We start from the raw sequence: 57,671 nt of genomic DNA on the forward strand, positions 1-57,671 counted from the left end.
ACTAAAACTTCCCACACCAATACGGTGTGTTGAACCTTGAAAATTCAATATTTCAGCCAATAAAAAAGGCATAAACCTGTCCCGTTTGGTATAATGGAATTGACGAAAAACCATCTATACAAAGGAGATTTATGCCATGTCCAGTATACCACAAAACTATTGCGATGAGAACGAGTTAATTGATTGTGTTCAGAGATTTTTTTCCAGGCATCATGTCGGCAAGCTTCTCGCCAAATGCAATGGGATGAAAGAAAAAGGTGTTTCACCTGTTTCTCTGCTCCGCTACAAGCTCAGCAACATTTTTGTCGGAAGAAGCATGTATATGCAGCAACGAACTGGCTCTTTTAAGGAAGATTTTTCAAAGAACACTTTTTATCGGTTCCTAAATTCGGCAAAAACAAACTGGCTCCGTTTTACTTCTCTTCTGGCTGCTGATATCGTCAATAATGATCTCAAAGATCTAACGGACGATAGCAGGAAAAATGTGTTCATTGTTGATGACAGCCTTTTTAGTCGAACCAGCTGCAAGAAAACAGAACTGGGATCAAAAGTATTCGACCACACCGATATGCATTTCAAAAAAGGGTTTCGGATGCTTACATTAAGCTGGAGTGACGGAAATACACTGATCCCGGTAAACAGCTGTCTGTTAGCATCTGCAAAAGAAGCAAATATTATCGGTCCGGTAAAGAACTTTGATAACAGAACCATTGCAGGAAAAAGGCGCAAGCTTGCCCAGACAAAAGCACCTGAAGCAATGATGGCCTTGTTGGATACTGCTCTCAGTGCAGGACTAAAGGCTGATTATGTCCTTTTTGATTCCTGGTTTTCCAACCCGGCACAGATCACAGCCATCCATTCAAAGGGGATGGATGTGATTGCTATGCTCAAGAAAAGCAGCCGCATCAAGTATTCATACTGTGGTGAACAGCTGAATATCAAAGAGATCTATTCCAGGAACAAAAAACGCCGTGGCAGATCAAAGTATCTGCTTTCTGTTGACGTCATGGTAGGAAAAGAGAATCCTATTCCGGCGAAAATCGTTTGCGTAAGGAATAAAGCAAATCGCAAGGACTGGCTTGCTTTTATCTGTACAGATACGACCCTTTCCGAAGAAGAGATTATCCGTGTTTATGGAAAGCGCTGGCAGATTGAGGTTTTCTTCAAGACCTGCAAATCTATGCTGAACCTGATTGGAGAATGCCGCAGCTTATCCTATGATGCACTGACAGCTCACGTAGCTATCGTGTTTACCAGATACATGTTACTCGCAATGGAACAGCGCCAAAATGAAGATCAGAGGACGCTTGGCGAATTGTTCTTTTTCCTAGTTGATGAAATGGCGGACATTACTTTCCATAGATCACTTGGCATCCTAATGGATGCCTTGATGGCAAGCCTTCAGGAAATCTTAAAACTCAGCGATGAGCAATTGACAGCTTTTACTGCTGATTTTGAAGCAAGACTACCGAAATATCTGCGTAACGCACTCCATCCAGAGTCTATAGGGGCATAAATCACTATTTTGTCAGCTGAAATATTGAATTTTCAAGGAGCGAAGCCCATTTCAGGTATGGGAAGTCTTAGTTAATAACTCGCACAATAGAAAGTTCTGTTGTTCCTGCTCCATATCCATTTTTTAAATCTCTAAAAATAACTGATTTCCTGTTCTGAAAACATGGCGTAATCTTGGCAATACCAATATCTCCATTTGCAAAATGAGTAAATCCCTTTTTTATTTCTCCCCATTTTTTTATTTCATAGGTATGTTTATTGCGATATCCATCATCCACAAGTGCCATCGGAATAAATGAAACTTGAAGTTCATCTGCCAAGTCATTTTTCGGATTTAAACAAGTAATCTCCTGTATTCTCACCCACTTCCAACTTTCCGGAATATTAAACGGCTTTTCGTCCTCAGCGATTTCCGGCAACGGCTTTGCCTTCTTAATTTTCTTTTCAGCAATTAGCCTCTGCTTTTCCTCCTGAATTTGTTCAAAAAGTTCCTCTGCCGTTCCTTCTTCAGGTCGTTGTTCCACCAACTTTCCCTGAATAGCATACTGCAAAAGTGATTTTTTCATATCTTCTGGAAAACGGCTATTAAATTTTTCCAACTTGCACCATGCCTGTTCATAACGGTCAATACAGGGCAACAGCTCCTCGATTTTGGCAACAATCCTCTTTTGCTCGGCAATGGGTGGGAGAGGAAAAAGAAGTGCCTTTACCGTCCCTGCACTTAATTCTGTTTGATTTGTAGAACCAGAACCCAGCTTTTCCATGTATGGCTGATAATATTTTAAAGAGTAAAATACATACTCAACAGAAACAAGAGTATTCGCTCTTATTATAGTGACATGCGAATCTGGCACAACTGGATATCTGTTTGGATTATCACTATTACGATATATCCCTACTCTACCGAGTGTACCATTACCTGTAGAGTTTAGAACAATATCATTGTTTATCATAAATTCTTCTTCTGGATATTTGCTAAGTTTTGTTTCATCCAAGCACCGTGCTAAAGATAAATCAATATAACCCGCCTTTGTATTGCATTTCTGTGCAAAAACAAGCATATTACTTTTTGCTGTGTATGTTGGTGATTTTCCGCGCTTAATTGTTTTTACAACAATATCGTCGAGCCTGCACCACTTCCAGTTCTCCGGAATGTCAAAGGGCTTTTCGTCGTCGGTGATTTCAGGCAATGGCTTTTCCTTTTTGATTTTCTTTTCTTTAATCAGTCGCTGTTTTTCCTGCTGAATCTGTGCAAAAAGTTCCTCTGCCGTTCCTTCCTCCGGTCGTTGTTCCACCAATTTACCCTGAATAGCCAACTGCAAAATACTATTTTTCAATTCCTGTGGTGTCATTCTATTGCTCCTCCTAACAGAGAAGTGATTTCTTCCAGTACCTGATCAATTTCTGCATTGAGAGAAGCTCTTTGTTCCTCGTAACGCCGAATTAACTCCATCGGCTCCAGTATTTCTTCTTCCTCATGAGGAAAACCACACTGATCTAAATTGTATCCAAGCTCCTCTGTAAGCTGTTGAACACTGAATTTCTTTGCTTTATCAAATCCATCTTCTGTGATTTCCTGTCGATTTTTCCACCAGTCCAGAACCGGCCGAAAATGTTCCAGTTTCATAGGCTTGGTTTTAGAAAAATGCTTGTACCCTTCTGGCATATCCAGACGATAAAACCAGGTTTCTTCCGTTGGATGTGTATTGTCAAAAAATAGAATGTTCGTAGTGATAGATGTATATGGAGAAAATACACTTCCTGGCAAACGTATAATAGTGTGTAAATTAAACTCTCGCAGTAGTTTCCTTTTAATATTGATCTTGGCATTATCTGTCCCAAACAGAAAACCATCTGGTAAAATCACCGCTGCCCGTCCATTCTTCTTTAAGCGATACATTATAACCGACATAAACAAATCTGCCGTTTCTGAGCTCGCAAGATCTGTTGGGAAATGATTCTTCACATCTGTTTTTTCACTTCCTCCATACGGAGGATTCATCAGAATCACATCCACCTTATCTTCTTCTGTATAGTCCAGTACATCATGCAACAGAGTGTTACTGTGAAACACCCGAGGCACATCCAATCCATGCAATAATAAGTTGGTGATGCACAGCATATACGGGAACTGCTTTTTCTCAATTCCATAGATAGAATTTGAGTATGCATCTTCATCTTCCGTAGTATGGACCAGCTTTTGCAGTTCTTTCAGCCAACTAACGATAAAGCCACCGGTACCACAGGCAAAATCTGCCATCGTTTCTCCAATCTGAGGCTTGATTACCTGCGCCATAAAATCAGTTACTGCACGGGGGGTATAAAATTCACCTGCTGAACCTGCACTCTGCAGTTCTTTCAGAATATTTTCATAAATATCGCCAAAAGCATGACTTTCTTCATAGTCACTAAAATCCAGTTCGTCAATCACATTAATGACCTGACGGAGCAAAATTCCATCTTTCATATAATTGTTTGCATCAGCAAAAGTCGTCTGCACAATTGCCTTATTAATAGGGGTAGAGGCGTCTACCTGCAAATTTTTCAAAGTAGGAAACAACGTATTATTCACAAAATTCAATAGTTTATCACCAGTAAGAGCTGTTCCCGATTTATCATCCTGTGCCCAATTCTGCCAGCGACATTCTTCCGGAATAATAGACTGATAATTATCATCACTAAATTCCCACTCCTGTTCTTTTGCATCATATACTTTCAAAAAGAGCATCCATGCGATCTGCTCGATACGCTGGGCATCACCATTGATGCCTGCATCGTTACGCATAATGTCACGAAGTCTCTTTACAAATCCTGTTAAATTACTCATAAATAATCCTTATCCTTCTTATTGTCCATATGTTTCAAACATATCTTTTGCCCGTTCTGCAGTAAATCGCCATTCATCCGGAACACGATCTATCGTTCCTCGCCCGGCAGCACGCGGTCCCCACTCGTGATATTCGTAAAGGATTGTTTCACCTCGACCACCTGCGGATTTTTTTAATACTTCTGCGATCTCCACCGGAGATGCAAGATACATCCGCGGCATCTCGTGATTCTCGGTTCCTTTAAACTGAACCAGACAAAATATTGTTTTTTTATGATGATTACTCAACCACTTTTGGATTGCTTCCTGATAGTCACAACCTTTTTTATAACTTTGAGTCAATCCCCAGCCGCCATCCTGACTTCCCTTTACTGAAATTTTTAACATTTTATCGCCAGAAACGGCTATTAAATCATACTCCGGCTGGTTTGCACCATATTGTACAGATACATCATATCCTAATCTTGCAAATAGTGCTGCCGCAAATGCCTCTGCGGCAACGCCAACATGCCATGAACTTATTGCTTTCATTTAACTCACTACTTCCTCATAAATTGCTTTTTCCAATTCTTTTACCGCTTTTAGATACCCCTGCTTACCTCCAAAATATCCAGCGATCTTGGCAGGTTTTCCGAGTTTAAAAAATGGATCCAGCTTAAGTATTTCTGTTTTTTCAATCTCGTAAATACCTGTGTTCATATATTTATCCAACAAAGCTTCCAGGACTTCTCGAGCTACACCACTGTATTTGCTAAAGAAATCCCGCTTTTTCACATTATTGGCTCTCTCCTTACGAGTTAAAGGTTTTTTATCAAAAGCCACATGGCAAATAAAGTCAAAATCATCTACATCGCTCATATTCTGATCCGCTTTTAAAAGTTCCAGATCGATACCACGGTCATGGAGCAAATCTCGGATTTCTTCCTTTTTCTCGTGTGCTGACCATTGACGGATAAAGTTATCCAGAGAAGCATACTCTCCCTGAATATTCTCTTTGGTATAATCTACAATACTTTCCTGTCGGAGCAGTTTACCGTTCGTATCATAAACAGATACTGTCTTATGGATAATCTGCACTTTACAACCATTCCTGTCTACAATAGGTTTCTGTATACCATAAGATGCAGGAGGCTCTTTTATCACTCCCGGTTGAACAGGATCTGCTTTTCCATAACCATTTGGATCTTTCGGATGGTAGTTCTCATCCATCTCAATCGGGCCATCCCAGTCAGGATCTGCAAACAAACGGGTCACATTTCGGAAATCCATAACCACGAAATGAGTCTTACCTTCTTTTTCCCGTAAACGTGTTCCCCGGCCGATAATTTGTTTAAACTCCGTCATAGATCCGATCATTTCATCCAACACAATCAGCTTGGTCATCTTACAATCTGCACCCGTGGAAAGCAGTTTTGAAGTGGTTGCAATAACCGGATAGGGCTCTGCAACCGAAATAAAATATTTCAGTTTACTTTTTCCATAGTCATCGCCGCCCGTAATGCGTACCACATAATCCGGATTCTGTTGCATCATATCCTGATTTAGGTTCGCAAGTGCATTACGCATACGTAAAGCAGCATCCTCCGAAGCACAGAACACAATGGTTTTGGCCATACGGTCAGTACTCTTCAAATATTTTGTGATTTCCTCCGCCACCTGCTGAATACGATCCTCAATAATAATATTGTAATCGTAATCACTGCTCGTATAAATACGATCCGGTATTTCCATACCATTGATATCACGCTGTCCTTTACGGGGACGCCACCCCTCACCAATATCTGTCATAATATTGATGACTTTAAAAGGAGCAAGGAAGCCATCCTCTATTCCTTCTTTCAAACTATATGTATAAATAGGCTCTCCAAAATAGCTAAGATTAGAAATATACTTGGTTTCCTTGGGCGTAGCCGTCATACCAATTTGAGTTGCAGACTTGAAATACTCCAGAATTCTCCGCCAGCGACTTTCTTCTTTTGCGGATCCCCTATGACATTCGTCCACAATAATCAGGTCAAAGAAATCTGGCAAAAACAATTCACTGAAATGTTCTTTATCATCGTCACCTACCAACTGCTGATATAGCGAAAAATACACTTCATGAGAAGTAATGGTACTTTTGTCATCTTTTGTCACATTGATTTTATGGATCACTTTTTCCAACGGCGCAAAATCCTGCTGAATTGATTGATCCACCAAAATATTACGATCAGCAAGATATAAAATCTTCCGTTTTAATCCACTTTGAAGCATCCTGTATACAATCTGAAAAGCTGTGTAAGTTTTCCCTGTACCTGTCGCCATGACCAACAAAAGACGCTGTTGTCCCCTTGCAATGGCATCAACAGTACGGTTTATGGCAATTCTTTGATAATAACGTGGCGGATAGGTATTCTGGCTGGAATAATAAGGCTGTTCAATAGCAACCTCCTGTTGCGGTGTAATACCAGACTCCTTCTTATAGCGTTCAATAAGTTCCTGTTCTGTCGGGAACTCATCCAGACCAAACTCTCGTTCCTGGCCCGTAAGGAAATCATGCTCTGCAAATCCATCTCCATTGGAACTATAGGCAAAAGGAAGATCAAGCATCTTTGCATAAGCAATTGCCTGCTGTAAACCATGAGAAATACTATGGGTATTATCTTTTGCTTCTACAATCGCAATTGGATTATTTGCACTCAGATACAGAACATAATCTGCACGTTTTGGCTTTTCGCGGAAAACAAAGTTCCCCTTCAGATTAATCTTTCCATCTGTAATGCGGGTTTCCATTGTAATCTTTGCACGGTTCCATTTCGAAGTAATGGAAGGAGTAATATACTGAAGTTTAATATCCTCTTCACTCATTTGTTTTTTCGATAAAATTGTACCCACATGTATTCCTCCCTCCATCAATCAATGTCATCTGGAATAATTTCCATAATATCATCAATCGTACACCCAAGTGCTACACATATTTTAACAAGCACTTCAACTCTAACATCCTCATTTTTTCCCAGCTTTGCCATTGCATTTGTACTAATTTTTGCAGCTTTTATCAGCTGTGTTTTGCTCATATTTTTATCAATCAATATTTTCCACAATTTGTTATAACAGGCCCTCATATATTTTGCTCCTATTAAATTAAAACAACTAACACTGTTAGTTTATTATAGCATTTTAAGTTTAAATATTCAAAAAAAATTGAAATATTCAATTATGCTCTATTAACGTTTCTTATAATATCCATACTACCAATCTTACTTTATCTACAAATTCACTTTCACCTATTAAAAATAAAATCTATTTCTGTAATACCTTCAATGTCGGCCGTATAATAGTCCCTCTTATCTTCCTCATCAGCTTTAATATAATTATTTATCAAATCCTTGCATCCAATAATATCAATAGTTAAATCATTGATAAATTCGATTTCCGGATGAATTTCTAAGGGAAGTTCACTAAGAAGGCTAAATATTTCCTCTATGAGCATATTAACAATTTCATTATATACAATCCTTTCTGCTTCATCTGTATCTATTTCGCTTTCATCCCCATAATAGCGAGTACGATTGCTAATTATATAACCTATATCTAAAGCGTACTCATCTGCATTAACACTAATACAATATCAAAAAATCGCCTCTTCCAAAGCCGCTTTGCATATCGGAATATACAAATTTCTTAAAAGCCATAAGATTTTAGCCGATAGCGCACAGAAGTCATAGAATTTGCTTTGGTAAAACATTGATTTGTTGTCGAAATAAGCAATTAGTAGTATAATAAATTAAATATAGTCGTCTAAAACTGGTGAACGACAACTGCTATGTTTCACTAACGCATCATTTTAATACAACATTTTAATCATACAAGGGGGGGAGACAAAGGTGCGACTAATAAAAGCTCGTATTCAAGGATACCGAAGTATAATCGATACAGGATATTTTGACATTGAAAATGGAAAAACCATTCTGGTTGGGCCAAACGAAGCAGGAAAAAGTGCTATTTTGCAGGCCCTGCAAAAGCTTAATCCGCCCGATGGTGTTGAATTGTTCAATCCATTAAGAGACTACCCTCGTGCAAAATATGATGAAGATATTGAAAAGGGAAACATTGACCCTAAAACATTCACTGTTGTGGAAGGGTATTTTTCGCTTGAGGATTCTGAAAAAAAAGATCTCCCAGAATCGTATAGGGATATTATCTATGTATATGGAAGGAAATTGGATAATTCTACTTGGCATAAATTAGACAATGCGCCTTCGGAACTTGAATTCTCTGCTATAGATAAAGACTTGCAAAAAATGCTTGCCCACTTTCAAGAAACCTGCCACAAGCGGGGAGAGGCAGAGGCTGTAGTAACTGCAATTCAAACAGAACTTGAAAATACCATTTCTGGGCTTAAGCGGACATCTATCGTTTCTTTCGAACAAGCCAAATCGATTCAGGCATGGCTCAAAAAGAACATAAAAAATCTTGCAGATGATAATGAGTCAGAAGAAAGTCGATATGATAAACTTACTACTTTATTAGAGCAACCCATTGAACGCAATGAAGTATTACTTACTTGTAAAAAGATGTTGCCTCGCTTTATTCTGTTTAGCAACTATTTTAGGATTAAACCTTCACTTCATTTGAGAAAACTGGCCAATCGAGTTCAATCAAATGTTTTAGATGACTCTCAATATGATTATGGAAATTTATGCTTGCTTAAATTTTTAGGATTTACACCTAAAGAACTGGCAGATGCGGGTGACATTACGAAATGGGATGTGAGCGAACCCGATCAATATGAAAAATACAAAGCACAACTTGATGAACGTGACTATAGACTAAATGCAGCAACTATTCGCCTTACAAATGCCATTCGAGAAGTTTGGAATCCGACTCAATATAGCCGTGATGCAAACAAATTGAGAATTAAAGCGGATGGACAATATTTAAAGGTCGTCGTTGAAGATGAGCTCGGTGTTGAAGTCGAACTAGATCAGCGTTCAGAAGGTTTTCAATGGATGGTCTCTTTTTATGTTGTATTCTTTGCTGAATCATCTGACAGGCACAAAAATGCTATCCTATTGCTTGATGAACCCGGACAAAGTTTACACGCTTTAAAGCAAGCAGAATTTAGGGAAACACTATCAAAGCTTAGCGAGAAAAATCAAACTATATTTACAACACATTCGCCCTTTTTAGTTGGTTCAAATGAACTTGATAAGGTTCGTGTTGTGGAAATGGTTGATCGAAAAATAGGAACAAAAGTCAATTTGACATTAACTGCAACAGATAGTGGGGCCATTTTACCTTTGCAAGAGGCCCTGGGATATGATCTGGCACAAAGTTTGTTTTTCCATAAAAAAAATCTGATACTTGAAGGCTTGACAGATATGTGGTATTTAGAAGGCCTGTCAGATTTATTAAAAGCGAATGGAAAATGCGGCATTGATGAAAAAATCGCTCTATTACCTGCAAATTGCGCCACGAAAGTAGTGTACTATGCAACTATTCTTCATTCGCAAAACCTTAAAATAGCAGCATTATTGGATTCCGATTCCGAAGGAGATTTAGCCGCCAATCAAGACACTTTGGTTAACGCATTAGGTGCAAAAAAAATATTACGCACAAAGGATGTATATCAAGGTGATGTTATAAAAGTTGAGATTGAAGATATTTTGCGGGATACTTTAGTCACGATTGCAAAGGATGACCTGGGGTGGGATGCGACCGAAGAAGCAAAGCAACAAACAAAACGTCCGATAGTCGACATTCTCTCTAGTGTTGCTAAAGAAAATTTTTCAAAATATCAGTTAGCCAAAGCCTTTATTCGTTGGTCAAGAGACCATTCACTAAACGATTTAACTGAAACTGAAATCTCACAAGCAGAAAAATTGATTTCAAAGATAAATCATGTATTATCTTGATTTTGCAAGAAGTGGTAGTGTAAAAAACTTTGTGGCTTTGGTAAAAAATGGCTCCTTTTTGGTAAGAATTACAGATATGACAATTCTTATCGAAAAGGAGTTTATTTATGGCAGTAGCAAAAGACCAAATCCGACAGATTATTACAGAAAACAACATTACCAGTGTGGCTGATGTTTACTCCCTTCTCAAAGACAGCTTCAAAGATATATTGCAGGAGCTTCTGGAAGCCGAGATGGATGCAACTCTGGGCTACGAAAAAAACTGTAAAGGTGATCTTAAGAGCGATAATAAGAGGAATGGTCACTCTCCTAAAACACTCAAAAGCCAGTACGGGGAATTTCAGATCGATGTTCCCCGTGACCGCAATGGTGAGTTTGAACCAAAGCTGATTCCTAAATATCAGCGGGATATTTCCGGGATTGAGGAGAAAGTGATCTCGCTCTATGCCCGTGGAATGAGCACAAGGGATATTCATGACCAGCTGCAGGAACTTTATGGGATTGAACTTTCCGCCGAAATGGTCAGCAAGATCACGGACAAGATCCTTCCGGAAGTGAAAGAGTGGCAGTCACGTCCGCTGAATCCTGTATATCCGTTTGCTTTCATGGACTGTATTCATTACAAAGTCCGGGAAGACGGCAGGATCCTCAGCCGTGCTGCTTATATTGTACTGGGAGTTACCGTGGAAGGATACAAGGAGATTCTCAGTATTACCGTAGGAGCGAATGAGACCAGTAAATTCTGGCTTGGAATGCTCAACGACTTGAAAAACCGTGGCGTGCAGGATGTCCTGTTCTTCTGCGTAGACGGTCTCCCCGGATTTAAAGACGCAATTCAGGCCGTTTTCCCACAAGCACAGATCCAGCGCTGTGTTATCCATATGCTGCGCAATTCTTTTAAATATGTGAATTATAACGATCTGAAGAAGTTTTCCGCAGACTTCAAGGCTGTCTATAACGCACCTAATGAATCCGCAGCTCTTTCGGAATTGGAAACGATTAAGGAGAAATGGGGAAAGAAATATCCCTATGCGATCAGTAACTGGGAAAACAACTGGGAAGATGTGAGTTCTTTCTTTCAGTTTTCCGGAGATATCCGCAGAATTATGTATACCACAAACATCATAGAAGGGCTGAACCGTCAATACAGGAAAGTCACAAAGACAAAGAGTGTGTTCCCAAGCGATACCGCTCTTGAAAAGATGCTGTTTCTTGCGAGCAGAAATGTAACAAAGAAGTGGACGCAGCGTTATCGGAACTGGGATCAGGTGTTGAACCAACTGATTCTTCTATACGATGAGAGACTGACCGCATACCTGTAAAAGGAAAACAGGAGCGGATGAGAAACTATTCCGCTCCTGTCTTCATCTTATTCCTTCGGCATTTATAGTATTCCCAGAAAATCCCAGCTTATTCCTGAGACCGGGTGTGGGCAGAGCCCACGAAAAAGGGATTACTGATGCCGTTATTTGTGCTGCAAAAAATTTTAAAATTCATGTATAACATGAGTCAAATGGGTAATACTATAAACAGATAAGTAATTCGACAGCAAAAAAGCAGACGTTCCGACAAGACAATTATACATATCTGTTTCTTATCAAAGAAGATTTTTCCCCATAGACACAGAAATTTTTACGCCCTCCAAGAAGTTTTTCTTCGATTATCAGAAAATCGGCGCATCCTATGAGCCTGCGCCGATTTTCTTTATAGTTTTTACTGGGTTTCTTCCTCCATCTTCAGCCAATCCTCAAAGAACTTCTCCAGCATCACTGGTTTAGCACCTAGCACATATTATTTTTCTGGAATACAAACATTCAAACTTATATTTTCACTTTATAATATTATAAAACTACACCATTTTCTTTCAAAATGACGATTTTTGACGCTCTCAGACAAAAAGTCAGGACTCACAAAACCTTGTAAAATAAGACTTTACGAGTTCTAACACCGCAGGACAAAACCACCCCAACGAGCCAAAAGGTGGGGCTAATTACTTAATGGCTTTTGCTCCAGTGGCCTATTCAGAGATTGATATAGCCTTATTCTTCTTCAGCTAATTCTAACTCCAATTCTTCATTCTGTACAATTTCTCCTGTTTTCAATCCATATTTGATTCCCCTATCCACAGCCCCCTTCAGCGCCTTTCCACTCCGTGCAAATCCAATCATATAAATAGTCTCTTTAATCAGACTCTCCTTATCCATCACGCCTTTTTCCCGAAGCGTAATGCAAACCGCATTTTTAAACTCTTGCACACAGATTTCATCTGGCGTTCTCTTATTCATCTGTTCCAAATCTTTTCGAAATACTAAATATTTCTCCGGAATCTGATCTATCCTCCAAACGAATCGAACCTTAGACTGTTTATATTGTTTTGCCGTAACTTTTTTAAATGCTTTATCGGCTGCCTCCAATGTATACGAACTTGCTCGTCCTATTCCAAATGCTCTTAACGTTTTCCGAATCAGGCTGTCATACTGGATCGGAGCCTCCACGTCTATGATCTGTTGCATTTTCTCTGCGATGAGTGGAATAGACTCTTTCTGAACAAAATCTGCCGTAGACATACGAGTAGATTCAATCTGAGCCATATCATAATCTACAAAAGCATAATCCCATTCTTCTCGTTTGTGCTCTTCTATCACTGATGTTGTAACCGCCTTAGATGCAATCTTCTGTTCTGAATATTGAAATATGACAGGTTCGGAACCTTTTTCTTCTATTATAGGTTCCTGTAACTCTTTTTTCTCTTCAACTGCCTGTACGATTTCAGGTTTTATTTCAATTTCACTTTCTTCAGCAACGTAATGATTGTGATGCGCTTTCGCATATTCCTCTGCCTCTTCCTGTAGCCCATCAAGCACCTCTCCTAGTCTGAATAGTTCTTTCTCCTTATTTTCCCACCAGTCGATAGCCCAGATCCGATGCAGTTTCCACCCAAGACCTTTCAGCACACTAATCTGACCGATTTCCCGGTCACGAGTGTTCGAAGATTGCTGATAAGACTTATCGTCAAGCATGATCCCCAATAAATATTCCATCTTATTAAATGGATTTATGACAGCGATATCAATCTTAAATTTAGAATTTCCCACTGCTCTATGGTATTCATACCCATGTTCGGAAAGGTAGTGGCAAATCTGTTCCATAATACCTTGCTCTTTCTGTCCTCGTCCTCTCACAAAATCTCTATCAATTTTTCCTTTTTCTGCATAATCCAGAAAATTCCGAAGTGCTTCCACCCCTCTTGCCTTCGTTCGTCTCATGTTAATCTGATCTGCCGTAAGTGTAGTAAATACCATCATTTCTAATCTGGCACGAGTAACTGCCACATTTAATCGTTTCCATCCATTTTCTTTGTTCAATGGGCCCAAATTTAAAGAAAGCTTTCCTTCAGAATCCGGACCGTAAGCAATAGAAAAGAATATCACGTCCCTTTCGTCTCCCTGTACATTTTCCAGATTCTTGACAAATAACGTTTCTTCCCCTTCATTGGCCCATTTATCAAACTGTGGATCATTCTGATATTCGCCCTGCAGAATATCTTCGATAAAATTCTGTTGGTTGATATTGAAGGTAACCACTCCGATAGACTGTTGTGACAAAACAGGATGTTTATAACGTCTCTTAATTTCTTTTACAATTGCGTGAGCCTCTCCGCGATTTACCCTGTCTTTTCCACGCTCAAAAAATCCATCTACTTTTACCAGATTTACCTTTTTCTCTCCATCGTTTACAGATGGAAAGGTAAACATAGAATTTTCATAAAACTCGTTGTTGCTGAAATCAATCAGGCTTTCATGTCTGCTCCGATAATGCCAGTGCAAATGAGACTGTGGCATGCCAAGAGCCAAACAGTCATCCAGGATACTGTCCAAATCTTCTATATCAATATTGTCCTCATCTAACTTGTTTCCTGCAAAGAATGCAGTAGGCGGCATCTGATTGGGATCTCCGACTATGACCGCATCCATTCCTCTTGCAAGGACTCCAACGGCTTTACAGGTCGGAATCTGTGATGCTTCGTCGAAAATAACAATATCAAACAGATCATTCTTTGCCTCCAGATATTGGGCTACAGAAATCGGACTCATTAACATGCATGGGCATAATCTCGACAAGATGATTGGAATCTGCTCAAATAAAGAACGGATTGATATTCCTCGCCCATTGCTGCTGATAGCTCTTCTGAGAATATTTAATTCTCTGCTAATTTGAGTAGACTCAAAACCTTGTGGCAAATGGCTGGCTAATTCATAGAAAATTTCTTCTTTGGTAAGTTCCTTAAATTCCTGTTCCATTCTCTTAAAACGATTAATCTTCTCATTGAATACGATGCCAGTAAAGTTATTCAGTACAGGCTCCCCGTCAATAATCGATATAATCATGGTTTTATAAATTGATTTCAGATAAATGTCTATTATATGATCATGAGGTACACCTGACTCATATACTTTGCATACAGGCAGCAAGCCTTTCTCGATACAAGCTTTCTCGCTCTGCCGGTAAGTAATCCACTCTCTGATAGAAAAGGCATTCTGCATAATGCTGTCACACAATGCAATTTTAGCCTGCATCCAATTCTCTTCGGTCTCCGGAAATTCCAGTTTTAACAATTCACAAACCTGCTTCTCTTTTTCTGCCAGGTTATTAAAATCCTGTATAATGAGATTTGCCATGGAATTACAATTCTTTAATTTCCCCTGAGACTCCAGAATATTGATCTGTGTCCTAAACTGACTGATTTCATCGATCTGCGCTTTCAATTTCGTCTGATAGCCTGTCAGGTCAGCTTTTGTCGGATATTGCTGCAAAATTTCTTTCCATGCAAATGGTAATTTTTCTGTAGTTTCTTCAAACTCCTTTGCTTCCTGCTGATAAGTGGCAATATCGTTAATGTAAAATGGAATTTTGATGATTTCCGTCTGGAAAGATGCATATCCCTGGAACTCAGACAAAAGGCCTGCCAAAGCTTTATTTTTCCCAAATAATTTTGAAAGAGCCTTATCATACCTGTTCCGATAAGATTCCATGTCCATTTTCAGGAATGATTCATTCCAGTATTTTAAGATCTGTCTCCGCCTCTCCTCAAAAGCCACCTTCTTTTCCAGGTATTGATAAGGAACATAAAATTCTTCATCTATTGAATCTGCTTTACACAGAAAGTCCGGAATTTCTTCTGCTGAAAGAATGCTAACAGCACTCTTGTAAATCACATTCCATTCCAACTCTGTTACCGGAGCCTTTATCCCTAATAATTGAATGAAAGTCTCTGTATCTATCTGAAGTTTCTGTATGCTATCTTTATAATCGGACATTATGTTTTCCAGATCATATTTCAATCTTTGAATATATTCATCCAAGTGAACTGCTGCCAATGGATGTTCATGGGGATGGCCGACTGCTTTTCCTGCAGCTACCAGCTGCTGTAAACAATACAACCTTTCATTTAAATCTTTTTCCGTAAGATTGGAAACAAACTCAGGATCAAAATCAACTTCAGTTTCTCTTTCCGGAATCCCCTCATAAATATCCAATAATTCCCTTAAGCTCTTTCCAAATCTCCGCTCGATATGTAACGCTTGAGCATAACCGTCCAACTCAGCTTTAATCTTCCGAATCTCATCCAGTTTCTGATCATAGGAAGGTTCCTTTTCACCAACAACTAATTCCAGACTATGTTTTAGCTGATCCAGCACAGCTTTCTTCGTAGATTTATTGGAGTGCAGTTCTAGACAAAAATCTTGGATTCCCAGTGATTTAAGCCTTTTCTGTACCACTTCTAGTGCTGCCATTTTTTCTGCCACAAATAAAACCCTTTTCCCCTTCGCAAGGGCATTGGCTATCATTGCGGTAATAGTTTGAGATTTTCCAGTACCCGGAGGGCCATGTAGAACAAAACTCACTCCTTCAGCCGCCATATTGATTGCCCTCAACTGAGAAGAATCTACTGTAACTGGCAAATAAGCATCTTCCGTATCAACTTCTGGTGGAATAGTACATTCCCAGTCAATCACACCATTCATTAGGCTTCTGACAATCTTATTATTTGCCAGAAAATCACTTTTTCCGCAAATATCATTCCACATGACGAATTGAGAGAAAGTAAAATTTCCTATCACTGCAACTTCCAGAACATTCCATTTGGGAAAATCCATAATTGCATCATAAATAATAGAAAAAATCTTAGGCAGATCCACACCATGTTCATCCATAGGAAGCGGATTCAGTCCATAAATCTGAATGCCGTAATTTTGTTTCAGAAACTCCAACAGCGTTACATTTACCTGCACTTCTTCATCTCTCATGTACATGGCGTACCCTTTGCTTGCAGATTTCCTTTTGATATCAACTGGAATCATAATCAAAGGTGCATACCGTGGATCAGAATTCTGTTTATTCTCATACCATCTTAATAAGCCTAATGCAAGATACAATGTGCTTGCTCCATTTTCTTCCATAGATGCCTTAGCGGAACGATACAATTTCGTCAGGCGCTTTTCAAGCTCCCGAGCTGTGTATATAGAATGTATTTTTTTCTGTTTGCTTTCCAAATCAATAAACTCTTTTACACCATCCAACCTGCAGAGATTTTCAATCAGAACCTTATTATCCGTGTCAATTTTTATATCTTCTGGACGGGGTAATACTCGAAACTCTTCTCCATCAGCAAGGGCATCTTCCAGCAAACTTACATCCGAAGCTAGTAATGGAAGGACTGATTGATTAATACGGAAGTTAATCAGTAAATTTCGCATATTCAGATCCAACAACTTCCGCTCCCACTGCATTTGTTTGGTTATCGTTTCCTTCTTATTGATCTGTGACAAATCGAAAATTTCCCCAACTGCTTCCGGAGTATCTGTCACTTCTTCCTTTTTTCGTTCTTCATGTACTACCACAAACCCGTTATCTTGTTTCACCCGTACCGGCAAAGGACGAATACCTAAGCTGCGGGCTCTCCTGATATCAATTACAAATTCAAACTCTTCATACCTGGCAATCTGACTCTGTCCCAAATGGATTGCTTCATCAAATGAAAAATTTTTTCCTGCACACATGGCTGTACATTCTACAACAATAACCTCATGAATTCCTTTCGACATTCTTTTTTCCAGTTGAGACGGATCATCCATGATCATATCGGAGAAAGATTGTTCAATCAACCAGAGCCCAGCAAAAATATGTCCCTTCATCATGATCAAAAACGGATTCAGACCAATTGCTTCCAGACAAGCCACATATAACAAGGTCAGATCCAGGCATGTTCCCATATGTTGTTCCATAATCATATCAGACAGTCGGACACGCTGCCCGTAGGTTTCAAAACTAGCAGGTGGTTCTACATAAGTAATATTCTGTTCCTGAATTGCCGCATAAACTGCTGCCGCCATATATTTCACACGATTATGATCACCATACTGATATCCGGCCAGAGAGGGATCACCTGTCCATTCTTTCAGATATATTACTGCTTTTTGCAAAACAGCTGCCGCTATCGGATGATTAGGCAACACATAAGAAATCAACAATTCTGGAGTATACTGCATCCCTGGCCATTGATCAAAAGGCAGTATAATCACCTCTTTTGTATCGACTGCCCGTTCCTGCCCATCTTTACATACTTTTATGTTCAGACTACAAACCATTCGCTCTGTAAGCCCTACCAATCCATCAACATTTACATTGATGTTGATGTCATTAAGACTGATTTTATCGCCCGCACCAATACTCTGGATTGTACGCTCAAAAGTCTTAATCAAACTATTATTTGATTCAATCTTTAATACAATATTTTCCAAATTCTCTTCATAATTATTTTTCAGACTGATTTCCCTGACAATGCTGTCACCATTGTGAATAAGTGCATATGTCAAATATTCATCTATACGACAAGTAATTTCCATCCCGTTCAAAACTGTTTCTGTCGTCTCTGACATATTCTTAATCCCCCCCTTTCTCATTTTGGTTTTTTATCAGGAAAGACGCAATTTATTAAACAGACTTATGCTAAGGCCTTTACAATCCTCGAAGAATATTCAAATAATCCTGTCTCTGATCCACAACTGCATAGATAACCACTCTTTTTCTTTCTTCATCCACTTTGTAAAACACAAGATTTTTTTCTAAAACTAACACTCTATATCCCTGCCGTCTTAAGATTCCATATCTGGGGATGATTCCAATATCCGGATGATCACCCAAATGAAAAATACTTTCCTCTAATTCATCTAATTTCTGCAATGCAACTTCCGAACCGAAATTCTCGTTGATATAAAGGATAATTTTACGGATCTGCTCATCTGCTGTATCAGTACGAACAACTGTGTATTTCATATCATTTCTCCTTCAGCATCTGTCTCAGATCACGGAAAGTATTTTCAATGGGTTCTACCCTTCCGTTCTTCTCATCATCTTCAGCTTCTGCCAGCATTTCCAATAACTCTATTCTTGATTTCATCCTCTTGTATTCATCATACGAAAGAGAAACAGTATCTCCTCTGCCGTTCACCGTAATAATGACAGCCTCTTTGTTTTCCCTGCACTGCCTCGATATTTCACTGTAATGATTTCTCAAATCTGCTGATGGACGAATAGATTCTTGTAATGAAAACATAATCGTACCTCCTATCTTTTTATAGTCATATTATATCATCTAATGACTATTTTTTCAACCATCCCTCTCACGACTCTACTACACCATTTACTACACCATTTTCGCGAAAAATGACGATTTTTGACGCTTCCAGACAAAAAGTCAGAGCCCGCAAAAACCTTGTAAAATAAGGCTTTACGGGCTCTGACATCACAGGACAAAACCACCCCAAACGAGCCAAGAGGTGAGTGCTAATTTTTTTAAATTTTATGGCGAGAGCTTTTAAAAAGGTAAATTTTACCTTGTTTTTCATCCTCATATCGCATTTCGATACTATCCGGCAGATATGCTTCCGTCCATCCTTTTCCCGCCTTCTCCCATTTCTTAATTTCATCCCATCTGGTCAGCACTTCACCTGAACCCGGCACGACTGCATTCCCAAACACATGTGGATGCCGCTGCGCCATTTTATCAATAATCCCCTGGTTAGATTAGTTAGAATATACCCACTTAAATTGCGGCGAATAATCCGGCTAAACGAAAATCACAATTTGGTTTAGCCAGAGATTTTGTTGACAATCTATGAAATTCTGGCTATAATAAAATTATAATTTGGTTTGGACGAATATTCTAAATAAAATTGACTATACTATAACCGAAGGGAGAGATTGTCATGGCATATATCAAACGAGCTGCGGAAGATACGATTGCACGGGTGTCCAAAATGTTTCCGGTGCTGCTGGTAACTGGCCCCAGACAGGTTGGAAAAACGACCTTATTGCAAAGAATGGCAGAGACAGAGCAAAGTGAAGGCATAGAGCGCAAATATGTGACTCTGGATGATCCTGATGTCCGCTACCTGGCAAAACACGATCCTGCCCTGTTTTTGCAGAGGTATTCCCCACCGGTATTGATTGATGAGATCCAGTATGCAACAGAGCTATTGCCCTACATCAAAATGAGTGTTGACCGTTCTAAGAAAAAAGGTGATTTCTGGATCACAGGATCGCAGGTTTTCCGCCTTATGAAAAATGTCAGCGAAAGTCTGGCCGGACGGGTTGGAATCGTAAACCTGTTGGGATTATCCGATGCGGAAATCTACCATGAACCAAGCAAGCCTTTCCAGACAGAAGCCGGGGATTTGATGGAGCGTTTGCCTGTAAAAAGAAAAAGAGATTTGAATGAGATCTACCGCAGGATATTCAAAGGTTCTATGCCGGAACTCTATGCAGATGAAAATGTGGATTGGGAAACTTATTACCGCTCCTATGTCAACACCTATCTGCAAAGGGATATCCGGGATCTGGCACAGGTTGCGGATGAAATGCAGTTTTACAATTTTATGACGATTGTTGCTGCGTGGACTTCAAAGCCTGTTGTCTATGAAGAACTGGCGAGTGCCGCAGGTATTTCAGCTCCAACAGCCAAAAAATGGCTCTCTATTCTGGTGTCATCCCATATCATTGCGCTTATACAGCCTTATCACAACAATGCACTTAAACGGGTGGTAAAGATGCCATTGATCCATTTCCTGGACACCGGCCTGGCATCGTACCTTTTAAGATGGGGCAATCCCGAAGCCCTGGAAAGAGGTGCCATGTCCGGGGCGTTCTTTGAGAGCTATGTTTTTTCAGAGATTTATAAGAGTTATCTGAATGCAGGAAAAGAGCCGCCTATTTTCTATTACAGAGATAAAGACCAGAAAGAAATCGACCTGTTGCTATATCAAAATGGTATTCTTTCTCCAATAGAGATCAAAAAATCGGCGTCACCGGGTAAGGCCGCGATTAAAAATTTCAAGGTATTGGAACCCGTTAGCAGGGAATCGTCTTTCGGAGGATTAGAGTCTTTGAAGGTTGAAATTGGAACCGGAAGTGTGGTCTGTATGGCAAACGATCTGTTGCCTGTGGACGAAAAGAACTGGTATGTACCCGTTTGGCTCATTTAATCAGTATTTTGCAGAAGAAACGAGGACCGAACAGCCCTCGTTTTTTCTATGTTCTTCGTGAGAATTTTTACCATTGTTAGCGTCGGGCGATTTTCGCCATTCAGAGTCGGATAAAAAACGCCAATCTCAGTCAATTTAAAATCGCCAATGCATCATGTATGTTATTAACAGTTACGCGTTTTTATACTCCGTATGTTTTGCGATACCAGCCCATTGATGACAGCCCCCTCCCGGCCGTGTTTCCTTGCATCCGTCAACTTTTGGTTGAGTTCGCTTGCCCTTAAGAAATAAGTCTTATATCCTTTCAGGCAGCATTCCCGTCCAAAAGCCATGGCCAGATGAGTTTTGCCTACACCCTGCGGCCCAATAAATGCCAGATTTTTTCTTGCATACAGAGCAGACAGAGAAGAGAGATTTTTCAGCGACTGCACATGTTTTCCATGGAGCCTGCTGAAATCAAATCTTTCAAAGGTTTTTGGTTCGTTCATCGGAAGCTTGCTTAGCTTCAGCATTGTGTGGACCATGGAGTCGTATTTTTTTTGCTCCAGTTATTCAAAAACTCCACAGATTGCCTCCAGAGCTTCCGGCGTGAGTTCTTTTTCATCGGCATAGCTGGCCAGCTCTGCTGTATAAAGATCGATCTTCAGTGCCTTTGCATTGGACTGGATTCTTTCAAGTATTGATTCATTCATCCCACAGGCCCTCCTCAAAGTTGAATTTTTCAACTCCGGAGTGCTGTTTGGGTGGCTCTATCTGAAAAATCCGGGGGTTGACCGGCATCGATGGGACTTCTTCCGGCTGTTCTGCTACATGCTGATCCCGGCAGAAACTGTCTCTTCTCATCCAGGTAACATCATGGGCGGTCAGGACTTGCATAACGCCTTTTCTTGAAAAACGAATTTTGACACTGCCGGACAAAAAACAAAGCCCGTAAAGCCTTCTAAAACCAGGACTTTACGAGCTCTGTCAATATTAACTAAAATTTCCCTCGATTTCTTCTCTTGACGGCATCACGCGCAATGCACCTCTTCTTGTTGTGATCACCGAAGCTGCGCTGTTGGCAAACATCAGCATTTCTTTCAAATCTGTATCTGTAAGTTGTTCCAGCCCCTTTTCCAGAATCCCATTCAGTATACATCCACAGAATGTATCCCCGGCTCCGGTTGTCTCTATCGTGTCCTCCCGTAGAATCGGAGGTACCTCTATCATATTCCCCTTATAGTAAGCTCTGCTTCCTGCTTTTCCCATAGATACAAGTACAAGCGGAATCCGGTATCTGTTGTTCAGCCACTCCACACCTTCTGTGTAGTCCTTTTTCCCAGTCAGCCAGGTAATTTCATTATCTGAGATCTTCAAAATATGGCAGTGTTTCAATCCCCATTGTATCTGCTCTCTTGCCTCATTCAGATCGTCCCAGAGGGGTGCCCGCAGGTTTGGATCGAAGGAGATCATGCATCCAGCTTGTTCTGCGATCTGTACTGCTTTTCTGGTAGCGTTCCTTACCTTTTCATGGGTCATGGAAAGACTTCCAAAATGAAATATTCTGGAATTCCGGATCAGCTCTTCCGGAATCTCCTCTTCTGTAAGCATCATGTCTGCTCCTGGATTTCGATAGAAGGAGAACTCCCTGTCCCCACCCGGAAAGGTATGCACAAGAGCAAGGGTCGTATGGATCTTTTCATCCATACGAAGATACTGAGCATCGATTCCCGCTTCTTCCAAAGCGGTCTTCAACCGTTCTCCAAAAACGTCTTTCCCGACTTTCCCGATAAAAGCTGTATTTCGTCCAAGCTTTGAAAGCATGGCAAGGACATTACAGGGTGCTCCTCCGGGATTTGCCTCGAACAAGGGATTGCCTTGACCGCTGACCCCGTTTTCTGTAAAATCAATCAGCAGTTCTCCCAGTGCTGTCACATCATATTTTTTCATAGTCCCTGCAGCAGAACCAAAGTCCGCCTTACTCCTCTCCCCGTGTTCTTTCACCATGTTCCTTCAGTGTATACAGATGTACTGTTTTTTCAATGTTTACCTTAATAAAATCGCCGGTTCCATACACTGCATTACTGATCACATACTCTCCGTCATTGATATAAACTTCAATCAGATTCTTATCTGCCAGTACCTCAATCCGACATCCATCTGTCAGTTCCGGTGTCTCGGATAGCAGATGCGCTCCCTCAAAGGACGGATATACTGCCGTCCGGTCCGTTTGAATCCGGTTTCCTTTTCTTTTGATAAGGAAACCGCCGATATCTGCCTGCTCCCCGTCCTCCAGATCAAATACCGCCATGTATCCGTCTTCCGAGGCGCAGGAAATATCCGTGATTTCTTTCGAATATGCCGCCCTCACATTCGGATGCATTCGGAAATAAATATGATTTCCCTTTCTCTCTACGATCCGCGGCAGGCAGAACATGCCGATCCAGCCTTCTTCCGCCGGTTTCGGCATCCGGATCCATCCCTCCATAACTCTTCTCCCCTCCGGGTCAAGAGTAGTCTGAGGGGCATACAAATCCATTCCATAGTCTGTAAACTGGTACTGATCCGGTATTTCCATCTGGCAGGTACTCTCCGTAAATTCCACCGGGAAGCATACTGACTGATTTTTCTCTTTTTCTCCGTTTTTAAGCAGTCCCATCGGGGAAACCATCAGTACGCCGCCGTCATCTGTCTCAAAGAAATCCGGACATTCCCACATCCATCCATAATCCGGGCCTTTCCATGCTTTATTCACATAGGTCCATGTATGCAGATCCTCGCTCTCGTAAAAAAGCACTTCTCCATACTTTTCTTCCACCGTGCTTCCAATAATCAGATACCATCTGTCTTTTCCCCTCCAGATTTTGGGATCTCTCGTATGTGTCCGGTCGCCGATCTTTTTATCTGTAAGCGGAGGAATGATGACTGTTTTTCCCTCTTCATTGTCGAAGTGGAATCCGTCCTCGGAAGTAATCATAAGCTGGGCAGATTCGAACTGTTCATCCAGACACGTATGTGGATCTTCCGGATTCACAACCTCGTAGCGTACGCCGGTATAAACAAGATACAGTTTTCCGTCTTCCTCTATAGCACTTCCGGAAAAGCATCCGTTCCTGTCTTCGTGGGTAGATGGATAAAGTGCCACTCCCCGATGTTCCCATGTTACCAGATCCCTGCTCACTGCATGGCCCCAGTGCATGGTTCCCCAGCGTGGTTCATACGGGAAATACTGATAAAACAGGTGATAATATCCTTTGTAGTATATGAAGCCGTTCGGATCGTTGATCCAGTTATCCGGCGCTTTCAAGTGCAATCGCTGTCTTTTCATAGCTTCCTCCATGTCTATCTTATCTTTGTTTGACCGGGGATCACATTTCCGTATAGTTGATTCCCGTCTCCTTGTCAAAGAAATGCATCTTTGACGGCATGAACACGAAATCAATCCGGTCCCCGATCTGACTGATTTCATATTTCGATACTCTCGCCACTGCCTGTGTTCCGCCGAAGTTGAAGTACAGGTTGTTTTCATTCCCCATCACTTCCGTATCCGTGATGACCGCATACTGCCGGTTGTCACTGTGAAGATCCATATTCTGGGCATCCATCTTGATATCCTCACCGCGGATTCCAAGTACCATTTCACCCTAGTGTCCATCCAGTTTTTTTACCATTCCCTCTGATAACGTAATTGTATTTCCGTCAGCGAATTTTACTGTATTTCCGGAAACAGTGACATCAAAGAAGTTCATCTGAGGGGAGCCGATGAATCCGGCGACAAACTGATTTTTCGGATGATCATAAAGTTCCATAGGCTTTCCGACCTGCTGGATAATTCCGTCCTTCATAATAACAATCCTGTCTGCCATGGTCATTGCTTCCACCTGGTCATGCGTAACATATATTGTGGTTGCCCCCAGTTCTCTGTGGAGCTTGCTGATCTCCGTCCTCATGCTGACGCGAAGTTTCGCGTCCAGATTTGAGAGCGGTTCATCCATGAGGAACACTTTCTGATTTTTTACAATCGCACGCCCGAGAGCAACTCTCTGCCGCTGTCCTCCGGACAGATTTTTCGGTTTACGATAGCGGTATTCTTCCAGTCCAAGGATACCAATCGCCCAGTCGACCTTTTTCTTAATCTGGTCCTCCGGCATCTTCATATTCTTCAATCCGTATCCGATGTTCTTCTCCACCGTCATATGCGGATACAGTGCGTAGTTCTGGAATACCATGGCAATACCTCTGTCTCTCGGCGCCACTTCATTCACTTTTTTCCCGTCAATATAGAGTTCTCCTCCGGTGATCTCCTCGAATCCGGCAATCATACGTAATGTTGTGGATTTTCCGCAGCCGGACGGACCTACAAAAGCAATGAACTCTTTTTCTTCAATATCAAGGTTGAAATTTTCTACTGTATTTTTATCTGATCCAGGATACATTTTACAAATATTTTTAAATTCTATAAAACTCATCTTCTTATCCTTCCTTTGAACCTGTTGATGTTACGCCTTCCACGATCTGTTTTGAGAACAAAGAGTAGATGATAATAACCGGAATCGTAACAAGAGTGATAACTGCAAGTGTCTGTCCCATCGTTGTATTTTCATTCGATGTGATGGAGTTCAGGCCGATCTGAGCCGTCAGCAGATCACTGGACGTAAATACCAGTGACGGCCAGAGGTAGTCATTCCACACATTCAGGAATGTGAATACACTGACTGTCGCCACAACTGTCTTTGACATCGGCAGAACCATGGTGAAAAAGTATTTTACCGGTCCACAGAAGTCAAGCTGTGCCGCCTCATACACATCGTCCGGCAGACTTACGAACACCTGACGGAACAGAAAGATATTAAAAGGATTCACAATCAGCGGAAGAATATATCCTACAATTGTATTCAGCAGCCCTGCCTTTGCAATAATCAGAAAGTGAATGGTGATGACTGTCTCTGTCGGCACAATCAGCAGCATAATGATAATCATAAGCCACTGGTCACGGAATGGAAACTTGATTTTTGCCAGCGCATATCCTGCAAGTCCATTTACCACAATACTTAAAAGAATGAGAATTGCCGCATAAAAGAGCGTATTCGCCATATATCTCAAAAAGCTCGTATCGGTGATAATGGAAACATAGTTTTCAAAGAAATTTCCGTCAGGTGTCGGAGGGATAAATGCCGCAACCGAATTCATATCGGCGGTGATTGCCGCATCCGGCTTAAAGGAGTTCGCCAGCATCCATATTACAGGAAACAGGAAGAAGATTGACAGGATCAGCAGTACTGCTACCAGGATCCAGTTAATTCGCTTTTGCTATTTGAAGAAAACAAAGAACGGATTTCCGGCCTTGTGGATCAGCTTGAAAGTAAATATCCCGGCAGGAAGAAAGGGGTATTTATGCCTAATGATACCCACGCAAATGTGCTCCTGAATATTCTCTTTCAAAAATACGGGAAACTTCCGGAAACATATCAGATCATCGGCTTTGACGATTCTCCGATTTCCAGAGAGGCCGTCATTCCTATGAGTACAGTTGGCCAGCAGATCTCTGTCATCGCCAATGAAGCAATGAACATTTTGTCCGCACAGATGGCAGAACGTAAAAAAAGACGACCGGAACCGTTAAAAGAGCCGGTGCATAAGATTATTCCGCCAATATTGATCAGGCGCGAAACAACAGTATAACACTACTCACCTGACACTTTTTCCGAAACCGGATACCGGAGATGCTTGCCGTATCCGGTTTTTTCTTTCTTCTTTCCCTCATTTTCTCTCATTTACTCCTGTTTCTATTGACACATCCGGTATTTTGTATTACCATATACTCAAGCTATTTGGTATTACAAAATAGGATGTGATAATTATGATCTCGACGCAGATGTTGAAAGGAACACTGGAGGGCTGTATCCTTGGCATCATCCGAAAAAGAGAAACATATGGATATGAAATCTCAGAGGCACTTGGACAGTACGGCTTCGGAAAGATTACGGAAGGAACCATTTATCCGATTCTCCTGCGTCTGGAGAAAAATGGAATGATCACTGCCACCTACCGTCAGTCCGACGTCGGTCCGAAGCGCAAGTACTATTCACTGACGGAAGATGGGGAGACGGAGTTTCAGTCTTTTCTGACAAGCTACCGGGAATTATCCGCCGCTGTCGCTGCCCTGCTTGCCGATGTGAAGGGAGGAAATGATGATGAATAAAAGAAAAGCGTTGCAACAGCAGAATAATCATTATGAGAAGCAACTGCCGAAAGAAACACGGCAGATCCTGACCGATATTGTCGTCTATCTGAAATCCTTTCCGATCAGTGAATATCAGGTAGAACTTGTCCGACTGGATATTACACGGATGTTACTGGAAGGAGCCGCAAGGGGGGCTTCTGTTTCCGAAGTTCTCGGAGAGGACTACAAAGAATTCTGCAAAGGCATTGTAGCAGAACTTCCGCCTCGCACGCCTTTACAGACGATCGCATATCATGCCGACATTCTGTTTCTTGGTCTTGCGATTCTGATGCCGCTCTGGATGGTCACCGGACTTCTTGACAGCGTACAAAACGGCGGCAGCATGATCCACGTTCCGGTCTCCTCGGGAACGATTTCCGCAACTTTGATCATTCTCGTCGTTTCTTACGCGATTGTACAGTATATTTGCAAGACTTCTCTTGAAGATGAATCCGAACAGGCTCGCCGGAAAAGCCGTTTCCGTTTCATCCTGATTCTGTTCTTTGCCGTCCTGGTCTGCATGGTGCCGGCCATCCTGTTCCGGAACACTGTCCTGAACGTGCACATCGCCGTCTACATTGCAGGATTTGTGATCTGCTTCTGTGTACACAAACTGCTGGCCGCGTATACGGACTAGTTTGCTTCCCGGCCCGCCCGGCGTTATAATAAACGTAATCAAATCGTTCAGAAAATTGTCTTTAGAGGAAAGGAGAATTTAGTATGAATTGTTCAGACGTAATCCGTGAAAGAAGAAGTATCCGCAAATATAAAGAACAGGTTACAATCCCGCAGGAGGATTTTGAGAAGATTCTGGAAGCTGCCATGATGGCGCCAAGCGCATGCAACACAAGGCCGTGGGAATACTTTGTAGTCACAAATCGGGATACGATTTCAAAACTTCAGGAGGCACACCCATACACCAGTATGCTTACCACCGCTTCCGCTGCCATCGTTGTCTGTGGACGCCCGGATCTGCAGGAGGGAAAATGTGGGCCTTACTGGCCGCAGGACTGCGGTGCAGCCATTGAAAATCTTCTCCTTCAGGCGAAAGATCTGGGATACGGCACCTGCTGGTGCGGCTGCTATCCAACCATGGACCGGGTGGAAAAAATCCAGGAAATCTTGAATACTACAAGCATACCTGTTGCAATCGTGGCAGTCGGCGTTGCAGATGAAACACCTGCGGCAAGAGGGGGATTCGATCCGGACCGCGTGACGTATATCCGGTAAAAACTTTACTCTAAAAGGAGGGGAGGGACAGAAAGCTTCTCTTTTGGAAGCCTTCTGTTCCTCCCCTCCTTTTTAGGGAAATACAAAGCGGCTTTTATATTGTCCATTCAAAAAATATTTGTTCAAAGGCAAAATAGTCACATTCCATTCTTTCCCTCTGCTTCCGTCTTGCCTAAGATATAGAGAAATGCAATGGCCGGTACACGCAAAATCGGTACCATTGTTTCGTGCCTGGTAATACCAAAATCGTCCAGGCGTTTTGTGATTAAAAAGGCGTTTGTTACTTTGGATTTTTCGTCCTTACACAACTCTACAATGGCATCTGTCTCCGCAATGTGGGATTGATTACGATATTTTACTTCACAGAGAATCTTCTGGCGAGGAAGTTCCACTACCACATCAACCTCTTTCTGATTATCCTTTGCCTTTCTGAAATATCCCAGTTGTGCCGGACTGCCCTGAAAGAAGGAAACCATATGCTTGTAAACAGTTGTTTCCACCATTGCACCAAGTTCCTTTTCATCCGAAAGTACATCGTCAATCATCAGCACAGCATTACGGATAGCCGCATCAGCGACAAATATTTTCGGTTTCCCTTTTAGCGAACCTTTGCTTCCCACATTCATCGGCTTTGCCAGATAAATGAGATTGGACATTTCTAATGCCTTGATATAACTGTCAATTGTTGTGATCGAGATATTCTCCAATTCCTTGGCTGCGGTAGTTGCATTAAAACTCTCCGTAGAATTCATACACAGGTAGAGAAACAGCTTTTCCATCAGCAAAGGACTTCGTATATTAAATAGCGACAGTACATCGCGCTTAATAACTTTATCAACCACATCTTCTCGCAGCATCCTTTGGGCATAGGCATCATCGTCCGATAATACCAGCTCCGGAAAGCCTCCAATCATAAGATAACGGTTAAAATGATTTTGCAGCGGAATAAATTTATTCATCAAATCACCAAGTTGTGCCAAACCATAGCCTGGAAGCTCTGATAGACGTAAATCCTCCGGCAGAAGAGGCAAGTCCAGATCAAGTAACCTGCAATACTCATAAAATGACATGGTAGGTATTTTGAGAACACTCCATCGACCTGTACCGCTGTCTGCAGAACCCTTTTCTAAAATAGGACTGGCAGATCCTGTGGCAATCAGGCGAATATCCTTTCTGCTATCATAAATCACCTTCATCCAAAGTTCCCAATTTTCAGTATACTGCACTTCGTCAAAGAAAATATACCTTATGCCTTCGATAGGATACATAGATTCATAAATGGACAGCACATTTTCCACATTGACAAGTTTCAGAATCGGATTATCAAAAGTAGCGTACAAAATGTTTTTAGGATTGACTCCCTCATCAATCAGATGCTCAATAATCTGATATAAAATTGTCGTCTTACCTACACGCCTCATACCAGACAAAACGGCAAACCTCCGGATGCTCTTATGTGTAAGCGTTTTCAGAGCTTCATAATATGCCAGCCTCTTTTGAGGCTTACTTTCTTCCTTTATAGCAGAAGGTGTACGCCACCACGGATTATACTGTTGCAATACTTTTATAACCTGTTCATCACTTACAATTGCCATAATACACCTCCATAATATTATTATTCCGTTGGAATTCAACTACTATACAATTCATTTTTCTTTTTAGTTTACAAAGTATATTATAGCAATAGTTTATGCAAATTGCAAATCATACTATGGAAATAGTCCATAATTTTACTTTAATTTTTTTAACACCTCCCCAATATCCCCATCCACGCAGACCGACCTCTCCGCAATCGGTTCCGGTGCCGCAGCCTCCCCGTAGTTTACACAGGCATATACTGCTTTCGGGTTTTGATTTGTTTTCTGCCAGAATGGGTACTTGATGATTCCCGGAGTGTTAAATCCGACTCCTAGCTCCAGAAACAGGATCTTTCCATTCTGGTGTCTGCGCAGGAAATCCGCATACCGTTCTGCTGCCCGGTGCCATCCTTCATCTTCCACAAAGGTATCGTCTGCTCGCAGATTCATTGCCATCGGTTTCCCGCATTTCGGGCAGTAAGGAACCAGTTCCGACGGGATCTGCCGTTTTGGCACTGTTCCATCCGTCAGAATCAGTTCTCCATTCTCCGCAATCTCAAATCCCTGTGCCTGTACCATTTGCCGAACCATTTCTTCATTTTCATAATTTTTCGGATGGCACGGCTTACTGCACTGGAACAGACCATAATCCCCCTGGGTGTAGAAAAGGCGGTGTTTCTCAAATCCTTCCTTCTGAAAACAGTGATCTACGTTGGTAGTCAGAACAAAATAGTCTTTGTCTTTCACCAGATCGAGCAGTTCGTCATAGACCGGTTTCGGTGCATCCATATAGCGGTTGATCCAGATATAGCGGCTCCAGTATGCCCAGTGTTCCTCCAGCGTATCATACGGGTAAAATCCGCCGGAATACATATCATGAAATCCATAGCGTTCCTCAAAATCAGAAAAATAGTTCCTGAACCGTTCTCCGGTGTAGACAAATCCCGCGGAAGTGGAGAGGCCTGAGCCCGCGCCGATAAGCACACTCTCCGCCTCATTCAACGCTTTTTTCAGTTTCTCTATATTCATTTCCCCGGACTCTCCCGGTTTTTTCGACCACAATCTTGATAACATCTTTCTCACCTCATACTCGTTCTATTGCCGATACCGGACAGTGCTCAGAGCAGTTTCCACAGTGCAGACAGTGTTCCGGACTGATGTGATACGGTGTTCCTGCATCTCCCGGTGTAATACATCCCTGCGGGCAGACCGAAGCGCAGGTGCCGCATTCGATACATGAGTCTGTGATCCGGTATCCTTTTTCTTTCGCCCTGCCATTTCCAATGACATAGGTTTCCCGGAAAATCGGATGTACACCCAGATGGAAATATTCGATCTGAGCGTCCCGGATTTCAAACACAATTCCAATTTCTCTTGTATTTCCCGGGTAGACGTTTTCCAGATACGGCTGCTCCCGGAAAATCGTATCGATCCACTTTTGCTGTTCCCCCTGAGAAACCGGCTTTGCCTGTGCCGACAGCCGGATCATTTCTTTATATCGTGTATAGCCCAGGATCTGCACCCTTCCGTCTTCCAGAAGCTCCCTGCAAAAATCTTTCCCTCTGGCGGTAAAGAAATACAGAGCATCCGGCTCATAATGGACGGCGCTGATATTTCTCACCTGCGGATTCCTCTGTGCGTCCACGGTAGCAAATGCCAGCACACCGACATATTCCAGTTTCTTTAAGCACGTCTTTGCATCCATATCTCTTCTCCTTTTCTTTCTGATATTGTCACCACAATTTTTCCATTGACTTTCCCTTGTTCCATTGCCATGCACGCCTCCCGGATTTCAGAAAACGGATAGATGTTTCCAATGCAGGGACGGATCCGGTGAATATCAAAGAAGTCCAGGATTTCCTGCATGACTGTCTGATCCGGCTGGTTACTGTAAAAGCCTGTCAGATATACTCCGTTTGGAATTCCCTTGATCGGATCAAATCCATTCCATACACCGGTTCTGCCCAGAATCCCGGTATCACAGACAATGCCGCCTTTTTGTACACAGCGCAGTGTATCCGGAATGGTTTTCGGTCCGACCAGTTCCAGTGCTTTGGATGCTTTCGGGATCGCATCGGAAAGTTTCCCGATATCCAGCACGGCAAGATCTGCATCCTGCAGCAGTTTTAATTTTTCTTTCTTATGTGTCGTTGCAATTACCTGACAACCGAGGGCTTTTGCGATCTGAATGGCCGCATAGCCAAGGGCACAGGTGGCACCGCGTACCAAAAGCGTATCTTCCGGCTTCAGATTCAGCCCCTCAAAAAGGGAACCCCAGGCGGTAAAATACGTCTCCGGTACTGCCGCCAGTTCCTCCCACGGAAGATCCGAAGAAACTGCAAAGACATGATGCGAAGGCAGCAGGGCATATTCCGCATAACTGCCGTCAAAACTTCTCCCCATGCCTCCCATCAGCGCCGCAACTTTCTGCCCGGTTTGGAACCGGCTGTCCGAAGGATCGACAATTTCTCCGACGCACTCGATCCCCGGAATCACCGGCTTTTTGATGTAATCCGCACGAATTTCGCTCTGTCTTAAAATCTGCTCCGAATGATTCATCCCGAACGCATGAATCTTCACAAGCACCCAGCCTGGCCGGACTTCCGGCACCGGAACCTCTGTCAGACAGACCGCTTCCGCCCTGGTCGGCTCACTTAAAACAACTGCTTTCATCCTTTCCGGTATCATGCTGATACCTCCTTCCAACACTGCGGATCCGCGGCATAGAAATTTCCATCCTGTCCGCTTGCGACAGCCGGGCATCCGCGGCACCATGCCAGAAGCTCACACTTTGCACATTTTTCAAATTTTGTATAGTCACGGTACTGCTCCATCTGGCAGAGCCAGACGTCTGCAATCCGGTCCGTAAAAACATTTCCGACTTTGCTGTTCTGGACTCTGCGGCACGCATAAATATCTCCGGTCGGAAGAATCGTCAGGTGGCAGTTTCCACAGTTGCATCCGCCATAAATCATGCCTTCTTCTGCTGCCTTCGGAATCTGAAATTCTCCTGTTTCATATTCATACAACGTCCAAAGGTGGTCCTTTTTGTTAAAATACGTCCGGCATCCCGCCGCCTCATACTCTTTGAATTTCCGGTCACAGTCTTCCAGAAGTTTCCGATAGCGCATCGGTTCAATTCCTACATCTTTCTCCTCACTGGTCGGGCAGTATCTGGCAAATGCAAAGACATCCGCTCCATGAGCTGCAACCGTATCGATAATGTCCGGAATTTCATCGATATTTGTACCGGACACCGTCGTCATAATAACCGCGCGTATCCCCGCCTTTTTGATACAGTCAATCTTTTCCAGTGTAATATCAAAGCTTCCCGGTTTCCTGAACCAGTCGTGCGTTTCTCTCATTCCGTCCAGGGAAAGCTGATATTTCTCACAGCCATATTCCTTCATCTTCCGGCAGTTCTCATCATTTAAATGAAACGGATTTCCCAGAATGGTAAATGGAATCCCGTTCTCCTTCATCAGTCCCAGAAGTTTCCAGAAATCCGGATGAAGAATCGGATCTCCTCCGGTAATATAAAAATATGGCAGGCGGTGATACACCTTACAGAAATCCAGACAGTTATAAAAGGTTTCCTTCATCTGCTTCCATGTCATCTGATCCAGTTTTTTGCAGTTATCCTCTGAAAAAATATAGCAGTGCTTACATCTCTGATCGCACTCATCTGTGATATGCCACTGAAAAGAAAAATACTGTTTCATTTCCTTGCTCCTTCCTCTTCCTATCATCCCGCTGTGATCTTTCTATGTCAATCGGCCTCTTGCCGAATTTCTTCTTCATTGGCTCCCCGGAGGCCCAGGCCTTCCGGGAAGTCCGCGTCCGTTTTCTTCTTCCAGCTTCCTATTTGTCAGCTGCTCCACATGCGGAACCACATGCAGACGGTGTCTCTTCCGGCTTGTCAGCTGCTCCACACGCAGAACCGCATGCAGATGGTGTCTCTTCCGGTTTGTCAGCTGCTCCGCACGCTGTGCCGCATGCTGCCGGTGTTTCCTCCGGTTTTCCTGCTGCTCCGCATGCTGTGCCGCATGCAGATGCCGGTGCTTCTTCCATTTTTTTGCTCCATCCAAACAGATTCAAAAGTGACATATTCTGTTCCTCCTTTTTTGTCGTCAAACGACTTCCCGTTTGCAGTTTTATTGTACTGCCGGGAACTTCCTGAAAAAAGTACGCACTAATCTATTACTTAGTTACCTTTTTATAACCCCTGGATTCAACTGGCATGTTACATTCAAATCTGATATAATATTTCCAGCAAAACTATTGAGATGAGGTGACGCCAGATGATGACAAAAGAAGAAATGCCGGCCTGTCCTGTGGCAACGACAGTACAGCTGATCGGAAGCAAATGGAAGCTGTTGATTCTGAGAAATCTTCGGATGCGGCCGTGGCGTTTTAATGAGCTGAGAAGAGACCTGGAAGGGGTCAGCCAGAAAGTGCTGACAGACAGTCTCCGGACGATGGAGGATGACGGGATCATCACAAGAACAGTTTATCCGGAAGTGCCGCCGCGGGTGGAATATGCCCTTTCCCCTCTTGGTAAATCCATGGAGCCGATTCTTGATGCCATGGAACAGTGGGGCAGTGCATATCAGAAAATGATGAACGAATGATACGGGAGGTACATACATGATCAGAAGTTTTTTACCTGTTGGGCAGGGTGCCTTTTATACAGAACAGTTTGACTGCGGAGTCAATGTTGTCTATGACTGCGGTTCATCCACAAGCAGGTCCGCTATCGAAAAGCAGATTGCCTGCACGTTTGAGCCCAGGGAGAAGATTCAGGCAGTTTTTATTTCCCATTTACACGAAGATCACATCAACGGACTTCCATTTCTGTTATCCCATTGCTGTGTGGAACGTCTGTACCTTCCGTTCCTGACGGAGGAAGAAATCCTTCTGACCAGGCTCATTGCCCGGCTGGAAAATACAGAATCGGAATTTTTATCCAAACTTATCGTGGATCCTTATGGGGCAGTGCAGGATTACACCCTTCCTGTCGATACGCAGACTCCTGAAATCTTTTATGTGATGCCGCAGGATTCCAGCCGCAGACCGGGCGGCAATGTCGGTGCTGTTCCTTCCGGCAAGGCAGTGGATCTGACTGTGTCCGATAGCAACCCGGACTGGGGTTATGTGCCTTACAATTTCCAGAATACCCGAAGAAGCAAGGCATTTTTCCGGGGCTTGAAGAAAAATGGATATGATAAAAAGACATTGCAGGCCTACCTTGAGACATCCGATATCTTCTCCTACGACTGGGATGATATCAAAAGGATTTACCAGAAATACGCACCGGGAAGTCTCAATTCCAATTCCCTTGTCGTATACTCCGGGCCGCTTACGCCGGATCACCGCCAGATCCACCCGTACCGCTTTTTCATGCCGGATCTGACAGAACCACAGTCCGGTCGCAGGACCGGCTATCCGGACGGCTGCCTGTATCTGGGGGACTACGATGCCGGAACAAAAGAAAACTGGGACGCACTCACCGGAGAACTCTCTGCCTACATGCCGTCCGTCGGCACCGTACAGGTTCCACATCACGGCTCCATGCACAATTACAACGAAGCACTTTCCTGCGGACAGTTTGTCCTGATCATCAGCGCAGGATACCAGAATAAATACAAACACCCGCACACAAAAGTACTGAAAGATATGCTGATGAAAAAAGTCATACATTTCTGGGTAACCGAACAGGCTGGAAGCATGGTACAGTTCCAGATTGAAGAAAAATAGAGGGATTTTAACCATTTTGGGGACGTGTTCCGATGCACCGGAACACGTCCCCAAAATGCAAAAAACGCCCGAAACCCGCATAAAATAAGGAAAAACTCAAATTGTCAGATTTTTTTCATCGGGGACAGGTTCCGAAACGCCGGAACACGTCCCCAATGAATATCATTCGAACAGGCTCATCTGGTGCCAGAGTTCTTGTTGTTTTTTCCTGCCGGCTGTTTCTCGTTGGAGCAGGTCACCAGAGAGTGATTTCAGAAACGGGCTTTCTTCGCCTGCGGATGTGAGGATCAGTTCTTCTTTGGCTCTTGTCATTCCGACATAAAGGAGCCGTCGTTCTTCTTCGAAATCCGTCTCGTAATATTCGTTTTCCAGAGGAATTTTTCCCTGTTCTGCTCCATATAGAATCACTGCCGGAAATTCCAGGCCTTTGGAGCCGTGGAGGGTCATCAGTGTCACTGCTTCTGCGGTGTACTGTTTCTCCCCGCAGCGTTTCAGATCGCTTTCTACTCCAAGTTCCAGCATTGTCAGAAGTTCTTCTATCGTTTCATAGCATACTGCCATCCGGGATAGTTTTTCCATGGCTTTGTTCGTCTCCATTCCCATCTCCCGGATCCATTCTTTCAGAAGTTCTGCCGGGCTCTGTTCCTGGATTTTCTTTTTCCAGACTTGTGCCGTCTCTTCAAACAGCAGACTGCCAAGGGGATTTCCTTCTCCGTCTGCAAACAGAAGGCTTCCTTCTTCTTTTGCCGCCGTCTGTTCCGGATCCAGAAGGTACCGGAAAAAGGCTGCGCTCCGGCGGACGGTCTCGTCTTTCAAAAAGGATTCTCTTCCGGATACCACGTACGGAATTCCTTCTTTTCTCAGACAGTTTTCCAGAAGTTCTCCCTGCCGGTGTGTCCGGTACAGTACTGCGATTTCGTGGAAGCTTCGGATTTTCCGTTCTTTTTCTTCGGACGTCCGCTGGGCCTCCAGCATTCCGATCCCGCCTGCCATGTGTCCGATCTCTTTTGCCACCGCGATTGCCTCTGCCATTTCTCCGCCGGTCTTTAACATCCGGACCGGCCCGACGGCTTTCTGGTTTGGATGAAGAATCCGCTCTTCCCCCGGATTTTCAGAAATCACAGCAAGGGAACTGTTTAAAATCTGCGGCGTACTCCGGTAATTTTCCTCCAGCCGGACCATGCTAAGATCCGGAAATTCCCGATGCAGTCTTTCAAAACAGCGGGCATCCGACCCGCGGAATCCGTAAATCGCCTGATCCGGGTCTCCGATCACAAACAGACTTTCTCCGTCCCGGTTCCACTCTTTCATCAGCTCATACTGCACCGGGCTGATATCCTGAAATTCATCGATCAGCAAATGCCCGAACGGCTTCCGCCATCCTTTCTCTTCCGGATGTTCCTTTAACATCCGGACCGTCTCCAGGAGCAGATCTTCAAAGCTAAAGAGTCCCCGGCTTGCCATTTCCTCGCCATAAGCCTCATAAGCTGCTGTCCTGCCCGATTCCTTTTGTCCCTTCTCTCCAGTCTCTTCCGGATGCATGATCTGCATTTCCTTCCATTTGGCCGCCTGTTCCAGAAATTCCTTCGGCTCTTCATCAATTCCAAAGCGGGCAAGAATCTCTTCCGCCAGACGGATGCACCGGGATTCGTCCGCCAGAAGTACCCGGACTCCACGCTCCTTCAGGAACCGAAGACAGATGGCATGGAAGGTTCCCGTCTGAAGTCTGGCAAAACTGCTGCCCTGCTCTCCAGCCTTCTGTAACCGGTCCCTGATTTCTCCCGCTGCCTGGTTTGTAAAGGTCACTGCCGTAATCCGATCCGGGTTTATCTTCTGGTCATTCACCAGATACAGAAGTCTCGCAATCAATGTCTTCGTCTTTCCGGTTCCCGGCCCTGCAATGACAGCCGTCCTTCTGTCCGGCGAATGTACCGCCTTCCGCTGCTTCTCATTAAGTCCATCCGGATTCTTTCCGGCAGCTTCTGCCTTCCGTTTTTCCGCTACTTCTCTATCTTCTGTCTGCTTTTTGTCCGCCTCTTTTCGCTCCGCCGTCACAGCCTCCGAAGCCTTCTCTTTTTTCTCCCGTGTTTTCCCGGATTTTGCCTGCTTTCCTCCCTCTTCTTTCACTCCCAGCATACTGAAAAAATCCATCTGCCCGTCTGTCTCATTACGCTCTTCCTCATCGAAAATCCGGACTTTTCCGTATTCTCCGTCAAATCCCGGGCTCCATGTCACTTTCCCTGCCCGGAGCCGTTCGATTCCTTCTGCAATCAGTCTGCCGGACACATGCCGGATCTCTTCCACAGGAATATTCCGCAGAATCTCAAACTCGGCCCCGAGTCTTGCCGTCAGCTTCTGGTACTCCCTCTGCACGCCCTTGCTTGCGGAACTGTGTCCCAGAGCCGCCCCGATGATTTCCGGCAGCGGGATCAGACTTTCAAACCGCTTTGCTCCCGGTCTTTGATACTGTTCCGGCCGGTCCGCCATCTGCTCAATCCGGTGGGACACTCCGATCGTGATCTTGCGCCCGCACACCGGGCAGATTCCGCCATACTTTTCGGTCTCTTTCGGGCTCAGGCAAAGCCCGCACTTGCGGTGCCCGTCCATATGATATTTTCCTTCCTCCGGGAAGAATTCGATGGTTCCCAGAAGTCCCGCTCCTGTCTCCACCGCGGTTTTCAGTCCCTGATAGGAAAGCTCCGTATCCAGAAGATTCGCCTCCCGCCCGAGTTTTGCAGGAGAATGGGCATCCGAATTGGAAATCAGCTGGAACCGGTCCAGAGCCGACACTCTCCAGTTCATCGGCGGGTCGGAGGAAAGCCCGGTTTCCACCGCATGCACGTAGCCGGAGAGGTCTCCAAAACATTCTTCCACGGAATCAAACCCTGAGAACGCACCGAACATGGAAAAATGCGGCGTCCAGATATGGGCCGGCACATAGACGGCCTCCGGACACAGTTCCAGAATGATTTCCAGCAGATCATGGCAGCTGATGCCGAGGATCGGTCTTCCGTCCGAATGAATGTTTCCGATTTCTTCCAGCTTTCTGGATATGATCTCTGCCTTCTGAAGATCCGGAAGCAGAATCAGACTGTGTACTTTCCTCACCTTTCCGCCCTGCTTGTAAATCGAACTGATCTCCCCGGTAATCACAAAGCGCGGAATCATATGATCAGGTGCCGAGTCCTCATGGATCCGGTATTCCTCTTTCAGGACATAGAGACCGTTTTCATCCTGCCGAAGTTTCTCCTTTAACTCTTCCCGCCATGCCGGATGGGTAAAATCCCCGCTTCCGACAAGATGGATTCCCTTTCTTCTTGCCCACAGGTCCAGATGTTCCGGCGTGCAGTCCTTGCTGGTGGCTCTGGAATATCTGGAGTGGATATGTAAATCCGCAATATACATCGCACAAAACTCCTCATTTGTAAAAATAGAACTACCGAAATTGTAACGCGGTCTGAAGATCCGGTCAAGCCGGACACGGGAAAACAAACTCCCGGGCATTATAAAAAGGCCCCGGTACACTACTGTATACCGAGACCTAAAAATAGCATCCCTCTAAAACATTCTTCCTCTGATTTTCGTCCAGACATGGGCCTGTACATACTCATATGCGCGGTCATAGATAAACAGTGCAATCTGGCCTGCAATCCAGATTCCGGCCGTCATAATCGGGGAAAGTTTCTGCCCGCCCAGAATCAGTTCTTCAAAAAATATCAGCATCGGAATATACATGACATTGAACGCCATATATTTGACTGCCCAGAAAATAGTCTGCCGCTGTGTCCGGCTGGAACGTCCCAGAAATCTCCATGCCGCTTCGATGATCACGATATAAAGCCCCATCGCCGCAAAGGAGAAAACATAAAACTTGTTCGGTGCAATCAGAAGACCGAGCAGAACATCAGCCACATAAAAGGCCCCTCCTGTCCTCATTCCGAACTCCCTGATTACAATACCTACAAAAAATGAAGCAGCTGCAAGCAGGAAGAGCGTATTCGTCTCAATCACGCTTCCGAGAGACATACAAACGACCGACAGTGCAATGAACAGTCCGCAGAACGCCATCATTTTCCCTTTTACATGCATGAACAAAGATCTCCTCCCATACATTCACACAGCGTATCCGCCAGCCACAAATCACAGCACATATTTCCCGTACCGCAGGATGAGTTTCCACCGTATCCGCCTCCGTACGGATTATTCTGATATCTTCTGCTGTTCCAGTCAATCTGATTTAGCAGCTGACGGTACTGCACATTATTCGGCTCCATATTCACTGCCTGTGCGGCATGTTCTCTTGCTACAACCAGATTTCCGATCCCCGCATTTGCCGCACCGCTTGCGTAATACCACATCGCGGTCCGGTTCGGCATCCTGTCCAGAAGATTGAGCGCCTCACGGTAGCGTCTGTTGTTAATATAGTTAAAGACTGCCTGCATCTCAACGTCGTTGCTGTTTCCGCCGTAGGAAGAGCCTCCGCCATAGGATGAACCGCCCCCGTAGGAGTAACCGCCGGAGCTTCCGCCCGATGCACGCTCTTTCATAATCTCATCATATGCTTCCTGTACTTCCTTAAACTTCTCCTCTGCAAGATCTGCCAGCGGATTGTTTACATTCGCATCAGGATGATATTTTCTTGTTAACTCTCTATATGCTTTTTTTACTTCTTCGTCAGATGCGTTTGGGGATACACACAATACATCATACGGATTCTTTGACATGATCCTGTTCCTTTCCTTCCTGCTTTTTCATCTGAATTAATCTATAACGATTCCACACTCCATCATACAGGATATTTCTCAAAATGTCTACATCCAAAAGGCACGGAAGCTTTTCAAATTCTGCGCTGCACTCCGCAATCATCATGCAGAGAATCCCCCGGATCCGCTCTTCAAAATCCTCTTCTTCACAAATTCTGATGAGCGGATTGTAGCAGTGTTTTTTCCTGTCTTCCTCCAGATCATCGTACGCGTCCATCAGATAGATGAACTTTCCGAGAAAAAATCCGATTCTTCGAAGCGTTTTTTCCCATACATCCTTTTTGTAAACAAAAAGCTCTGCCATCATCCGCCCAAAGTACCCGGAGACCCGGTCCAGATCCATACAGTTTTCTTTTTCACACTTTCGGATACCCCGCAGCGCCTTTTTGATCACCCGGCTCTGGCGTGGATATTTTCGAATGATCCTGTCTGCCTTTTTCCGGAGTACTCCCTTTCCGGCGAGGGCCGCCGGTTTCTTCTCGTCCGCCCAGTCATCCTCCAGATGATAATAGGCGAGCAGCAGGTTCATATCCGCCGCATAGTCTGTAATTTCATTTCTTCTCATCGTCTGCTTTTTCACCGGATGCACCTTACAGCGCCTCTGTTCTGTCTTTGTCTCAGTCTCATACAGCGAAGTCAGAAGAATAATCGCAAACGTCATATCATAGGTCAATGTCATCTGCCCCGAAAATCCATATTTTTCCTTCAACTCCTGACACAGCCCGCAGTAATACGACCTGTACTTTCGAAAATCTTTCATTTTCAGTTCCGGTTCACAGACTGTCACATATCCAAACATCAAACTACTCCTGTTCTACTGTTTTTTCTTCCTCTGCATTTACGATGCGAAAGGTTCCTTTACACTGCTGTTTTACCCCGTATAAAATCTGATCCGCTTTTTTGTATAATTCCACGAACGGAATTCCATGATCTGCATAAATCCCTCCAAAAGATAAAGAGGATTTGCTTTTCGGGTACTCCTGATCAATTTTTTCCTGATATACCGTGCTGATTCCTGCCAGTTTATTTTCGATTGCCGGAATGCTGGTACATGGATGCACAAAAATCACAAACTCATCGCCTCCAAGCCGGATGATCACATCATCCCGCCGGAAGCAGTGCTTCAGTTCCTCCGCAACATACTTCAAGACATTGTCTCCTTCGTGATGGCCGTAGAAATCATTAACCTCCTTGAATCTGTCAATATCCAGCATCAGGAAGATATAAGGTTTGCCGTTTCCAAGTTTCTGTGCAACCATCATTTCGCCGCCTCTGCGGTTGTAAAGTCCGGTAAGAGGGTCTGTCACTGATTCTACGAACAGGTTGTTTTTAATCCGTACATTTTCAGAAATGTCAACGATCAAACTGATTACTGCTCTTCGTCCGTCCTGTGTGGTAATCACTCTCCCCCGATCATAAACCCACACAAAATTCCCGTCTTTTTTCATCATCCGATATTCAATCTCATATTCTCCGCGCTCCCGGCATTCTCTTTCTGCAACAGCAAGCGCTTCATCCTGATCCTTCTTCCAGATCCGGTTCAGTACATTTCCTCCTGTTGCCTGCATGAATTCCTCATATGTATATCCAAGCAGGTCCAGAAGCTTATTATTGACCATGTAAATCGGAAAACCGTCCTCCATATACCCTCCGATCACACCGCTCGGCATCGTCTCGCAGATGATATCGAGAAGTTCACGCCTGGAAATCTGATCCAGTTTTCCACGGCGGTTTGACAGAATGCGGAATGGAAACCGTTCCTCTTTTTGAATATAACCTTCCAGCAAAGTCCGGTGAAGAACTGAAATCCTGTATTGCCCGTTCTCCTCCACGACGGAAGCAGTTACTCTGGCAATACTTTCATGTTCATGATGTTCTTTCCCCTGCATGGCAATCTCAATCTGGCAGTAGCAGTCCCAGGAATGGCTTCCCCTCTCCTTTTCCCTGTAGTCCGTAATCTGATAAAGAATCGGCATTTTGACGCTGTTCAGTTCCCCTTCCAGAAACTGACGGAATACCTCCCGCCCGAACACCACCTCGGAGGCACCGAGGAAATAGACATCTTCTGTCACCAGTGCCGCCGCCTTTTGTGCGTCACGCCTGGTCAATGCATTGTTATAAAACTGATTTAAAGTCTGAAAGACCGGATTGTATTCCCACGTCTTTCCTCCTTTTTCCTTACACTTCATGATTTCCGTTCCCCTTTTCCATATACTTCCTGTCGAATTCATCCTCATCAATCGGCCTGCTGTAGTAATATCCCTGACCGTAGCCGCATCCCAGTGTCCGGATCAATGTTTCATTTTCTTTTGTTTCCACACCTTCCGCTACAGTAGAAATCCGAAGCTTCTTTGCCAGATCCACTACCTGTGCCATAATAATCTTCTGCCGTTCATCTTCTTTCCCCGTAATCGCTGACAGGAATACCCGATCCATCTTCAACTCATCGATATGGAGTTTTCCAAGTATATTAAAAGAAGAATATCCGCTTCCGAAATCATCCATGGAAATGCGGAAGCCTTTCTCCTTTAACTGATCGATCTTCTCATTGAGTTCATCAATATTTCCTGCGGCAAGTCCCTCCAGAATCTCAAGCGTAATCAGATCGCCCGGAATCCGGTACCGTTCCAGAACAGCACAGAGATTTTCCACATAGTCTTCCTCGTAAAAGAGGATCTTTGACTGATTCACGGAAACCGGAACCGGCGTAATTCCCGCATCGATCCACTCCCGGATTTTCCTGCAGACATTTTCCACCATATACATATCCAGGCTGGAACAGAACCCATTGCTTTCAAACAGCGGGATAAACTGGTTCGGATAGATGATTGTCCCGTCTTTTGGAATCCATCTGACAAGCGCTTCTGCGCCTCCAAGCTTTCCCGTCCTCATATCCATCTTCGGCTGTAAAAACATCCGGAACTCTTTGTCCTTCAGCGCCTGATGCATATGACTTTCGATGTAGTTCTGCAACGTTTCCTGCTTATGAAGCTCCACGTCATAAAACCAGACATTATTCCTGTCTGTTCCCTTTGCCGTCTGAAGTGCAAACATTGCATGTGTCATCATCATCTCGGCTGAACTATCATCTCTTCGTACCGCCACTCCACAATAGAGCATAATCTGATAATTATGATGCTGGCTCAATGAAAAACGGCTGATTTTTTCCATAATTGCATAGAGACGTCTGCCGATCATTTCTTCATCCTGTCCCTTTAGAATCATCCAGAAAAAATCACCGGTATCCCTGCAGAAATATTCCCCCGGATTTACACTTTCCTTCAGCACCCGGCTGACATGGCAGAGGAGTTTATCTCCCTGTACCCGTCCGAAAATTTCGTTGATAAATTTGAACTGGTGAATATTCATCACACAGACACTGTACTGCTCCGTTCCCGAAAGAACATCTCTCATCTCCTGCATAAACCGGACTGTATTATATGCTCCTGTCAAAGAGTCATAGTAAGCAAGCTCAATCAGCTGTTTATGATTCTTTCTCAGCATCTGGTACCCATAAATCAGCAGAAATACGCTCAGACAAAGGACTCCGATAAAAATTGCCCTTGTAACATTGATCATCTGATAAATGGGCGCATTCACCCCCTGCATTGTATCAACACAGAAAAGGTACCAGCCATTCAGGCCGATCGGATTCAGATAAATCTGGTACGCCGTTCCCTGATACCGGAATTTACTGAACACGCTCTCATCATTATCGATCGCTTCCCGGATTTTCTCCTTTTCTGCCTCTGTGATATAGTTCCCGTCAAAAATACTCTCCACTCTTCTATTGACGACTTTATTTTTAGAACGAATCAGAAACTTCCCTTCCTTTCCGATCATATGGACATAACCATAACCGTTCATAGCCGTCTTATCATCCAGAATATCTTCAAATGCTTCAATGCTGTCTTTCGCAGTCAGCACACCTGTGATCTCGTCTCCCTGATAGACAGGAACAGCATAGGAAAAAACCTTTTCCCCGGTCCGGGCATCCTCATAGACTCTGGACACCGCGCTCTCCCCCTGCCACGCCTCTCCGATACTCGCCTGCAGTTCCTCTTCCAGATCTTCCATACGGACATTTTTCTTAATCTCTCTATCAACTGTCACCCGGATTCCATCGCCGTCTTCCGTAAAATAACCCATCTGGATAAAACTGTTATGCCGGTTCGATTCATAAAGACCGTTCGCGAAGGCATCCGTATCAATCATGCTGATCGTATTGCTGAACCGGAAGAAACTCGCCAGCGTCTGGAGTGTCTGTTGATCCATCTTGATTTTACGCAGTACATTTGCCTTGTATTCTTCCGCCTCTGAAATCATCTGCGTTGTCATGGTATCTTTCTGCACCCGGCCAAGCGAGGATGTAATAAAGCCTCCCCCGAGGAACAATAGAATGCTGATCACCACAACTACCGCTGTGATTTTCCTCAGCCTTCTCATCAACTGTTTTTCGCTCATATTTCCACATCCTTTAACATGCTTTTATCATAAAATAGAGAAGTATGAGGTGTCAAGGAGTGCAAAAAAATATCTCCAACCATCTTATAATGGTTGAAGATATTTTTCTACACTCTCCGTTGCACTATAAAATTATAAAAGCTCGTCCTTCTTCGCGAGGATTGCTTCTACAGCTGCGCATGCAGGGCAGTCACAGTACTGTTTGCCTGCAGCTTTTAATTCTTTTCCATGAGCAGCGACTTCTTTTGTCTTTTCTGCTCCGAATACCTGAGCACCCATTTCGGACTCTGCAAATGCGATCAGTCCGTCCAGCGTCATGATATCTTCTTCGAGTTCGGCAATATATTTTTTCGTCTCTTCTGCCTCGTTCTCGGTTCCTACAGCGTCAAGCCATGCCTGTGCTGCATCTTTTGCCTCCTGACTGCATGACGGAGCTGCCATCAGCTCTTTTGTCTTCTCTACTACATAATTTAATGTTTCCTGAGTCATACTGTACACACCCTTTCTGAAAATTTTCTCTCCTACTATTGTAGCACAATCCGGTCCGGATCGGACCATCTATTTTCTAATTAAATCAGAATCATACACTGAAACGGTTTCATTTCCAGTGTGCCTTCGTACACTTCCTTTGTTTCCGCATCGGTCCATTTTCCGATTCCTTCTACGCAGACCGGCTCATTTTTGAAGTTCATAACAAACACAACCCGTTTTCCATTGTCACCGACACGTTCTGTCACGGTCACACCGTACGGCAGCTTTGTCTGAAGCGCGTTTTCCAGAGCGGCTTCCCGAAAGAGATCCTGATAAAACGCCCGCAGGAAATCGAGGCTGGATTCTGCCGCCAGATAGTATGCCTCTCCTTTTCCGAAGCTGTTGCGTGTCACAACCGGAGAGCCGGCGTAGAAATCTTTTTCGTAAACTGCAAGCACTTCTGTGTTTTCTTTCGCATGTACGATCTCGCAAAGGTACTGTGCCGGATAAACAGATCCGCCATAGGTAAACTGATTCTCAAATTCCTCAGACGGCGCGTCAATCTCTTCCTGAATGATTCCCAGCACATCTTCCAGCGGGGACTGTCCGGTAAAGCAAAGATCTGTGTCATCCACCATACCGCTGAAGCAGGTGTTAACGAAAATACCTCCGTTCTCCACGAACTTTCTTACGTGCTCCGGATATCCTTCCTTGTACATATAGTTCAACGGCGCCGCCACAAGGCTGTATCCTTCCAGAGAATCGTTCATATCCACCAGATCGGCCTCAATGCCGTTTTCCCAGAACACACGGTAGTGTTTGAGGATCGTTTTCACATAATTAAAGTCAAGACGCGGTCCCTGCGTATCTTCCACTGCCCACCAGTTGTCCCAGTCAAAAATGATGGCGGCTTTCGGCCTGTTTACTGTATGATCAATGAGCTCGCCAAGACCTGATAGTCTCTCGCCCAGTTCGGTCACCTCCCGGAATACCCTGGTGTTCGCTCCGTTCCTGTGATCCAGCACGGCGCCGTGGAACTTTTCAAAGCCTCCCCGTCCTTTCCGCCACTGGAAATACAGTACGGAATCCGATCCATGTGCCACCGCCTGCATGCTGGAAAGCATGTGCATACCCGGCCGCTTCAGCGGATTGGCCTCGCGCCAGCTGATGGCGGACGGAGAGCTTTCCATCAAAAGGAACGGCGCTTTCCGAAGGGAGCGCATCAGGCTGTGATTTGCGGCTGCCTTTACCGCCGTCGGAACCTCATCTTTCTGTTTGTGCCAGTACGGATAGTTGTCCCATGAAATAATATCCACGCCTTCTTTCAATCGGTTGTAGTCCATCCCTTTGAAAAAGTACATAAAGTTCGCTGTAGCCGGAAGATCCGAATATTCTTTTACCGTCCGTGCTTCCAGCTGGTAAAAGTCATTCATCTGCTCCGTGGCAAACCTTCTCCAGTCCAGCACAAGAGCCGTGCTCGTCGTCTCGCCGTTTGGAACCGGACTGTGAATCTGCTCCCAGTCCGTATAGGTGTGGCTCCAGAAGTAATTCCACCACGCCCGGTTCAGATTCTCAAGTGTACCGTACTTTTTCTTAAGCCAGATACGGAATGCCGCCTGGCAGTGTTCACAATGACAAACGGAATCCGCGAAGTTTCCTCCAAGCTCATTGGAAATATGCCAGAGAATCACATTGCTTCTTTTTCCGAACCGCTTTGCCAGTTCCCGGTCAATTGCCGTGATTTTCTCACGCATCACCGGTGAGGTATAGCAGAAATTGTGGCGCTTTCCAGGCAGATTTCTTCTGCCGTCCGCCTGCACCTGCATCACTTCCGGATATTTCTGAGTGAGCCAGTGCGGCATTGCCCCGGAAGGGGTTGCCAGGATAACCTGAATTCCTTCCGTTTCAAGCCTTGTGATGATCCGGTCCATCCAGTCAAACTGATAGACCCCCTCTTCCGGTTCCAGCGAAGCCCAGGCAAAAATGCCAAGGCTTACGCAGTTCACGTTCGCTTTTTTCATCAGCGCTACATCTTCTTCAAAAATCTCCGGGTGATCCAGCCACTGATCCGGATTGTAATCTCCTCCATGGAGAATCCTTTCTCCTAACATTGTTACTCCTCCTGTTTAGATTCCGCGGAAACGGAATGTAAACTCCATCTTTTTGTCTGCGTTTAACAGATATTCCGGATGCGTAACAGACAGCCAGCTGTCGTCTCCTGCAATTCCCATCTGTCCAAGAGCCGCACGTACAACCGTGTAATGAACCTGCGGAAGTTCATACGGATGCTTTGCATTTTCCAGTTCGTGCGGTGTATAAGGAAGCGCGGAGAACATCATTGGTCCACTCTTTTCATCCATTTCAAACAGCATTCCTCTTCCGCTTCTGTCGGTCACTTTTGCGTAGCGTACTTCTTCTTTTGCTCCACATTCCTGCGGCACAATATATCTTGCCATATTGTCTTTGACGAGGTTCCGGTAGATTCCAAGCTTCGCGCCTTTTTTACGGTCTGCATAGGTCTCTTCCGGTCCGAGTCCGTACCATGTCACATGATCGTAGTCCGCATCCAGCTTGAGCATCACGCCAAACTCCGGCATATCGCCCAGTTCTTTGACCGGATCATAGGAAAGCGTTACCTGTACCGTGCCGTCGCCGGTTACCACATACGTCATCGTACACTCGCCGGCCGGAGTCGTCGGCAGAAGGTAGGTATATGTCACTTTGACAGAATCTTCCGCCGCCTCTACTTCCGGCAGAAGAACTTTGCAAAGGTCGTCCCCCCGGTAATCCTTGTGTGACGCGTACATGCTGGCAATCTTCCACTGTGCGTACCGTTTCGGCATCTGGTTGCCCTGGTCGTTGTCCACCGGAGCTCTCCAGAAATTCGGCTTTGGAATTTCCTTGATCATTTCTTTTCCTGCATAACGGTAGGAGACAAGTCCTCCTTCCGGCCCGGAAAAAATCGCTTCAAAAGATTCTCCCCTGACACCGATGTTATGCTTGCTGCGGATTACCTTTACCGGACGCCTGCATGCTTTCTTCTCTTCCCTGATCGCATAGACATACTGTCCGAATGCCACTTCATGTCCTGCTTTCGCCCAGATCGTGTTTTCTTTCAGCCGGAAGGAAACCGTGATCGTATATTCTCCCGGAATCGTCTCTTTTGGAAGCGGCAGATCGTACACCTTCTCGGAGAGCGGTTCCACATCGGTTGCCATAACAAGTTCTCTGACTGTCTTTCCGTTCCGGGCCGCTGTTACCACGCATTCATACACACCGGTGTTCAGGAAGAGGTTCTTGTTGATGACTTTTACCTGATCCTTTGTCACTTCGGCTGTAATATTCTGGTAGTTGAATTTTACCTCCTGCATCTTCGGGGACGGCTCTCTGTCACCGCCGTATACAATCCCGTTGGCGCTGAAATTGTAGTCGGTCGGTCTTTCATTAAAATCGCCGCCGTATGCCTGGAATTCATTTCCATAACGGTCTTTCTTATAAATCGTCTGGTCAATGTAATCCCAGATAAATCCTCCCTGATAGAGCGGTTCTGTATCTGTCAGATCGGTATACTTGTGCATTGCCCCGCAGGAATTTCCCATGGCGTGGGTATACTCACAGCAGATAAATGGTTTGCTTCTGTCTTTTGCAAGGAATTCCTTGATCTTTTCCACCGGTGTGTACATCTGGCTCTCCATATCGCTGGTATCATTGTAGCGGCGATCCTGGAAGACGCCTTCGTAATGTACCAGTCTCGTCGGATCTTCCTTGCGGAAAAACTGAGACATTTCATAAATATCTTTTCCTCCGAAAGACTCATTTCCGCAGGACCAGATCAGGATGGACGGATGATTTTTGTCCCTCTGGTACATGGAATTCACACGGTCCAGCATCATCGCAAGCCATTCCGGTTTGTCATTTGGCACAATGAAATCTTCATCCCCGTCCATAGGATAGGTATCCCAGCTTCCGTGGCTCTCCAGGTTCGCCTCATCAATCAGATACAGACCGTATTTATCACAGAGTCTGTAGATCAAAGAGGAGTTCGGATAATGGCATGTCCGCACTGCATTGATGTTGTTCTGCTTCATGATGGTCAGGTCTTTTCGAAGCTCCTCTTCCGATACATGTCTTCCGCTCACAGAGCTGAATTCATGCCGGTTAACCCCTTTGAAGACAATTCTCTTACCGTTCAGTGTCATGATGCGGTCTTTCATCTCAAATCTGCGGAATCCCACTTTCTCCGGAATGATTTCCATCAAAGTGCCGGAGGCGTCTGTCACGGTAATCGACAGGTCATAAAGATTCGGCTCTTCCGCACTCCAGAGCGCCGGATGATCGATCTCCCAGGTAAAGACATTCTCTCCATTCAGTTCCTTCTCTTCCTCGAAGCAAACTTCTCCGTGGTAAGAAAGCACGAACTTTGCTTTTCCGCTTCCCCATGTCCGGGTGCAGATTTCCAGCTCCGCCTTTTCCAGCGTCTCATCCGGAACTGCGCGGATTCTGAGATCACGGATATGGACTTCCGGCACCGTGTACAGGTAGACATCCCGGTAAAGCCCGGAGAAGCGGTAGAAGTCCTGATCCTCACACCAGCTTCCGGACGTCCATTTGAATACCTGCACAGCCAGCTTGTTTTCGCCTTCTCTTACATAGTCAGTAAGTTCAAAGTCGGACGGTGTAAAGGTATCCTCGCTGTATCCCACAAAGGTACCGTTTACCCAGACAGCCATGCCGCTTTCTGCCCCCTGGAAGGAGATAAAAAGACGTTTGCCTTTCATTCTCTCCGGCACGCGGAAATATTTCACATAGCTTGCGACCGGATTGAAGTGCTCCGGAATCTCTCCCGGACGGATGTCCTCACGTCCTTCCCACGGATACTGTGTATTCGCGTACTGCGGCGCATCATAGCCCTCCATCTGGATATGGGCCGGCACCCGGATATCATCCCAGGAAGCACAGCAGTATTCATCTTTCTCAAATCCTGGCACAACTGCGTCATAATTTTTCGCATAATGGAATTTCCAGATTCCATTCAGGCTCTCCTGAAACAGACTGCATCCTGTTTCTCTGTCCGCTTCGGACGCATAGTACGCATGATCGGAGTGAGCCTCTGCTCTTCCATCACAGAAATACTCCGGATTCTTTACGTTTTCATAATTAAATGTTCTCATAGTTTCCTCCTCTTTTTCCCTGAATCTTTGTATGAAAAAAGGAGTCCGCCGCATTTGCGGCAGACTCCTGCTCTTATGCGGGCTCTCTGTCTATTATTTTACGGCTCCTGTAATACCTTCTGCAAACTGTTTCTGAAGTACGAAGAAGACGATCATAGTAGGAATGGAACAGAAGAGAACTCCCACCATTAATACACCATAATCTGTTGTATATCCACCTGAAAGGTTGGCAATCAACATCGGCATTGTCTGTGACTCCGGAAGGGTCATAATTACCTTCGGCCACAGGTATGAATTCCATGCATTCATAAATGTGATAACCGCTGCTGCTGCATAGGTTGCTTTCATCATCGGCATGTACATTCTTACGAAGATTCCGATTTCGCTCAGTCCGTCGATACGCGCTGCTTCCATAACGTCAACCGGGAAGTTACGTGAATTCTGACGGAACATCATAATCAGGAACGGCGTCGAAAGAGACGGGAGGATAAAACCTAACGCCGAGTTCAAAAGCTTTGCTGATGAAAGCAGTCTGAACAGAGGAATCATCGTCGCTACCTGAGGAATCATCATGGCAAGAAGAATAATGGAAAACAGAACATCCTTTTTCTTGTCATGATACAGCTCAAATCCAAATCCTGCAAGAGAACAGATCAAAATCGCAAGAACTGTCTGCAAAATAGAATACAGGAAAGAATTGCCCATTGCTCTCCACAGATCATTGCCGTTTACAAGATTCTGGAAGTTTTCGATAAAATGTCCGCCGAGCGTCAGCTTTCCGTTTGCCACCTCGAAGGAAGTGTTTGTTGCTGCTGAAATCATCCAGTAGAACGGGAATACGGAAAGGAACGCTACGATAATCAAAAATATGTATGTAGGAATCAACCGGCGCTGAATCATACTTCTATTTCTTTTCTTAGTCACGCGTATCACCTACTTTCATATTGATAAATGCCAGGATCGCAACAATAATAAATACGAAGAATGACATTGCCGTCGCGTATCCGAAGTTTGCAACACCCTGTCCAAGTGAGTTGTTGTAAATATAATGTGACATGGTGATCGTCGCATTTGCCGGTCCACCGTTTGTCAGGTTGACAGACTCATCGAACAACTGAAGCGTTCCGTTGATGGACATGATAAATGTCATGATAATCGTTGGTTTCAAAAGCGGAACCGTAATACCCCAGAATGTCTTCCATCCGTTCGCACCGTCAATCTTGGCCGCCTCGTAAACGGAATATTCAATATTCTGCAATCCTGCAAGATAGAATACCATGTTGTATCCTGTCCATCTCCAGATCAGGGCGATGATAATAACCGCCTTTGCGCTGGCTGCATTTCCAAGGAAATTGTAATTGGACTCCAGAATACCAAGATGAACAAGAACGGAGTTGATCAGTCCGTCTGTTGCAAACAAGGATTTAAAAATCAAAGAGTAGGATACAAGGGATGTCGCACAAGGAAGAAAGATACATGTACGGAAAAATCCCTTTAATCTCAGATGCTTGTTATTCAGAAGCTGCGCCAGCAAGATTGCAAGAATCAGCATGATCGGCACCTGAATAATCAGGTACAAAAATGTATTTCCGACTGATCTCAGGAACAGCTTATCCTGAAACATTCTGGTATAATTGTTAAAGATCGGTTCGGACCACTGCATGTTTGCGCTGGAACCGGTCTGCAGTGACATGATAAAAGCCTGAATCATCGGCCAGAATGCCATGACCGCAATCAACAAAGCCGCCGGAGTTAAAAATATCCAGCCGGCCGCTGACTGCTTGGCAAGTAAGCTCATCTTTTTTTTCTGTTTCACTTGAGCCCCTCCCTTACACTAATTTCGAATAACGAGGAACGAAAACTCGTTCCCCGTTACTGTTCACTCTCTTTCAATTAAGAAGATTAGTTGCCCATCTCGAAGTTCAACTGATCTTCTGCTTCCTGCAGTGCATCCATCGTGTCTGCACCATTGATGATATTTACGATCGCAGATCCGATGTAGTTACGTGCGGAGTAGTGATAGTCACTCTGTTCAACAGTCTGTACGTGTGTTCCCATTTCAACGATGTCAGCGTAGATCGGCTGGTTGTTGAAGTATTCTACACCTTCGTTGTAAACTTCTGTCTCACCTGCCGGTGCGTATGTAGAAATCACACCGCCCTTTTTCAGTGCATTGTCATATGTTGTTGTGCTTCCTCCGAATGTGTAGGAAAGGAAGTCCTTGGCAAGGTCAACATTCTGGCAGTTGGATGTGATGTACAGAGAAGAGCCTCCGTTACTTGCATATCCCTCGCCGCCTTCCAGTGTCGGCATGCTTGTGATCGCCCACTTACCACTGTTTGCTGCTACTTTTTCGATGGTAGGAATGATCCAGTTACCATTCATAACACCGGCAACCTGGTCACCCTGGATTGCTTTGTCTGTATAGTCAGACCAGCTGTTCGGCATAAGAAGCACGTTTTCTTTTGCCATCTCAACAAGTTTCTCAACAATTGTTACAAGTGTTTCATTTTCTGTGATGTACGGTTTTCCGTCTTTAAACTGGGAAACACCTTCAGCCTGCATCATGATGTATGGAAGGTCGTTTCCATCGCTGTTCATGCAAAGAAGGGCTTTTCCTGTTTTTTCGTATACGGCTTTACCGATTTCGATAAATTTGTCCCATGTGCATCCTGTCAGGTCATCGATTGTGTATCCTGCCTGCTCCAGAAGGTCTGTACGGTATGCCGCAACAACGGTACCATTGTCTACAGGTACTCCATAGTGCTCTCCGTCGATTGTGGAGTAGTCCAGTTTCTCAGCTGCAAAATCATCCCAGTTAATGTCAACATCTCCGAGCGGTGTCCATGCATCCGGATAGTCAGCTACATATCTCTGAATGTAGTGATCCTGGAAAAGCACGATATCAGGAAGGTTGGAGTAGTCTCCTGAAGATCCTGCTGTTGTAATTGCTGTCTCCACATCTTCGGAAGAAGCCTGTTCCAAAATCTCAAGTTCGAATTCAGAATCTACATTTTCCTTATAGTCGTCTGCCGCCGCCTGAATAGCCGGAATATTGAATGCCGGGTCCCATGCGTATACAGTCAGTTTGTGGCCGCCTTCTGAAGAACCGGATCCACCGCCTTCTCCTCCGTCTGAAGATCCTCCGCCAGTACCACATGCTGCAAGAGAAATTGTCATGGCACTAACCAGTAATGCTGAAATCAACTTTCTTTTCATAATAAATACCTCCTCCTTTTTCATGTCCGTCCAGTCTTTCGAACATCTTCTGAAAGTATTATATCAAGACATCTCCATGAAATGTTTGCAGATTCGTATATAAATTATGCATTTTCGATCATTTTTGTGCCATTCGCCCCGTTTTTTTTGTTTTTCCGTTATTTTTTTGTTCGATCGGTACACCCTTTTCTCTGTTTTTTTCAGCATCAGCTCCATTTCATTTGTCCATTCTGCCAAAAATGCACTTTTTTTTTGCATATTTACCTTCTGTTTTTGTCTCTTTTATCCTCTGAACCCCCTTTTTATGCAAAAAAGACCCTGTCAGGAAACATGTTTTTCATAGTACGGAGCATTTCCTCGTTCAAGTCCAGAAGAATCTTGATCTTTTCTCTCCCATCACCAATGATCATGGTGTAGTACGGAATTTCATCATCATAAGAGGTATAGTCATACTTTGCCAGACGTTCCGTTCCTCCTTTAATACGGTACTTTGCCACCTTTTCATGCCAGTTCGGCGCCACCACTTCCAGCTGATTCAAATCCAGCTCATGGGCATTTCTCCGGTGCTTTTTCCCGATAATCACATCAATCGTAAACTGATTTCCTTCCATAGTATATTCATATTCCTTCTGGCTGAACATATCAAAGGCAAAGTAAAGACAAATCAGCAGGAAGCCCGGGAGCATAAATCCCCTTGAAAACACGATGCCCATCAGAACAAACAGAACTCCAAACAAGATCATCAATATTTTCAGTACTCCCGTGCCCGGTTTTTTCTTCCTTTTCACCTGTTTTATAATCTTTGTACTGTACATTTTTACCACCCTTCCTCTGACCGCACATTAAACTGCAGAATCTGCTGTTCGTAATTTTCCGGTCTCTTTTTCCACTCCTCCGGCGCCATCCCCATAATCTTCTGAAAGTTCCGGTTAAAGGTCGAACTTGTGAAATATCCGCATTTTCCCGCAATCGTCGCAATCGGTTCATCCGTCTTTCTCAGGTACTCGCATGCCGACTGGATTCTGACCAGATTGATATATTCCAGAGGACTCATCCCCATACACTGGGAAAACACACGGCGGAAATGTGTTTCGCTGATATGAATCTGCGCTGCAATATCACTGACTTTCATCCGCTCATGGTAGTGATCGCTGATATAATCCAAGGACCGGTAAATGAGATTGTTCATCCTTGCTTCCTCCCGGACTCCTCCGCCGGGCTGGTCAAAAAAGGCGATATTTTTTCTGGCAATCTCAGAAAGAAATGCCAGCATCATCCCTTCCGCCTCCTCAAGATAAAACATCTTCCCTTCCCGCATAGTATCCAGAATTCTCTTCAAAAGATCCGCAAGATAAGGCATTTCACTTTCCTTTGCAAAAACAGCCTTCTGGTTAATCGCCAGCAGCATCTGGTCTACATATCCCGGTGCTCCTGAAACCAGTTTTCTTAACAGCTTTTCCACATCCACAAACAAATATTCCCATGTACTGATATCATCCGGCTCACTGTTCGTTGTATGGAGATAATTTTTAGGAATCACAGTAAATTCTCTTCCTCTGAACAGATATTCTTCTGTTCCCAGTATCATCGAGCCCCTGCCTTCGTAGCAATAACCTATCTCCAGGAAATTATGAAAATGCAGATAATCAATATCCCTTCCGTAATTCTGCTGCCATTTTTCTCCTAGAAGCGCTATAATTGTCCTCTTTTCCGGCATCCGGTAGTATCTGAATTCGGCTGTCTTTTTTCTCTTCCTACTCATCGTGATACCCTCCCCGCCGTATTTTTGCTTCTCTCATCAAAACCGGCTGAATTTCCGGATAGGTCCATTTTTCCGGCAGATCCTTTGTAATCAGGATCTTTTCAATCTCGCTGTGAAGCTCCTTCTCAAACTTCCTGATTTCTGCCGTGTAGAGCATCCCGCATGTTTCTTCCCCTTCTTTTCCCTCCTCGTCCACTGAGGTTACCGAATACACACAGACCCGGTCAAGATCGAAATCCAACGCTCCGGTCTCCTCATAAAGCTCTCTTCCTGCCGTTTCGTCTATCTTCTCTCCGGGCTCCCGGTGTCCTCCCGGCACCTCGTATGTTTCCCATTTCCGGTGTTTGCAAAACACCCATTTTCCATCATGCCGCGCAATCATCACAGCAAATTTTAAAAGGGAATCTTCCACCTCATCATAAAAACGAACTTTTACCATGGCTGTTACCTCCTGCTGTTATATTTCTTGTCTGGTCTCGCATCCTGTCTACGGAATCATTTCCCTTCTTTTTCCCTCTTCAAAACAATAATACGGCCTGCTTCCAATCATTTCTAAATGATCTCCATTCAGAAACAGGGTATCTTCCTCCGGCATGGCAATGACCGGACCATGCTCCTGAGAATACCGGAGCAGTTCTTCTGTATACTTTTCTGTCCGCTCCCGGTTCTCCTGCTCTGTCAGTCTTGAACTTCCATTCGTATAATGCGCAAACACCGAATATCCGCTCAGGGCATCAAATCCTTTCGTATCTTTCAGCCCCACTTTATTCTTATCCATAGCCGCACAGCTTTCGATATCATATCCAAAGATAATCGCGCCTGCGCTTCCGCCGAAGACAATGCCGTCCTGTTCGATATATGCTTTGATTTTCTCAAAACTTCCGCTTGCTTTCAAATCGTTCAATAATTTATATGTGTTTCCACCGCCAATAAAAATCGCGCTGTAGTTTTCCACATTTGTCCCGTCCAGTTCCTCCGCGCTTTTAACCATCTCCGCCACCGCATAGAAATATTCTCATCGCCTGCCCCTCCTTACTAGTTTTCTACTTTTTCTATCTATCTGTAAACTTTACTCCTTTTCCATCACAATCAGCGGAATCAGCATCTCTTCTTCCCGCAGTCCTGCATGAACTCCGACGAAAAATTCCGACTCTTCCCGTGAGGAAAAGATCGTCAGATCCCCGGTTCCGACCGCCAGATAGTCTCCCAGCATTTCCCGGAAATCCGGATGTTCGGCTTCAACCCCAAAAAGTCTTTTTTCTATCACCTGTTCTTTGGTCAACAGCAAAAAGCTCTCGCCAAAGGCTTTCCGAAATGCTTTTTCAAACTGCTCTTTCTTCTCTTCTTTCACAAACAGGTTCAGCGCCCTCGGCTCGATAGACGGCATCCGCACCAGACAGTCCATGATCTCCGGATAATCGGTAATGGAAACATTTTGTGTATCCACCAGCCCATGGTCTGCCGTCACGATCAGAAGCGTTTTCTCCAGCTTATCACTTAAAGCCTGGACCTGCTGTTCCAGTTTCCGCATAATCTGTTTTGTCTGGCTGCTGTAGCATCCGGTCTCATGCATGGTGCTGTCCGGTTCGTTCCAGTACGCATAAATATATTTCTTTCCAGGTTTTCTACACAGCATTTCAACCTGTCCGCAGATTTCTTCCATGGTCTTTGGAAACGGCTCTGCAAACGGCATAACTTCATAAGCCTCCCCGCCGCGGCGGTTAATTCTCTCCACGACTGTCTCGTATCCGCAATACTTCTCAGCCACATTATAATCTGCTGCCGGAATACTGGTTCCTGTCTTCATGTTGGTGAAAACCGTAACATTCTGATCAATCCACGGATAATAACAGTCCCAGCCAAGCCATCCGTGCTCACACGGCTTCAGTCCACTTCTGATAGATGTGGTCGCCGCCACCGTAGTCGGCGGAAATACCGAGCTGTAGGAACATTTCATGTGGCTCCTAAAAAATCCGGTCTCCTCCAGATTTTTCTCCATGATCCTGCTTCCCATTCCATCCAGAAGAAATACGACAATATTTTCGTACTCCTTTTCCAGAAACGTATCCACACACGCAAGTGTCTTTTGCCCTTTTTCACGGATTCCAAAATTCTTTAAGACTGACTGCGCCAGATTGGCCAGTCCGTTTTCATAATCTGGAAATTTCAATTTCTGATCCATCTTTTCCCCCTCACATATGATCTAAAGCGCACACGTTCTAACCAAATACAATTCCTTTAAGCGTTTCTGTTCTTCCTGTCCTATTCCAAG

At 44.3% G+C, this 57,671-nt stretch carries 50 protein-coding genes and 2 pseudogenes (1 of these 52 running past the window's edge); 10 read left to right on the forward strand and 42 right to left on the reverse strand.

The window, feature by feature from the left end; translation table 11 throughout:
- Positions 1 to 136: 136 nt before the first annotated feature.
- Entirely contained in the window at positions 137 to 1,516 is a 1,380-nt protein-coding gene (locus tag B5G11_RS02820; RefSeq protein ID WP_087252104.1) for a transposase, read from the forward strand.
- Between the two features lie 67 nt (positions 1,517 to 1,583).
- Here B5G11_RS02820 and B5G11_RS02825 read toward each other — a convergent pair whose 3' ends face one another.
- The 6 genes from B5G11_RS02825 to B5G11_RS02850 form a co-directional block, all read right to left on the reverse strand.
- Positions 1,584 to 2,867, reverse strand: coding sequence for a restriction endonuclease subunit S (locus B5G11_RS02825; protein ID WP_087252105.1), 1,284 nt, complete (start codon positions 2,865 to 2,867; stop codon positions 1,584 to 1,586).
- Positions 2,864 to 4,342, reverse strand: coding sequence for a class I SAM-dependent DNA methyltransferase (locus B5G11_RS02830; RefSeq protein ID WP_087252106.1), 1,479 nt, complete (start codon positions 4,340 to 4,342; stop codon positions 2,864 to 2,866). Before B5G11_RS02830 ends, B5G11_RS02825 begins: the two co-directional genes overlap by 4 nt.
- An 18-nt stretch (positions 4,343 to 4,360) precedes the next feature.
- Positions 4,361 to 4,873 (reverse strand): hypothetical protein, encoded by a 513-nt coding sequence (locus tag B5G11_RS02835; RefSeq protein WP_087252107.1) that lies wholly within the window; start codon positions 4,871 to 4,873, stop codon positions 4,361 to 4,363.
- Positions 4,874 to 7,216: a DEAD/DEAH box helicase family protein gene (locus B5G11_RS02840; RefSeq protein WP_087252108.1), complete on the reverse strand. Its 2,343-nt coding sequence runs from the start codon at positions 7,214 to 7,216 to the stop codon at positions 4,874 to 4,876.
- Between the two features lie 17 nt (positions 7,217 to 7,233).
- Positions 7,234 to 7,446: a helix-turn-helix transcriptional regulator gene (locus B5G11_RS02845; protein WP_087252109.1), complete on the reverse strand. Its 213-nt coding sequence runs from the start codon at positions 7,444 to 7,446 to the stop codon at positions 7,234 to 7,236.
- A 158-nt stretch (positions 7,447 to 7,604) separates the two neighbouring features.
- A complete protein-coding gene (locus B5G11_RS02850; RefSeq protein WP_087252110.1) occupies positions 7,605 to 7,814 on the reverse strand; it encodes a hypothetical protein in 210 nt (69 codons plus the stop codon).
- Positions 7,815 to 8,208: 394 nt separating this feature from the next.
- Between B5G11_RS02850 and B5G11_RS02855 the strand changes: the two genes are divergently transcribed.
- Positions 8,209 to 10,239 carry an AAA family ATPase gene (locus B5G11_RS02855; protein WP_087252111.1) on the forward strand — a complete coding sequence of 677 codons (2,031 nt, stop codon included), beginning with the start codon at positions 8,209 to 8,211 and terminating at the stop codon, positions 10,237 to 10,239.
- A gap of 107 nt (positions 10,240 to 10,346) precedes the next feature.
- Positions 10,347 to 11,561, forward strand: coding sequence for an IS256 family transposase (locus B5G11_RS02860; RefSeq protein ID WP_087252112.1), 1,215 nt, complete (start codon positions 10,347 to 10,349; stop codon positions 11,559 to 11,561).
- Positions 11,562 to 12,278: 717 nt separating this feature from the next.
- On the opposite strand, the gene B5G11_RS02865 is transcribed toward B5G11_RS02860, so the two are convergent.
- The 4 genes and pseudogenes from B5G11_RS02865 to B5G11_RS16945 form a co-directional block, all read right to left on the reverse strand.
- Complete coding sequence (locus B5G11_RS02865; protein ID WP_158099194.1) at positions 12,279 to 18,179, reverse strand: DUF3320 domain-containing protein; 5,901 nt, start codon at positions 18,177 to 18,179, stop codon at positions 12,279 to 12,281.
- A gap of 79 nt (positions 18,180 to 18,258) precedes the next feature.
- Positions 18,259 to 18,576, reverse strand: a complete 318-nt coding sequence (locus B5G11_RS02870) for a type II toxin-antitoxin system RelE/ParE family toxin (protein ID WP_087252114.1) — start codon at positions 18,574 to 18,576, stop codon at positions 18,259 to 18,261.
- Position 18,577: 1 nt separating this feature from the next.
- Positions 18,578 to 18,856, reverse strand: a complete 279-nt coding sequence (locus tag B5G11_RS02875) for a type II toxin-antitoxin system Phd/YefM family antitoxin (RefSeq protein WP_087252115.1) — start codon at positions 18,854 to 18,856, stop codon at positions 18,578 to 18,580.
- A gap of 350 nt (positions 18,857 to 19,206) precedes the next feature.
- A pseudogene (locus tag B5G11_RS16945) lies at positions 19,207 to 19,320 on the reverse strand (nucleoside triphosphate pyrophosphohydrolase); the annotation flags it as partial.
- A gap of 188 nt (positions 19,321 to 19,508) precedes the next feature.
- On the opposite strand from B5G11_RS16945, the gene B5G11_RS02885 reads away from it, so the two are divergent.
- Entirely contained in the window at positions 19,509 to 20,783 is a 1,275-nt protein-coding gene (locus B5G11_RS02885; protein ID WP_087252117.1) for an ATP-binding protein, read from the forward strand.
- A 164-nt stretch (positions 20,784 to 20,947) separates the two neighbouring features.
- Here the strand turns inward: B5G11_RS02885 and B5G11_RS02890 are convergent, their stop codons facing one another.
- The 8 genes and pseudogenes from B5G11_RS02890 to B5G11_RS02915 form a co-directional block, all read right to left on the reverse strand.
- Positions 20,948 to 21,307 carry an ATP-binding protein gene (locus tag B5G11_RS02890; protein ID WP_087169005.1) on the reverse strand — a complete coding sequence of 120 codons (360 nt, stop codon included), beginning with the start codon at positions 21,305 to 21,307 and terminating at the stop codon, positions 20,948 to 20,950.
- A gap of 24 nt (positions 21,308 to 21,331) precedes the next feature.
- Positions 21,332 to 21,475 (reverse strand): hypothetical protein, encoded by a 144-nt coding sequence (locus B5G11_RS16275; RefSeq protein WP_158099195.1) that lies wholly within the window; start codon positions 21,473 to 21,475, stop codon positions 21,332 to 21,334.
- A complete protein-coding gene (locus B5G11_RS16280; RefSeq protein WP_158099196.1) occupies positions 21,468 to 21,626 on the reverse strand; it encodes a hypothetical protein in 159 nt (52 codons plus the stop codon). Before B5G11_RS16280 ends, B5G11_RS16275 begins: the two co-directional genes overlap by 8 nt.
- A gap of 129 nt (positions 21,627 to 21,755) precedes the next feature.
- On the reverse strand, positions 21,756 to 22,769 hold the full coding sequence (locus B5G11_RS02900; RefSeq protein ID WP_343215464.1) for a carbohydrate kinase: 1,014 nt from the start codon (positions 22,767 to 22,769) through the stop codon (positions 21,756 to 21,758).
- Positions 22,741 to 24,090 carry a glycoside hydrolase family 32 protein gene (locus B5G11_RS02905; protein WP_087252120.1) on the reverse strand — a complete coding sequence of 450 codons (1,350 nt, stop codon included), beginning with the start codon at positions 24,088 to 24,090 and terminating at the stop codon, positions 22,741 to 22,743. The genes B5G11_RS02900 and B5G11_RS02905 overlap by 29 nt, the downstream gene beginning before the upstream one ends.
- Before the next feature lie 40 nt (positions 24,091 to 24,130).
- Complete coding sequence (locus B5G11_RS16950) at positions 24,131 to 24,400, reverse strand: TOBE domain-containing protein (RefSeq protein ID WP_343215465.1); 270 nt, start codon at positions 24,398 to 24,400, stop codon at positions 24,131 to 24,133.
- Positions 24,401 to 24,409: 9 nt separating this feature from the next.
- A pseudogene (locus B5G11_RS02910) lies at positions 24,410 to 25,231 on the reverse strand (ATP-binding cassette domain-containing protein); the annotation flags it as partial.
- A gap of 4 nt (positions 25,232 to 25,235) precedes the next feature.
- Positions 25,236 to 25,997 (reverse strand): carbohydrate ABC transporter permease, encoded by a 762-nt coding sequence (locus B5G11_RS02915; RefSeq protein WP_242958893.1) that lies wholly within the window; start codon positions 25,995 to 25,997, stop codon positions 25,236 to 25,238.
- 72 nt (positions 25,998 to 26,069) lie between these two features.
- Between B5G11_RS02915 and B5G11_RS02920 the strand changes: the two genes are divergently transcribed.
- The 4 genes from B5G11_RS02920 (at position 26,070) to B5G11_RS02935 (ending at position 28,215) form a co-directional block, all read left to right on the forward strand.
- Positions 26,070 to 26,444 carry a substrate-binding domain-containing protein gene (locus B5G11_RS02920; protein WP_087252122.1) on the forward strand — a complete coding sequence of 125 codons (375 nt, stop codon included), beginning with the start codon at positions 26,070 to 26,072 and terminating at the stop codon, positions 26,442 to 26,444.
- Between the two features lie 178 nt (positions 26,445 to 26,622).
- On the forward strand, positions 26,623 to 26,964 hold the full coding sequence (locus B5G11_RS02925) for a PadR family transcriptional regulator (protein ID WP_087252123.1): 342 nt from the start codon (positions 26,623 to 26,625) through the stop codon (positions 26,962 to 26,964).
- On the forward strand, positions 26,957 to 27,622 hold the full coding sequence (locus B5G11_RS02930) for a DUF1048 domain-containing protein (RefSeq protein WP_087252124.1): 666 nt from the start codon (positions 26,957 to 26,959) through the stop codon (positions 27,620 to 27,622). The genes B5G11_RS02925 and B5G11_RS02930 overlap by 8 nt, the downstream gene beginning before the upstream one ends.
- Before the next feature lie 83 nt (positions 27,623 to 27,705).
- Positions 27,706 to 28,215, forward strand: coding sequence for a nitroreductase family protein (locus B5G11_RS02935; RefSeq protein WP_087252125.1), 510 nt, complete (start codon positions 27,706 to 27,708; stop codon positions 28,213 to 28,215).
- A gap of 137 nt (positions 28,216 to 28,352) precedes the next feature.
- Here B5G11_RS02935 and B5G11_RS02940 read toward each other — a convergent pair whose 3' ends face one another.
- The 6 genes from B5G11_RS02940 to acgA all read right to left on the reverse strand — a co-directional run bounded on the left by B5G11_RS02940 (position 28,353) and on the right by acgA (position 33,899).
- On the reverse strand, positions 28,353 to 29,810 hold the full coding sequence (locus B5G11_RS02940; RefSeq protein ID WP_087252126.1) for an ATP-binding protein: 1,458 nt from the start codon (positions 29,808 to 29,810) through the stop codon (positions 28,353 to 28,355).
- A gap of 135 nt (positions 29,811 to 29,945) precedes the next feature.
- A complete protein-coding gene (locus tag B5G11_RS02945) occupies positions 29,946 to 30,866 on the reverse strand; it encodes a Sir2 silent information regulator family NAD-dependent deacetylase (RefSeq protein WP_242958895.1) in 921 nt (306 codons plus the stop codon).
- Positions 30,867 to 30,876: 10 nt separating this feature from the next.
- On the reverse strand, positions 30,877 to 31,497 hold the full coding sequence (locus B5G11_RS02950) for a 4Fe-4S binding protein (protein ID WP_087252127.1): 621 nt from the start codon (positions 31,495 to 31,497) through the stop codon (positions 30,877 to 30,879).
- Complete coding sequence (locus B5G11_RS02955) at positions 31,476 to 32,480, reverse strand: zinc-binding dehydrogenase (RefSeq protein ID WP_242958897.1); 1,005 nt, start codon at positions 32,478 to 32,480, stop codon at positions 31,476 to 31,478. Before B5G11_RS02955 ends, B5G11_RS02950 begins: the two co-directional genes overlap by 22 nt.
- Entirely contained in the window at positions 32,477 to 33,514 is a 1,038-nt protein-coding gene (gene acgM, locus B5G11_RS02960; RefSeq protein ID WP_087252128.1) for a radical SAM/SPASM domain protein, ACGX system, read from the reverse strand. Before acgM ends, B5G11_RS02955 begins: the two co-directional genes overlap by 4 nt.
- A gap of 139 nt (positions 33,515 to 33,653) precedes the next feature.
- Positions 33,654 to 33,899 (reverse strand): ACGX-repeat peptide, encoded by a 246-nt coding sequence (acgA, locus tag B5G11_RS02965; protein ID WP_087168993.1) that lies wholly within the window; start codon positions 33,897 to 33,899, stop codon positions 33,654 to 33,656.
- Between the two features lie 194 nt (positions 33,900 to 34,093).
- Between acgA and B5G11_RS02970 the strand changes: the two genes are divergently transcribed.
- Complete coding sequence (locus tag B5G11_RS02970) at positions 34,094 to 34,423, forward strand: helix-turn-helix domain-containing protein (protein ID WP_087252129.1); 330 nt, start codon at positions 34,094 to 34,096, stop codon at positions 34,421 to 34,423.
- Between the two features lie 16 nt (positions 34,424 to 34,439).
- Entirely contained in the window at positions 34,440 to 35,549 is a 1,110-nt protein-coding gene (locus tag B5G11_RS02975; protein WP_087252130.1) for an MBL fold metallo-hydrolase, read from the forward strand.
- A 162-nt stretch (positions 35,550 to 35,711) separates the two neighbouring features.
- Here B5G11_RS02975 and B5G11_RS02980 read toward each other — a convergent pair whose 3' ends face one another.
- The 18 genes from B5G11_RS02980 to B5G11_RS03070 form a co-directional block, all read right to left on the reverse strand.
- Positions 35,712 to 38,954 (reverse strand): UvrD-helicase domain-containing protein, encoded by a 3,243-nt coding sequence (locus B5G11_RS02980; protein WP_087252131.1) that lies wholly within the window; start codon positions 38,952 to 38,954, stop codon positions 35,712 to 35,714.
- Positions 38,955 to 39,107: 153 nt separating this feature from the next.
- Positions 39,108 to 39,638 carry a hypothetical protein gene (locus tag B5G11_RS02985; protein WP_087168989.1) on the reverse strand — a complete coding sequence of 177 codons (531 nt, stop codon included), beginning with the start codon at positions 39,636 to 39,638 and terminating at the stop codon, positions 39,108 to 39,110.
- Entirely contained in the window at positions 39,629 to 40,273 is a 645-nt protein-coding gene (locus tag B5G11_RS02990) for a DnaJ domain-containing protein (protein ID WP_087252132.1), read from the reverse strand. Before B5G11_RS02990 ends, B5G11_RS02985 begins: the two co-directional genes overlap by 10 nt.
- Positions 40,254 to 41,111 carry a DUF5685 family protein gene (locus B5G11_RS02995; protein ID WP_087252133.1) on the reverse strand — a complete coding sequence of 286 codons (858 nt, stop codon included), beginning with the start codon at positions 41,109 to 41,111 and terminating at the stop codon, positions 40,254 to 40,256. The genes B5G11_RS02990 and B5G11_RS02995 overlap by 20 nt, the downstream gene beginning before the upstream one ends.
- Positions 41,112 to 41,115: 4 nt before the next feature.
- Positions 41,116 to 42,501 (reverse strand): diguanylate cyclase, encoded by a 1,386-nt coding sequence (locus B5G11_RS03000; protein WP_158099197.1) that lies wholly within the window; start codon positions 42,499 to 42,501, stop codon positions 41,116 to 41,118.
- On the reverse strand, positions 42,491 to 44,776 hold the full coding sequence (locus tag B5G11_RS03005; protein WP_087252135.1) for an EAL domain-containing protein: 2,286 nt from the start codon (positions 44,774 to 44,776) through the stop codon (positions 42,491 to 42,493). Before B5G11_RS03005 ends, B5G11_RS03000 begins: the two co-directional genes overlap by 11 nt.
- Before the next feature lie 132 nt (positions 44,777 to 44,908).
- Positions 44,909 to 45,265: a molecular chaperone Hsp90 gene (locus B5G11_RS03010; protein WP_087168984.1), complete on the reverse strand. Its 357-nt coding sequence runs from the start codon at positions 45,263 to 45,265 to the stop codon at positions 44,909 to 44,911.
- A gap of 80 nt (positions 45,266 to 45,345) precedes the next feature.
- The gene (locus tag B5G11_RS03015; RefSeq protein WP_087252136.1) at positions 45,346 to 47,358 is read right to left on the reverse strand and encodes a beta-galactosidase; all 2,013 of its coding nucleotides are present in this window, start codon (positions 47,356 to 47,358) and stop codon (positions 45,346 to 45,348) included.
- 15 nt (positions 47,359 to 47,373) lie between these two features.
- On the reverse strand, positions 47,374 to 50,418 hold the full coding sequence (locus tag B5G11_RS03020) for a glycoside hydrolase family 2 TIM barrel-domain containing protein (protein WP_087252137.1): 3,045 nt from the start codon (positions 50,416 to 50,418) through the stop codon (positions 47,374 to 47,376).
- A 93-nt stretch (positions 50,419 to 50,511) separates the two neighbouring features.
- Complete coding sequence (locus B5G11_RS03025) at positions 50,512 to 51,342, reverse strand: carbohydrate ABC transporter permease (protein WP_343215466.1); 831 nt, start codon at positions 51,340 to 51,342, stop codon at positions 50,512 to 50,514.
- Positions 51,335 to 52,234: a sugar ABC transporter permease gene (locus B5G11_RS03030; RefSeq protein WP_330616776.1), complete on the reverse strand. Its 900-nt coding sequence runs from the start codon at positions 52,232 to 52,234 to the stop codon at positions 51,335 to 51,337. The genes B5G11_RS03025 and B5G11_RS03030 overlap by 8 nt, the downstream gene beginning before the upstream one ends.
- Before the next feature lie 86 nt (positions 52,235 to 52,320).
- Entirely contained in the window at positions 52,321 to 53,637 is a 1,317-nt protein-coding gene (locus B5G11_RS03035) for an extracellular solute-binding protein (protein ID WP_087168980.1), read from the reverse strand.
- Positions 53,638 to 53,939: 302 nt separating this feature from the next.
- Positions 53,940 to 54,452, reverse strand: coding sequence for a hypothetical protein (locus tag B5G11_RS03045; RefSeq protein WP_138374030.1), 513 nt, complete (start codon positions 54,450 to 54,452; stop codon positions 53,940 to 53,942).
- Between the two features lie 2 nt (positions 54,453 to 54,454).
- The gene (locus B5G11_RS03050) at positions 54,455 to 55,399 is read right to left on the reverse strand and encodes an AraC family transcriptional regulator (RefSeq protein WP_087252138.1); all 945 of its coding nucleotides are present in this window, start codon (positions 55,397 to 55,399) and stop codon (positions 54,455 to 54,457) included.
- Positions 55,392 to 55,838, reverse strand: a complete 447-nt coding sequence (locus B5G11_RS03055) for an NUDIX domain-containing protein (protein ID WP_087252139.1) — start codon at positions 55,836 to 55,838, stop codon at positions 55,392 to 55,394. Before B5G11_RS03055 ends, B5G11_RS03050 begins: the two co-directional genes overlap by 8 nt.
- Before the next feature lie 48 nt (positions 55,839 to 55,886).
- Positions 55,887 to 56,390, reverse strand: a complete 504-nt coding sequence (locus B5G11_RS03060; RefSeq protein WP_144289666.1) for a Type 1 glutamine amidotransferase-like domain-containing protein — start codon at positions 56,388 to 56,390, stop codon at positions 55,887 to 55,889.
- A gap of 78 nt (positions 56,391 to 56,468) precedes the next feature.
- Positions 56,469 to 57,581, reverse strand: coding sequence for an alkaline phosphatase family protein (locus tag B5G11_RS03065; RefSeq protein WP_087252141.1), 1,113 nt, complete (start codon positions 57,579 to 57,581; stop codon positions 56,469 to 56,471).
- Positions 57,582 to 57,602: 21 nt separating this feature from the next.
- Positions 57,603 to 57,671: the end of a tyrosine-protein phosphatase gene (locus B5G11_RS03070; RefSeq protein WP_087252142.1), read on the reverse strand. It continues 723 nt past the right edge of the window; the window shows 69 of its 792 coding nt (coding positions 724–792); its start codon lies off the right edge, out of view; the stop codon is at positions 57,603 to 57,605.

The sequence above is a fragment of the Drancourtella sp. An57 genome (assembly GCF_002161525.1).
GTDB lineage: Bacteria > Bacillota > Clostridia > Lachnospirales > Lachnospiraceae > Sellimonas > Sellimonas catena.

Bases quoted from the DNA above. Each gene is read 5' to 3' on its own strand.
- B5G11_RS02835 (WP_087252107.1), bottom strand. From the start codon at position 4,873: ATGAAAGCAATAAGTTCATGGCATGTTGGCGTTGCCGCAGAGGCATTT.
- B5G11_RS02945 (WP_242958895.1), bottom strand. From the start codon at position 30,866: ATGTTATCAAGATTGTGGTCGAAAAAACCGGGAGAGTCCGGGGAAATG.
- B5G11_RS02850 (WP_087252110.1), bottom strand. From the start codon at position 7,814: ATGCTCATAGAGGAAATATTTAGCCTTCTTAGTGAACTTCCCTTAGAA.
- B5G11_RS03065 (WP_087252141.1), bottom strand. From the start codon at position 57,581: ATGGATCAGAAATTGAAATTTCCAGATTATGAAAACGGACTGGCCAAT.
- acgA (WP_087168993.1), bottom strand. From the start codon at position 33,899: ATGTCACTTTTGAATCTGTTTGGATGGAGCAAAAAAATGGAAGAAGCA.
- B5G11_RS02980 (WP_087252131.1), bottom strand. From the start codon at position 38,954: ATGTATATTGCGGATTTACATATCCACTCCAGATATTCCAGAGCCACC.
- B5G11_RS02950 (WP_087252127.1), bottom strand. From the start codon at position 31,497: ATGGATGCAAAGACGTGCTTAAAGAAACTGGAATATGTCGGTGTGCTG.
- B5G11_RS16275 (WP_158099195.1), bottom strand. From the start codon at position 21,475: ATGAATGAATCAATACTTGAAAGAATCCAGTCCAATGCAAAGGCACTG.
- B5G11_RS02865 (WP_158099194.1), bottom strand. From the start codon at position 18,179: ATGTCAGAGACGACAGAAACAGTTTTGAACGGGATGGAAATTACTTGT.
- B5G11_RS02890 (WP_087169005.1), bottom strand. From the start codon at position 21,307: ATGGTCCACACAATGCTGAAGCTAAGCAAGCTTCCGATGAACGAACCA.
- B5G11_RS16950 (WP_343215465.1), bottom strand. From the start codon at position 24,400: ATGGTACTTGGAATCCGCGGTGAGGATATCAAGATGGATGCCCAGAAT.
- B5G11_RS02875 (WP_087252115.1), bottom strand. From the start codon at position 18,856: ATGTTTTCATTACAAGAATCTATTCGTCCATCAGCAGATTTGAGAAAT.
- B5G11_RS02995 (WP_087252133.1), bottom strand. From the start codon at position 41,111: ATGTTTGGATATGTGACAGTCTGTGAACCGGAACTGAAAATGAAAGAT.
- B5G11_RS02985 (WP_087168989.1), bottom strand. From the start codon at position 39,638: ATGCATGTAAAAGGGAAAATGATGGCGTTCTGCGGACTGTTCATTGCA.
- B5G11_RS03000 (WP_158099197.1), bottom strand. From the start codon at position 42,501: ATGAAGTGTAAGGAAAAAGGAGGAAAGACGTGGGAATACAATCCGGTC.
- B5G11_RS02970 (WP_087252129.1), top strand. From the start codon at position 34,094: ATGATGACAAAAGAAGAAATGCCGGCCTGTCCTGTGGCAACGACAGTA.
- B5G11_RS02820 (WP_087252104.1), top strand. From the start codon at position 137: ATGTCCAGTATACCACAAAACTATTGCGATGAGAACGAGTTAATTGAT.
- B5G11_RS02955 (WP_242958897.1), bottom strand. From the start codon at position 32,480: ATGATACCGGAAAGGATGAAAGCAGTTGTTTTAAGTGAGCCGACCAGG.
- B5G11_RS02870 (WP_087252114.1), bottom strand. From the start codon at position 18,576: ATGAAATACACAGTTGTTCGTACTGATACAGCAGATGAGCAGATCCGT.
- B5G11_RS02930 (WP_087252124.1), top strand. From the start codon at position 26,957: ATGAATAAAAGAAAAGCGTTGCAACAGCAGAATAATCATTATGAGAAG.
- B5G11_RS03060 (WP_144289666.1), bottom strand. From the start codon at position 56,390: ATGGTTAAAAGCGCGGAGGAACTGGACGGGACAAATGTGGAAAACTAC.
- acgM (WP_087252128.1), bottom strand. From the start codon at position 33,514: ATGAAACAGTATTTTTCTTTTCAGTGGCATATCACAGATGAGTGCGAT.
- B5G11_RS02860 (WP_087252112.1), top strand. From the start codon at position 10,347: ATGGCAGTAGCAAAAGACCAAATCCGACAGATTATTACAGAAAACAAC.
- B5G11_RS02825 (WP_087252105.1), bottom strand. From the start codon at position 2,867: ATGACACCACAGGAATTGAAAAATAGTATTTTGCAGTTGGCTATTCAG.
- B5G11_RS03055 (WP_087252139.1), bottom strand. From the start codon at position 55,838: ATGGTAAAAGTTCGTTTTTATGATGAGGTGGAAGATTCCCTTTTAAAA.
- B5G11_RS02925 (WP_087252123.1), top strand. From the start codon at position 26,623: ATGATCTCGACGCAGATGTTGAAAGGAACACTGGAGGGCTGTATCCTT.
- B5G11_RS02845 (WP_087252109.1), bottom strand. From the start codon at position 7,446: ATGAGGGCCTGTTATAACAAATTGTGGAAAATATTGATTGATAAAAAT.
- B5G11_RS02990 (WP_087252132.1), bottom strand. From the start codon at position 40,273: ATGTCAAAGAATCCGTATGATGTATTGTGTGTATCCCCAAACGCATCT.
- B5G11_RS02975 (WP_087252130.1), top strand. From the start codon at position 34,440: ATGATCAGAAGTTTTTTACCTGTTGGGCAGGGTGCCTTTTATACAGAA.
- B5G11_RS02905 (WP_087252120.1), bottom strand. From the start codon at position 24,090: ATGAAAAGACAGCGATTGCACTTGAAAGCGCCGGATAACTGGATCAAC.
- B5G11_RS03045 (WP_138374030.1), bottom strand. From the start codon at position 54,452: ATGTACAGTACAAAGATTATAAAACAGGTGAAAAGGAAGAAAAAACCG.
- B5G11_RS02915 (WP_242958893.1), bottom strand. From the start codon at position 25,997: ATGCTGGCGAACTCCTTTAAGCCGGATGCGGCAATCACCGCCGATATG.
- B5G11_RS03050 (WP_087252138.1), bottom strand. From the start codon at position 55,399: ATGAGTAGGAAGAGAAAAAAGACAGCCGAATTCAGATACTACCGGATG.
- B5G11_RS02830 (WP_087252106.1), bottom strand. From the start codon at position 4,342: ATGAGTAATTTAACAGGATTTGTAAAGAGACTTCGTGACATTATGCGT.
- B5G11_RS03005 (WP_087252135.1), bottom strand. From the start codon at position 44,776: ATGAGCGAAAAACAGTTGATGAGAAGGCTGAGGAAAATCACAGCGGTA.
- B5G11_RS03015 (WP_087252136.1), bottom strand. From the start codon at position 47,358: ATGTTAGGAGAAAGGATTCTCCATGGAGGAGATTACAATCCGGATCAG.
- B5G11_RS03035 (WP_087168980.1), bottom strand. From the start codon at position 53,637: ATGAAAAGAAAGTTGATTTCAGCATTACTGGTTAGTGCCATGACAATT.
- B5G11_RS02935 (WP_087252125.1), top strand. From the start codon at position 27,706: ATGAATTGTTCAGACGTAATCCGTGAAAGAAGAAGTATCCGCAAATAT.
- B5G11_RS02940 (WP_087252126.1), bottom strand. From the start codon at position 29,810: ATGGCAATTGTAAGTGATGAACAGGTTATAAAAGTATTGCAACAGTAT.
- B5G11_RS02900 (WP_343215464.1), bottom strand. From the start codon at position 22,769: ATGGTGAAAGAACACGGGGAGAGGAGTAAGGCGGACTTTGGTTCTGCT.
- B5G11_RS16280 (WP_158099196.1), bottom strand. From the start codon at position 21,626: ATGAGAAGAGACAGTTTCTGCCGGGATCAGCATGTAGCAGAACAGCCG.
- B5G11_RS03010 (WP_087168984.1), bottom strand. From the start codon at position 45,265: ATGACTCAGGAAACATTAAATTATGTAGTAGAGAAGACAAAAGAGCTG.
- B5G11_RS02885 (WP_087252117.1), top strand. From the start codon at position 19,509: ATGGCATATATCAAACGAGCTGCGGAAGATACGATTGCACGGGTGTCC.
- B5G11_RS03020 (WP_087252137.1), bottom strand. From the start codon at position 50,418: ATGAGAACATTTAATTATGAAAACGTAAAGAATCCGGAGTATTTCTGT.